We start from the raw sequence: 55,924 nt of genomic DNA on the forward strand, positions 1-55,924 counted from the left end.
AGGAGCCTTTCGCGGCCGCGATGTCGATGCCGGCGACGATCCAGAGCGCGAGCTCCGCGGCGTGGGTGCCGGAGCGATCGCCGCGCGTCACGAACGGCGCGCCCTTGGCTTCGATCGCCTTCAACGCCGTCGCGATGTCCTTGCCTTTCACGGCCGCCGGATCGGTCTTCGGCCCGATCAGCACATAGTCGTTGTACATCACATCGAAGCGCTTCACGCCCAGCCCGTCGGCGACGAATTTCTCCTCCTGCGGACGCGCGTGCATCAACACGACGTCGGCCTCGCCCCTTCGCGGCCCGTTCAGCACTTCATCGGCGCGTCGCGCCAGCACGGTCACCTCGATGCCGGTCTTGTCGCGGAAGATCGGCAGCAGATAGTCGAGCAGGCCGGAATCCTGCGTCGACGTGGTCGAGGCCAGCACGATCGCGCGGTCCTCCGCGGATGACGCCGCGACGCCCGCGATGAGACCGCAGAACAGCGCGAATGCAACGGACAAGCGGCCCATGATCAAGTTCCATTTGGCTATGACCTGGTCATGATGATGATCGATTGCGCCACACTCGTGACGCGCTTGCGCATTTGCGCGCCATGCGCGTGAAGCGGACACCAGCAGATAGAGCCTGAACCGGTCCACTACCCGCGGCGCGACCACGCCGCGCGACGTCGATCGTGCGATTCGGGAAATCTCGGCAACGCAGATCAGCATGCGGACGCGCATCGCGCGACGACTGCAGTGGGCGCGTGCTGCAGGATCATTCACCAAAGCAGAAATCGCGCGTGCGGATGTGTTGCAAAGCAACGAGATGATCGGGCATGGTCCCCGCGGACGAAAATTGAAATGCAGAATTCCACCTGCGTCGAACGTCAAAAAGAAGCAAGAATTTGCATAGGAATGCAGGATGGAATTCCTGACGACAAGCGAAGCCGCCGACTATCTTCGGCTCGGCGAACGCAAGCTCTATGAACTCGTCACCACCGGTGCGATCCCTTGCACCAAGGTGACCGGAAAGTGGCTCTTCCCGCGGCACGAACTCGATCTCTGGGTCCTGTCGGGCTTGGCGCGTCCGGCCGGCATGCTGATCGCGGAGCCGCCGCCGGTGGTGGGCGGCAGCCAGGACGAATTGCTGGACTGGAGCTTGCGCGAATCCGGCTCTGGCCTGGGATCGATGAGCGAAGGCAGCATGCGCGGCCTCGAACGCTTGCAGCGTAACGAGGTGATGGCGGCGGCGGTGCACTTCCACGGCCTCGATGCGTCCGGCGATCTCGCCGGCGAAGCCAGTATCGAAGCGCTGCGCGCGGCACCCGACCTGCACGATGCCGTGCTGGTCGCGTTCGTGCGCCGCGAGCAGGGTCTCGTGTTGCCGCCGGGCAATCCGAAGCAACTGCACGGCCTCGCCGACGTGCTCGCATTCGGCGCCAGGATGGCGATGCGGCAGCAGGGCACGGGCGCGCAGATGCTGCTCGACGTGCTGCTGAAGCGCGCCGGCGCATCGACGCGGGATCTGCGTCGGGCCGATATCCCATGCCTGACTGGTCCGGACCTTGCCGAACTGGTGCGCGCCGGCCAGGCCGATTGCGGCATCGCGACCCGCGCCACCGCGCGCTCCGCGGGTCTCGATTTCGTGCCGCTGGTCTGGGAGAACTTCGATCTTGCGATGCGGCAGCGCAGCTATTTCCGCCCGCCGATGCAGGCTTTGCTCCGGTTCCTGGACGAAAGGCGGCTGCGGCAGCGCGCCGAGGAGCTGACCGGCTACGATCCCTCGCCCGCAGGCCAGATCCGCTTCGCAGCCTGACATTGACGCCCGCCCCCAAATAGTTGCAAAAGAAACCAATTCAGCCGGGGGCACACCCGGGGCAACACCGGCCAACGCGCCGGATCAGGGGAGGAGACACGTGAATCCAACGAGATTTGGACTACCGGTCGCGGCCGCGCTGGCGGCGACGCTGATGTCGGGTGCCGCCATGGCGCAGCTGTCCGACGACGTGGTCAAGATCGGCGTGCTCACCGACATGAACGGTCCGGCCTCCGCGCCGACCGGCCAGGGCTCGGTGACGGCGGCGCAGATGGCGATCGACGATTTCGGCGGCACCGTGCTCGGCAAGCCGATCAGCGTCGTGGTCGGCGACCATCAGCTCAAGGCCGACATCGGCGCCTCGCTCGCGCGGCGCTGGTTCGACGTCGAGCAGGTCGATCTGATCGTCGACGTGCCGGTCTCGGCGGTCGGGCTCGCGGTGCAGAACATCGCCAACGAGAAGAAGCGGCTGTTCATCACCCACTCCACCGGTACCGCGGATTTCCACGGCAAGTTCTGCTCGCCTTACGCGATCCAGTGGGTGTTCGACACCCGCGCGCTCGCCGTCGGCACCGCGGACGCGGTGGTCAAGCGCGGCGGCGACAGCTGGTTCTTCATCACCGACGACTATGCCTTCGGCCATTCGCTGGAGCGCGATGCGTCCGCCGTCGTCACCGCCAATGGCGGCAAGGTGCTGGGCTCGGTGCGGCCGCCGCTGGCAACGCCGGACCTCTCCTCCTTCGTGCTGCAGGCGCAGGCCTCCAAGGCCAAGATCATCGGCATCGCGGCAGGTCCCCCCAACAACATGAACGAGATCAAGACCGGCTCGGAGTTCGGCGTGTTCAAGGGCGGCCAGCAGATGGCGGCGCTGCTGGCGCTGATCACCGACATCCACGGTCTCGGCCTGCAGGCCGCGCAAGGGCTGCTCCTGACCACGTCGTTCTATTGGGACATGGACGACAAGACCCGCGAATGGTCGAAGCGCTATTACGCCAAGATGAACAAGATGCCGTCGATGTGGCAGGCCGGCGTCTATTCGAGCGTGATGCACTATCTCCAGGCGATCAAGGAAACCGGCACCGACGATCCGCTCAAGGTCGCCGCCAAGATGCGCGAAAAGCCGATCGAGGATTTCTTCGCCCGCAACGGCCGCTTGCGCGATGACAATCTGATGGTGCACGACCTCTGGCTGGTGCAGGTGAAGACGCCGGAGGAGAGCAAATATCCGTGGGACTATTACAAGATCCTCACCACGATCTCCGGCGACAAGGCCTTCGGTCCGCCGGACGCGGCCTGTCCGCTGGTGAAGAAGTGACGATGTAGCTGCGCTGACGGTCCACCCTCGCCCCTTGTGGGAGAGGGTGGCTGCGCGAAGCGCAGCCGGGTGAGGGGTTCTCTCCGCGAGTCTAACTCTCATTCGAACGCGCGGAGGCAACCCCTCATCCGGCGCTTCGCGCCACCTTCTCCCACAAGGGGAGAAGGAAAAACGCGCACTCGCTACTTCACCACCCCGATCTCGCGAAAATACTTCATCACGCCCGGATGGATCAGCTCCGGCCTCGGCGCCGCCGCGACCGTGTTCGACGCCGTGGTCTCGCAGGCCTGGGCGAGCTTCTTGCAGAACGTGCCCTCGACGCCATGCAGCGTCTTCGCCAGGCGATAGGCGACCTCGTCAGGCAGGTCTTCGCGCGTGAGGACAAAACTCCACGACCCCAGCGAAGCGATCGGCGCGGTCTGCTGCGGATAGCTGTTGGCAGGAACCAGCAGCGGCTTGAGGAACGCATGCTTGGCGCGGATGCGCGTCATCTCGTCCGCATCAGGCGCAATGAAGCGCGCGCCGGACGCGCTCGAGGCCACCGCGGCAAAGCCGGGCCAGCCGATGCCGGCGCCCCACAACGCGGCGACGCGGCCGTCCTCGACCATCGCGGGGCCGTCGCCGGCGCGGTCGAGATAGATCGCCTTGAAGTCCTCGTCCTGCTTAAGTCCGAGGCCGTCGAGCACATAGCGCGCCAGGATCGGCAGGCCCGAGCCCTTGGCGCCGAACGCCACCGGCTGGCCGACGAGATCGCGGATGGTCTTGTAGGAGCTATCCGCCCGCACCACGAACATTCCGGGGTTGGAATAGATCGCGGTCAAAATCTTCAGCCGAACCGGCGCACGCCCGATGCCGGCAAAGGCCTCATAGGCCGGCTCGCCCGCGACCAGCGCGAGATCGAGCTCGCTTTTCTCCAGCAGCGGGATGTTCTCGTTGCTGCCCTTGGTGTTGCGCGGAGCGATCGACATTTGCGGATCGTCCGCATTCATCACCTCGGCAAAGGCGTTGCCATAGAGCGGAAAGCCGCCGCCGGGCGTCGCGGTGCCCAAACTGAGTGTCGTGGTCGAAATGGCCGTGCCTCCGGTTTGAGCAACAGCAGGGCCGGCGAGCAGCGCTGCTGCGAGAACGATAATCGCGAATCTCATGGTCGTCCCTGACGGGCCTGCGTCAACACCGACTTGCGGCGGTGTAGGCAGGGCGCCGATTTTGTGAAAGCATGCCCCCAACGACAATAGAACAATGGGAAGCGTCATGTTGCGAATTTTGCGGAACGGTGTTTTCGGGCTCGCAGTTCTCTTAGGTCTTTTCAGCACCACGCCACCCGCCTCCGCCGCCTATCCCGACCGCCCCGTGCACTGGTTCATCGGCTTCGCCGCCGGCGGCCCCGTCGACATCGTGGCACGGATCATGGCGCAGGCGCTGTCGGACCGGCTCGGCCAACAATTCATCGTCGAGAACAAGGCCGGCTCCGGCGGCAACATCGCCGCCGCGGCCGCGATCAACTCAACCCCCGACGGCTACACGCTGCTGTTCGTCGCGCCCAACAATGCGATCTCGACCTCGCTCTACAAGAAGCTACCGTTCGACTTCCTCCGCGACACCGCGCCGGTGGCGAGCATCATGCAGCTCACCAACATGCTGGTGGTCTCCAACGCGTTTCCACCCAAGACGGTCCAGGAGTTCATCGACTATTGCAAGGCCAATCCCGGCAAGATCTCCTATGCTTCCTCCGGCAACGGCACGTCGGTGCACATGTCGGCCGAGCTGTTCAAGGCGATGACCAAGTGCGACATGATCCACGTGCCCTATCGCGGATCGGCGATCGCCTTCCCCGACATCATCTCCAACAAGGTGCAGCTGATCTTCGACAATCTGCCCTCCGCGCTGGAGCAGGCCAAGGGCGGCAATGTCCGCGCGCTCGGGGTGACCTCGCCGAAGCGCTGGCCGAGCGTGCCTGACGTGCCCGCGATCGCCGAGACCGTGCCGGGCTTCGAATCGGTCGGCTTCTACGGTATCTCCGCGCCGAAGGGCACGCCGGGCGAGGTGATCGAGACCCTCAACAAGGCCGTCGGCGAAGTGCTGAAGGACCCGAAGGTGGTCGCCCGCCTCACTGAAGTCGGCGGCCTCCCCAAGCCGATGACGCCGGCCGAATTCGGCAAGCTGGTCGCGGACGAGACCGAGAAGTGGCGCAAGGTGGTGGAGTTCGCCGGGGTCTCCGTGGACTAGCGAAGACCTCGGCCGCAAGCCTGCGGCTTGTCAGCGAAACATGGGAGGGGGCCCGCTTTCGGCCCCCTTTGCATTAAAGCGCGAAAACAACCCCATGCACAGTAGACGAGGCCAGTAATTTCAATGGGTTAGCGAACCCCAAAAACGGGTCTTGACGAGGTGGTCTTGCTTCGTCGGGCAAAACAGGGGTATACAGGCATCATCGCCAATTTCGGTTATCTAGAAATCATCGGCGATGCTGCTTCGGCGTTCCCATCCGCCAGAGCCGGCATTGCACCCCCGCCCCCGTCCCTGTAAACGAACCGCGCACCGTTGCCGGCCGCGTTCCCGCGAGCCGTCTCGCGGCGGGGCCTGTAGCTCAATGGTTAGAGCCGGCCGCTCATAACGGTCTGGTTGCAGGTTCGAGTCCTGCCGGGCCCACCAGCCTTCGCTCGCTTCGCGAGCTTCGGCTCGGCAAGCCAGCGCCACGAACTCAGCGAAGCGAGCGAAGGCTGTCGCGCCGAAGCCCGCAGGGCGAAGGCGGACTGCATTCGGGGAATGCACTGCCTGGAGGGTGCTACTTCCGCCCGATGAAGAGTTTTGTGCACCGTCACCGTAATTCGGCTCCTTCCCCTCCTCGTACAACCGCTTTGAGAAAGCGATGCTGAGCCGCTCTCGCTGAAGACCTTTCCGCTGCATTCACTTGCTCGACGCCGAAGCGTGAAGCCATCCAACCACTCGGATTGTTCGAAATGCAATTCTGGAAAAGGATTCCAAATAGGACAGTGGAAAGGCAAGTGGCATGGCCCATATGATCGCGACCAGTTGGTTCGCCGCGCTGCTACCAAGCAGAGCGTTGGGCCGTCCAAGGAATCCTGGCCGCTGGAGCCTCGCGCTTAACGTGTGGTAGTTTCGAGCACGGGCGACTCGGTCGGAGACTCACGATGTCAAAACACCCGATTACGAAGGCTGAAGCAGAACAATTACTCCGCGCATTCGCCACGGAATGGCGTGACTCTCTCCCCGAGAAGCGCGATTACTATAGTTGGCCCATCTTCACAAAATGGCTGGTTGCTAACAACCATGAAAATTGCCTCAACTTTCGGTCTCGCATCGGCGCGAACTATGACGCTCAGATGTGGTTTGACGATGAGATGGGCCAGAGCGGGTTAAGGTGAAAAGTATGATGCGCATGCCAATCCTTCGATATGAAATATCGCGGCCCGGCGATCTCAAACCTTCACCTGCCAGTTAACAAAGAGATGCGAGATACCGAAAGCGAAACGGGATGCCCTTCTCGCTGCGCATTCACGCGGCCGCTACTACAATGCGAAGGGACCAGCAATTATGATTGCCAGACGGAAAAGGTGCCTCAGTATTAGAGGATGAACCCTATAATTGGCTATGAGTGCTCCAAGCAAACATCACTACATTCCTGTATTTTATCTGCGCCAGTGGACCACCAATGGCTTCCTCTGCGAGATGCGGAGAGTTCAGGATAAAGTCGTGGTACATTCCAAGGCGCCCGACGGGACTGGATGGAAGAAGGACCTCTACAAGGTCGAGGGCGTCGCTCCCGAATTTACTCAGCACTTTGAGCGCGCGTTCATGCACATGGTGGACACCGGGGCCGCACAGGCCATGCGCAGCATCACAGGCGGAAATATCGACCTGCCGGTCAGAGAACGGGACGCTTGGATCAGGTTCTTACTGTCCTTGCTTTTTCGCAATCCGGAGGCCGTCGCTGAGATCCAAGGGCAGGTACTGACCCTCCATCGAGAGAGTCGTCAAAGGCTGCGGGAGAACTACGACGAACTCAGGCACCCAGATTTTCCAGCTACTCTTGAAGAGTTCGACGCTCGCACCGATCCGAATGCAGGCGCTATTGCCGCTTCAAACTTCCTCCAGCAACTTATGAATCTTGAGGGCATTGCAAACCGCCTCGTTCGAATGAGATGGGGCAGGCTAGAACTTTGGGGATCTCGTCATACCCTGCTGACATCTGACCGGCCTGTATGCCTTCCTATGCGCTTCAAGAAAGGCTCTATCGCATTTCTTCTTCCGATCTCCCCGCGCATCGCGTTTACTGCCGCCGAGGACGATTCAGCTCTAGAAGCCCTAGCCCGAGGCGATCACACCGAGATGGCCTTCCAGATCAACAGGCAGGTAGTTTCTCAGGCCCGGCAATACGTTTGGGCGCTGGACGACCGCGCGTTGGCATTCGTACGGAAACATATTTGCTCGCTGCCCGACCGGCAGATACTCTCTGATCACGCGCGCCAGCTTTCGTTGCGGCGGGCCCGTGGCGGAGCATGACTACTGCTCCAGCTTTTTCTCAGAGTAGATTTTCGAGAATAGCGCCACCGCACGCTTAACGTACTCGACGATGTGATCCGCACTAGCCCTCAAGCGTTCGATGTTGGTCTCCACGTCCAGCCGGTTGAACTTACCTTCACCCTCTCTCTGATAGAGCATCATATCGAACTTGTGCTGGCCCTTCTTATCCGTCGTCAGCATCAGGAAGCCGTGCGCCATCAGGTTGCGCATCTCGTCGTATGCCAAGAGATTGTCGCAGATCTGCGCCAATTCATCCCTGTAGATCTCGTAGCCAGGCCGCTCGCATATGCGCTTGGCCGCTCTGATACGGTCGCTGATGCGGTAAGGAAACCTCAGGTCCAACTTGACCGAAAAATCCGCCAGCAAAAACTCAACCTGAGCATAGGAAGTGAGGATCTTCCCACGCAGGTAGGTCGCCTCTTCGATCAGCGACTTTTGCAGCTCGTTGGGCTCGGACATTTCAGAACCGATTAAAGGCCAGGATCAGTGCGACCAGCACAATGGCAGCAACGATTGCAAACACCCCTTCGGCGTTCAGCCTAATACCCCACATCTCGATACCAAGCTTAGGTTCAGGCATGACATAGCTCTCCTTAAACGTTCGAGAGCCGCTTCGCTATGTGGAGTACTTTCCGATTGGCCGTCAACCGGGAACCTCTGCCCCGGTACCAAAGCTGTACCAGGGTCTACTAGGGGCAGGGTATTGAGCCCTCCCTAACTTGTGATCAGGCTCTTCGCCTCGCAACGATGACGATCACGATGAGGACCGAAGCCCCGATCGCTCAGACACCGTTGGCGCTAATACTGGCACCCTAGAGATGACCAGAAGTTTGCCCGGTGATGCTGCCCGCCTTAAATCCTCCTATATGCGACATGCCCCGTCGCAAACGGAATTCCCGCGCGGCCGACGCTGCCGCGCACGATGCAAGCGCGGTCATCGATCGCATAGAACCAATCGTCGAAGTTCAGCTTGAACGACTTTCCATCGCCCTGAGGCGTGTCGCGCGTGTACGTCCAATGAAATGCGCAACTGGCCTGCTCTCCGGTGGCTTTGCCTTCCAGACGATTCTCATGGCCGGTGTACTGGCCTTCGCCTAGCTTGTGAATCGTCCGGCGCAGCGTGTCGCTGTGGCCGTCATCGAAGGTGTAGGTTTCGGTCAGGACGACGGTGTCGGTGTCCGCGTCCAGCTCGCCATGAGCCTTGATCGTCGTGCGCTTCAGAAGACCGCCGACGAGACTTTCGACCACCGCCCATCCTTCGAGACGACCAACGAAGAACTGCTCGAGAAGAAACACGGGCGTGGTGCCCGCGAATGCATCAATGGCCATTGGCGAGTCCTCCAAAACCAATGACGACATAAGCCACCTCTCGGCACCAGATGGCTTGTGGAGAAAAAGGCGGCGAAAGTGTAGGACTCATGTCGCATCGCTCCGCCCCTTCGCCGAGCACCCGCACGAGGCCGCCGTTCGGCGGCAGGAGCATGTCATGACCAGTGAAAAAGGCCCGAACATCAAAAAGAAGCAGAAATGCAAGAATTGCGAGGGCAAGGGTTTGGTCAAGAAGGGCGATAAGGTGGTGAAGTGCCAGCGCTGCAAGGGCACGGGCGTGCGCTGAGGTCGCGCTGACAACCGCTGTCACCTCGGAGCAGGCAAACATCCGCCCACGTGGTCGTTCCCACCGTGCGCGGCGATGAACATGGCGACGGCCGACCGGCAATAGGATTCGATTTCATTGTCGTCCTCTGCTCTTTCCTGATCGAAGCGTGCGATCATCAGGAGATCGGATCCTTTGAAAAGCGCGGCAAACAAGCGGGCGGACCCGAGAGGATCGGGCACGTTCAGAAGCCCCTTCGCGTGCAACTGACGCAAGAAGGCCTCGATCTGGGCGATGACATGGGCGGGGCCGCCTTCGTAATGGAGCTTGCTCAGCGCGTTTTGACTCGTCTTGTCGGCCATGACCATGGCTTCGACATTGCGGACGTCCGGTCTCAACAGCGTGCGAAGCAGTAATGATCCCACCGCCATGAGCTGATCTTCGGCCGGAGCCTCGACGCCTTCAAGCAGGGCCTGCGGTGCAAACAATTGCTGGCAGCCGGCCGCCATGGCCGCGCCGAACAGCGCCTCCTTGTTCTCGAAGTGCCTGTAGATGCTGAGCTTGGAGATCTTCGCGCGCTGGGCGACCTTGTCCAAGGTCGTCGCCTGAAAACCCAATTCCACAAAGAGTTCGCGCGCAGCGTCGATGATCGTCTGGCCAAGCGCCTCGTTGGCGGGCCGGCCGCGCCGGCCCTGGCTGTTTTCGGTCACGGCAATTCCAGTACTTGACAGTATCTCAATTGTTGAATTACGATACCACGAAGTATCTAAAATATGCAAGCCAATGGGTCAGTTTCAACCTGTCGTGCAACGGAGCCCGTCACCATGGAAGACGTCATCATCATCGGCGGCAGCTTTGCCGGACTCGCCGGCGCCCTGCAGCTCGGCCGTGCCCGCCGCAAGGTCACCGTTCTCGATACCGGCTTGCCGCGCAACCTCTTCGCCGGCCATTCGCATGGCCTGCTCGGCCACGATCACAAGCCGCCGCTGGACATCCTGGCCGAGGCGCGGCGGCAACTGGCGCGTTATCCCACGATCAAACTGGTCAGGGCCCGGGCCGACAGTGTCTCGGGCGCCATCGACGATTTCAACGTCCTCACGTCCGAGGGCGAAAGCCTTGGGGCGCGTCGTCTGATCCTGAGCTATGGCGTCGCCGACCAGATGCCCGATATTCCCGGCTACGCCGATAGCTGGGGCACGTCCATCGTGCCCTGCCCCTATTGCGACGGCTTTGAAGTCGCCGGCCGGCATTGGGGCCTCGTCTGGTCCAGCCCGCAGTCGCACAATCAGGCCAAGCTGTTCCTCGATTGGACCGACAAGTTGACGCTGTTCGCCGATGGTCACGACATTCCGCCCGATATCCAGGCCGATCTGGCGCGCCGCAACATTCCTGTCGTCGACGGCCGGATCGTCGAGATCGCTCATCACAAGGGCCATATCGCCACCGTCAATCTCGAGACCGGCCGCGAGGTCGCGGTCGACATCCTGTTCGCCAATCCGCGTACCAAGCCGTCCGCAAGCCTGCATGAATCACTTGGCCTCGCCACCGTGCCGACGCCCGTCGGCATCGTCCTCAAGGTCGACGAGCGCCGCCAAACCAGCATGCCCGGCATCTACGCCGCCGGCGACCTCGCCACGCCCTTCCTGCCCTCGGTCACCCAGGCATCATCGCAGGGCGCGATGGCGGGTATCTTCGCCCAGCAGTCGATGGTGGTTTGAGCGCACGGCTTCCTTCTCCGGTTGGCGGGGACAAGAACGAGCCAGAACAAGGATATGTCATGGCACAGCACGATGCCGATCGGGTTGCCGACTGGAATGACCAAAGCGGAGAGCGCTGGGTCACCCACCAGGCCCGGCTCGACGCCGGGCTGGCGGTGTTCGGCGAGGCCGCGATCGAAGCCGCAGCGCCCGCGACGGGCGAGCGCGTGCTGGACATCGGCTGCGGCGCGGGCGCGTCTACTCTGGCGCTGGCCGCCCGCGTCGGCGCGGGGGGCCAAGTGCTGGGCGTGGACATATCCGAACCGCTGATCGCCCTCGCACGCGCGCTTGCGCCAAAGGATACGCCGGCCCTGTTCCGCGTGGCCGACGCTGGCAGAGCCGAGCTGCCCGAGGGGGCGTTCGACATCCTGTTCTCGCGTTTCGGCGTGATGTTCTTCGCCGATCCGACAGGGGCATTCGCCCATATGCGCCGCGCGCTCAAGCCGGGCGGGCGGGTCGCTTTCGTCTGCTGGCGTGGCACGGCCGAGAACGATTGGGTGCGCCTGCCGATGGACGCGATCAGAGGCATCGTCCCGATGGCGCCGCCAGATCCCGAAGCGCCCGGCCCATTCTCGTTCGGCGACCGGGGGCGGGTGACTCGCATCCTGACGGCGGCCGGCTTCACCGAAATCGCTATCGCGCCCTTCGATGCGTCCATCCCGTTTGGCGAGGGCGCGACGCGGGACGCGGCGATCGACGACGCGGTGAAGATGACGTTCGAGGTCGGCCCGCTGTCGCGCGCGCTCGCCGATCAGCCCGACGACATCCGCGCCCGCGCCTCGGCCGCGGTTCGTGCCGCCTTCGCGGGCCGCGCCGGCGAACGGTCGGTGATGATCGGCAGCGCGACGTGGATCGTCACAGCGCGCAATCCGGCAAGCTGACGGGGATTGGCAGGGGAGACGCCCCGCTCGGCGGAGCGGGGACGTCCTTGGCCGGTCAGCGGACCAGACGAGGGCCCGGTTTTCCGGTGGACTGGCTGATCTGACATGATCAAGATCGCGACACACGATGCCACGAGCGAAGCTAGCGGCAGATGTGTGACGCCGCTCCAGCCTCCCTCGCTCCCGCCTCTCTCATTCCGGAACCGAACATGCGCAAGCTTCTGGCGATCTTGGTGATCACGTTCTGGGCCCCGTTGGCTTATGCACAAAAGGCCGACCTCATCGTCACGAACGCAAAGATCGTGACGCTGGATGCTGCCTCAACAATCGCGCAAGCACTCGCGGTCCGCGACGGCAGAATCGTTGCCGTCGGCGGCAACGATGCCATGGAAGGGCTGATCGGGCCGGCAACCCGCCGCGTCGACGCAGGCGGTCGCACGATCATTCCGGGATTGATCGATTCGCATATTCACGCCGTGCGCGCCGGCCTCACCTACGCAACCGAGGTCAACTGGATCGGCGCCAAGACCATTCCCGAGGCGATGGAACGGCTGCGCCAGGCGGCAAAAGCGCGCCCGACGTCCTGGATCATCGTGGCCGGCGGCTGGAGCGATTTGCAGTTTGCGGAGAAGCGGCGGCCGACGCTCGCCGAGGTGATGGCGGCCGTTCCGGATAATCCGGCCTGGATCCAGCTGTTCTATTCGGCTGTGCTCATCACGCCGAAGGCGCAGCAGGCCCTTGTGGTATCCTCGGACCAGTTGCCATCCGGCTTCACCGCCGAACGCGCCGCATCGGGCGACACCACCGGCTGGTTCAATGGCTCCATCGTCAGCATCTCCGCGCTGTTCGATCGCCTGCCGAGGCCGAATTTCGAGGACAATGTCGCCGGCACACGGCAATTCTTCACCGAGCTCAATCGTCTTGGAGTCACCGGGATCGTGGACCCCGGCGGCTTCAGCATCTATCCCAGCCATTACGCCGCGCTGCAAAAGCTCTGGCGCGAGAAATCATTGTCGGTGCGGGTCGCCTATAGCCTGTTCGCCCAGAATATCGGCGCGGAATTCGAGGAGTACAAGAACCTCACGCCGTTCCTGCCGATGGGATTCGGCGACGACATGCTGCGCTTCAACGGGATCGGCGAGCGCATCACCGGCGCGATGTACAACAACAACGCGCCCGACGCGGCCGCCAAGGCCAAGTTCCTTGAGATCATCCGCTGGGCCGCCAAACAAGGTCTGACGGTCACCATCCATTGGCAGGAAGACAAATCCGTCCGGGAGCTCCTCGACCTCTATGAAGAGGTCAACAAGGAGACCCCGATCGCGCCGCTGCGCTGGTCCATCGCCCATCTCGACAACACCTCGCCCGAAACGCTGGCGCGGATGAAGGCCCTTGGCATCGGCTGGACCATGCAGGACGCCATGTATCTCGGCGGCGACCGCATCGTGGCGCAGGTCGGCGAAGCCGCGCGCAGCATGCCGCCCATCGTCACGGCGCTGCGCACCGGTGTCCATGTCGGAGCCGGCACGGATGCGCATCGGGTCGCATCCTACAATCCGTTCGTCGCGCTGCAATGGATGCTCGACGGCAGGACCGTCGGTGGCCTGTCGACCCGCGGCCCGGACGAAACGCCCAGCCGTGAAGACGCCTTGCGGCTCTACACCGTGGGAAGCGCCTGGTTCTGCTTCGACGAGACGCGGCGCGGTACGCTGGAGACCGGCAAGCTCGCCGACTTCGCGATCCTCGACCGGGATTTCATGTCCGTACCCGTCGAGCAGATCGGCGCCACGGCGTCTGTGCTGACGTTCGTGGGCGGCAAGGTCGTCTACGCGGCGGATGCATTTGCGAGCGCGAAGTAGGAGCTGGCGCCCGCCCTGTCGCTCATAGCGGTCTGGCCGCGGGTTCGAGCAGCCGTGCCATTGTCCGTTGGTGCAGCTGCAGATGTGCTTCGTCGAGGCGGCCCGGAAGGCGGGCAAGCAGGATCAATCGGAACAAAGCAACCATCCGTCGATGAACTCGCGCACGAGTCGGCGATCGTAATCGAGGTCCGTCGAGCGATACTGCTTGGCATCCCTGCTGACCAGGGAATCGGCAACGCGCGCACCGGCTGCGGTTCGTTCCAGGCGAAGCGCAAATATCATGAACTTGGTCCAGCTCCGGCAGAAATACACCCAGTCGCCGTCGCAGCAAACGGACCACTTCTGCTCCATCTCGTCGGGCTGGAAGCCGCGCAGGATCATTTCATGCTCGGCCGCGGTAAAGTCGGCCTGGAAGCCGAGCGGCTCGATCTCCGCGGGCGGACGGCAGTGCTTGCAGGGCTGGCCGGTCGATATAGAGCAAGTCATCGTCATCTCCTGCCGCGGATTGCGGGCGAAATGAGCGCTCTACAGGCGGGTTGCGTCGTATCATTCATTGACGGCGGTCGTACCAGCATGACCCAAACGGGTCATTCAAAGCTCGATGATCTTCGCCCCGATATTGCCCGTCGCCTCGCAGGCCCCGCAAGCATCATGTCGGCGGCGAGCGGAAATTCATCGCCCGGGATTGCCGAGGTTTGCGCCTCACTCCGCCTTGCCTGTCCGCACCGCCACGCTATTCTGACCGCATTGCCCGAGCCAAGGATCTTTGCATGCGCGTCCACGCTTCCTGCCTCCTTCTCGCCCTTGCCGCACAGCTCGCGCCGGCTGCGGCGCGCGACGCCAAGCGGTGCCCGGCGGATTTCAGTGTGGAGCACCGTCTGGACGCCGAACGGGAGGCTGCCCTCAATCTCAACGCGCGCGAGCGCGCCGCCATCGCGGACCTGAGGTCCGTCACCATGGCGCCGATCAGGGAGAAGTCCAACCGGAACGAGCTCGATCGCGACGAATACAACCGCCTCACCAAGCAGCGCGGCGACGCGCTCGACTGCATCGATGCCGACAACAATCTGAAGGAGCAGCAGGCCTACTACAACGAGAAGATCAAGCTGATCGAGGCCGGCTGCGACACGGGCTCGGCCGACAAACTGTACGCCACCTGGCTGAAGGAGGGCGAGGCGCGCAAGGGCAAGGCCTGCGCGAAGGCCGATCTCGAATATCTGGCCCAGGCCATCAAGAAGCTGAAGGAAATCCAGGCCGACAAACTCGCCAAGGAGGAGAAGTCCACACCCGCCGTGAAGACCGTCGATGCCAGCCAGAAGAGCGCCCCGTTTTGCGATCAGATTCGCACCGTAGCGGGCCACGCTCCCAATTTGTTTGCGGGCATCACGAAGGAAAAGAAGGAGAAGTGGTTCATTACGCCGGGCACGCTCGGCAGCAAGGGCGTCAAGATCAGCGACATCGCCGAGATCGACGAATACGCCACCCCGATCACCGTCTCGCAGGACTTTCTGGCGGTCCGGCCGGAATGTTCCATTGAAATCGGCACCGAAAAGAACATCACGATTCGCATCGTTCCGACCTACGCCTGCGACTGGCACTACGACAAGACCAACCGCCGCGAGCTCGAGGAGCGCACCGACCGGCTGCTCAATCTCATCCGCGGCTGCTTCGGATCGATCAAGGAGGACGGCGAGTTCTACCGGCACCAGTTCGTCGGCGACGACGCGGTCGCCGTCTCCGGCGATCTGTATTACGGCGAGGGCAAACCGTCCCGCATCTATCTGAAGATCGCCAAGCACACGCCGGCCGAAGACCGGGCCTGCATCAATTACGGCTTCCAGCACAAGGAGCAGGACAAGAAGCTCTGCATGTCGCGGCTGAAGCCGTGAGAGCGGCGAAGCATCGAAGACATCGAACAGAGAGCGGTGCGTGAAGTCGCTTATTTCGCGCGCCAGGGTCCTCCAATGGGATGAGGCAAGGCGCCGCTGACGTGCTATCGTCTGCGCGGAAGCACGTACGGAGAAAACCCATGCCCACCAGCGTCAAGCAAATGCTCGAAGCCGCGAACGCGGCCGTCCCCAAGATCACGTCCGACCAGGCCGCCGAGATGATCAAAAGCGGCAACACGCTGGTCCTCGATGTGCGCGACGCGCCGGAGGTCGCCGCCAGCGGCAAGATCGAAGGCGCCGTGCATGTCTCGCGCGGGATGCTGGAGTTTCGCGCGGACCCGGAATCGCCCTATCACGACAAGGCGTTCGACAGGAGCAAGACCGTCATTCTCTACTGCGCCTCAGGCGGCCGATCGGCGCTGGCCGGCAAGCTGCTGAAGGACATGGGCTACGACAAGGTCTACAATGTCGGCGGCTTCAAGGATTGGACCGGCGCCGTCGAGAAATAGCAGGCGCGGCCGCACGCCCTGCCGGAGGCCCGTTGCCGCCGAGCGCCGTCACCGGCGCCCCGGCGCGACGGTCTCCGCGCTACTCCATAGGCCCAGTCTGCCGCCGCCGCAGCTCGGACGGGCTGTGGCCGAACTTCCGGCGGAACACCGTGCTGAAATGCGACGAACTGCTGAAGCCGAGGCGATAGGCTATCTCGGTCACCGACAGCGCACGCAGCTCGGGGCGCATCAGCGCATCGTAGCAACGCTGCAGGCGGCGGTTCAAAATCCATTCCGACACCGACATCTCGGTCGAGCGAAACAGATAATGCAGATGCCGGAGCGAGACGCCATTGCTCCGGGCGATCTTCTCCAGCGACAGGTCGGGCTCGGTGAGGTGCTCCTCGATCCAGGCCTTGACGGAGCGCAGCCGCGCCCTCCGCGCCGTGGCATCCTCCGAGAATTCGTCCTTGTCGCCCATGTCGAGCGCGAGCGCCAGAACGTCCATCAGCTCGTGGCCGAGCTTGCCCCGCGCCGCATCGTCGAGGCTTGACGCCTCCGAGGCGAGCAGCGCGCAGAATTCGGCGGCGATCCGCCCGAGGCCCCGGCCCGTCGCAATCGTCGCCGCGAGCGGCATCTTGCCCTCCGCGAAGCGAGACGAAAATTCCTTGCGCGGAATTTCCAGATACAGCGATCGGAATTGGTTCGAGCATTCGAGATCGTAAGCATCGGAGGCCGAAAAGATCGCACCGGTGCCCGGACTGGTTGCCAGGGTCTGGCCGGCCTGGAGCACGTCCATGCTGCCCTGTTGCAGAAACTGAACGTAGTAACAATCCTTGTCGAGCTTGGCGATGTGCCGCTCGCGCCGCGAGATGCGCTGCTCCGACAGGAAGACGTCGCTCATCGTGACCGGGCCAAATTGCGCCTCGCGGATAAAGCCCTGATAGTCGGCGGGCTTCACCGCGTTGACGTCGACATGGACGTAGTGATCGCAGATGGCGTCCTGCCAGGCGGCAAAACGCCGGGCGGGGTCAAGCTCCTCGGTCGTAAACACGAGATCCATCGGCGGCCCGTTACAGCGAGGTCTGGCTGTGCAGCGCACAAAAGTACATTGGCCTCGATCTTAGGTTCCCGTCAGCTTCGCGCAAGACTCTTTGCGCGCCAGCGCAAAAGGTTTGCGCGTTGACGCAAGTCACATCGGGGTCTCTCGCCTATCAAGCACAAAACGAATCTTGGGACGGGGGGGAGGCTAGCGCGCGCGGAGACGGCGATCCCGCATGCGCGATGCCGAGCCCCGAGGGATGGCAAGCGATGAAGCGCGTTCGGATCAGCCAGCAGGAGATCGTGTTTGCGGTCTTCGCCGCACTCTTCCTGAGCTTCTCGATATTCCTGAACGGCTTTCTCTCCGCGGACAACATGCTGACATTGCTGCAGAACGTTGCAGTGCTCGGCATCCTCGGGCTCGGCATGGCGATCGTGGTGATCGGCCGCGGCATCGACCTGTCGCTGATCGCGGCGCTCGCGGTCCCCGGCGGCCTCGTGCTGCAGATGGTTCAGAACGGACATTCGCTGCCGGCCTCGCTGCTCGCGGCCGGTTTGCTTTCGATCGCGATCGGTCTCGTCAACGGCTGGCTCATCGCCTATGCGGAAGTGCCGCCCTTGTTCGCGACGCTGGCGACCGGCCTGTTCGTCGCCGGCCTCGGCCAGGCCGCCCTGTTCCAGCTCGACGTCGTGCAATGGAGCGACGGCATGGCCGGCTTCGAGCGGCTCGGCCAGGGCAGCATCCTCGGCATCCCCACCTCGATCGTGATGTTCGCGATCGCCTGCGTCGTGGTTTTCGTCCTGCTGCGCAAGACGCGATGGGGCGCCTACATCTACGCGATCGGCGATAATCCTTTCGCGGCGCGCGTCACCGGCATCCCGTCGCGGCCCATCATCGTGCTGCAATATGTCGTCGCCGCGTTGATCGGCTGCTTTGCCGGCCTCGTGATGGCCGCATCCGTCAACTCCATGCCGACCCGCATCTTCAATTCCACGCTGATCTACGACGTCATCCTCGTCGTCGTGCTCGGCGGCATCGGCCTGTCCGGCGGACGCGGCGGTGTCGTCAACGTCATCATCGGCACGCTGCTGATCGGCACCATGCTGAACGGCATGACGATCCTGAACGTCCCCTATGCCGGCCAGAACCTGATCAAGGGTCTCGTGCTGCTGGTCGCCGTCATCACCGACACATTCCTCAATCCACGCAACGAAGAAACGGCCCAACAGGGCGACATCTGATCTACGCCTGTCCAACAAGGAGGAAGACAATGGCCTGCATGCATAAATTCGCGCTTGCGAGTATCGCCGCACTGGCGCTTTCGGCCGGCACGGTCCCGGCGCTCGCCCAGCAGGGGCTCGACGAGCCGTTCCAGAAGCCGTTCCGGGAAGCGCTCGCCGGCAAGACCGTCGCCTACGTGCCGGTCGCGATGAATTTCGATCTGACGGAAGGCTGGTATGCGGGCCTCAAGAAGGAGCTCGAGCCGTTCGGCGTCAAGTTCGTCATTCGCGATCCCAACTGGAATACCAATGCCGGCGCGCAGGCCGTCACCTCGCTGATCTCCGAGAAGCCGGCGGTGATGGTGATCCACAATCCGGACGTGCAGACCTACGCAAAGCTGCTGCAGCGCGCCGAGAACGAAGGCATCTACGTCATCCAGATCAACATGGGCTCGGCCTATCGCAGCTCGGCCTTCGTCGGCGCCAACTGGATCGAGATCGGCGAGCGCCAGACCGAGGGCGTGGTGAAGGCCTGCCAAGGCAAGTCGAACAAGATCGCCATCATCCAGGGTGCGCTCTCCGCGGCGGCCAGCGCCTACACGCTCAAGGGCGTCGAGAACATCCTCGCCAAGCATCCCGAGATCAAGGTCGTCTCCAGCCAGGCGGCCGATTGGGACGCCGCCAAGGCCAAGGCGATCACCCAGACCGTGCTGAAGCAGAACCCGGATCTCTGCGGCATCGTCGGCTTCTGGGATGGCATGGACATCGGCACCGCCGCGGCGATCAAGGAAGCCGGCCTGACCGGCAAGGTGTTCCTGGCCACGTCGGGCGGCGGCGAGCGCAAGGGCGCATGCGAGCTCGTGAAGAACGGCTCGTTCGACCTCAATATGAGCTACGACGTGCCGACGCAGGCCGCGCAAATGGCCGGCACGATCAAATGGCTGCTGTCGTCGGGCGCGAAGCCCGGTTCGATCAAGGGCTCCGAATACACCACGCTGATCCCGATCACCAAGGAGAACGCCGACACCCAGACGGCGTGCTGGAATCTCTCCGACCTCAAGAAGTGATCGCAACGAAAGCTCCGCGCTCCGCTCCTTCGGGTGCGGAGCGCGCCACCGTGCTCATGGAATCAGCGGAAGGCAGATGCGCGAGACACTGACCAGGCTCCGATATCGCTACTGGCCGGACCATCTCCTCGGCGAGATCCTGTCCAAACGATGGACCGAAACCGCCATTCCGGTGATCCTGCTCCTGATCATCGGCTTCGCGCTGAGCCGCTCGCTCGAGCACTTCCTCACCCCCGCGAGCCTCGCCGACACCGCGCGGCAAGCCGGCGAGATCGGCTTCATCGGCCTCGGCATGGCGCTGGTCGTCATCGTCGGCGGCATCGACCTGTCGGTCGGATCGATCTTCGCACTGACGGATTTCTGCGCGCTCTATCTGCTCGACGTGCTCAACTGGCCGGTCCCCGCCGTGGTGGTCGTCACCATGATCGTCGGTGGGCTGCTCGGCGCCGTGAACGGCGTGCTGATCGGCTATCTCAGGCTGCGCGCCTTCATCACCACGCTGATCACGCTGATCATCTACCGCTCGGCCTATGACCTCTTGATCCAGCGCTATTCCAACGCCATCGCCTCGGCCTTTCCGGACATCCCGTCCTGGGACTTCATCGGCGGCGGCAGCGTGTTCGGCATTCCCAGCGTGGCCTTGGTCTACATCGTGATCGCGATCTTCGGTCACGTCTTCCTGACGCGCCTTCGGCCCGGCTGGCACATCACCGCGATCGGCGGCTCGCGGCGCTCGGCCTATAATTCCGGCATTCCGGTCCGCCGCACCATCGCGCTCTGCTATGTCGCGAGCGGCGTCTTGACCAGCATCGGCGCGCTGTTCTTCGCGGCCCGGCTCGGCACGGTCGGCGGCGACATCGGCGTCGGCCTCGAGGTGATCGTGCTGACGGCCACCGTGCTCGGCGGCATCACGCTCGGCGGCGGCAAGGGCTCGGTCGTCAAATCCATGGTCGGCGTGCTCATCGTCCTGCTCGTCACCAACGGGCTGACCGCCATGAACGCACGCGGCGGCGTCAACCGCATGGCGCTGGCGTCGATCCTGCTGGCGGCCGCCATGGTCGACATCCGCTGGCAGAAGAACCGCACCCGGATCATCAGCAAGGTCTACGTCGCCCCGACCTATCACGCGCTGCCGCCACCGCCGCCGACCGAGATCGGCAGCGGCGGGCCGTTCGAGCAGAACGACAGGCTGCGCGACGTCTCCCTGATCGGGCTCGGCCGGATCGAGGCGCCCGAGGACGTCATTCTCGACCGCAACGACGTGCTTTATGCGGGCTCGCGGCACGGCGACATCATCCGCTTTTTCCCGCCGGACTATGAACGAATGGAGGTGTTCGCGCATATCGGCGGCCAGCCGCTCGGCATGGCCTTCGACAGGCAGGACAATCTCTATGTCTGCATCGGCGGCATGGGGCTCTACCGCATCAAGCCCGACGGCACCGTGGAGAAAGCCACCGACGAGACCAACCGCAGCCTCTACTCCGTGAACGACGACAGCCGCCTGCGGCTCGCCGACGATCTGGACATCACCGACGACGGACTGATCTTCTTCTCCGAGGCCACCGTGCGCTACGAGATGGACGAATGGCCGGTCGACGGGCTGGAGGCACGCGGCAATGGCCGCATCATCTGTTACGACACCAAGACCGGCACGACCCATACCGCGCTGCGCGGCCTCAAATTCCCGAACGGCGTCGCGGTCGCCAGTGACGGGCAGTCGATCCTGTTCGCGGAGACGTTCGGCTGTTCGGTCAAGCGCTACTGGTTCGCAGGCCCCAGGAAGGGCGAGGTCGAAACCGTCATGGACAATCTGCCGGGCTATCCCGACAACATCAACCTCGCCTCCGACGGCAATTACTGGCTGGCGCTGGTCGGCATGCGCAGCCCGTCGCTGGATCTCGCCTGGAAGATGCCGGGCTTCCGCCGGCGCATGGCCAAGCGCGTGCCGGTCGACGAATGGTTGTTCCCGAACATCAACACCGGCTGCGTCGTCAAATTCAACGAGCAGGGCAAGATCCTGGAATCGTTCTGGGACCTCAAAGGTCTCAATCACCCCATGATCACGTCGATGCGAGAGCATCGCGGCTATCTCTATCTCGGCGGCATCGCCAACAACCGGATCGGCCGCTTCAAGCTCGACAATGCCGACCCCGATTTCGTCCAGTACGACAAGCGCTGGAGGAAGCCGTCGTGATCGCCGCCGTCAGAGAATTCGCCAACCGTTTCCTCGGCCGCGGCGACGCCGCCATCACCGTCCCCTCGTTCGACGGCGCGTTGAAGCCCAACCAGATGCTCGAGCAGGCGGACATCCTGCTTGCATGCGACGCTCCGGAGGATCTCGCCACGGACGGCACCTCGCTGCTCCTTGCCGACGGCGTGCGGCTGATACGCCTGGACGGACATGCGGCAACGCTTGTTCGCAGCTTCGAGCGTCCGATCTCCGCGCTGGCATCCTTGCCGGGTGGAGGCCTTGCAATCGCGCTCGGCGGCACGGAGGTCCTGGTCTACGACAATCCCGCAGCCGAGACGCCTGCGTCGATATTTTCGCAAGGCCTGCACGCCGTCAACGCGCTCGCTGCCGCGCCCGACGGCACGCTGATCGCAACCGATGGATCCTCGCTGCGCGGTGTGGACGACTGGGCCCGCGATCTGATGGAGCTCGGCAGGACCGGCCGGGTGCTGCGGCTCGATCCGAAAACTGGCGCGGTCACGCAGCTTGCCGGCGGCCTCGGTTACCCGTTCGGCACCATCGCGAGCAATGACGCGGTGCTCGTCAGCGAAAGCTGGCGGCATCGCCTGGTGTCCATCGCGCCCGACGGCAAGCGCAACGACCTGCTGCGGCACCTGCCCGTCTACCCGTCCCGGCTGTCGCCGGCGCGCGGCGGCGGCTTCTGGCTCACCGCCTTCACCGCGCGTACCCAGCTCGTCGAGTTCGTGCTGCGCGAGCCGGCCTATCGCCGCCGCATGATCGCGGAGATCGACCCGGAGTTCTGGGTCGCGCCGCGCCTGCGCTCCGGCAACTCCTTCAAGGAGCCGCTGCAAGGCGCCCACATCAAGACCATGGGCGTGATGAAACCCTGGGCGCCGCCGCGGTCATATGGTCTCGTCATCCGGCTCGGGACGGACGGCCTTCCGCTCTATTCGCTGCATAGCCGGGCTGACGGCGTCAACCACGGCATCGTCGCCGCCGTCGAATACGGCGACGATCTCGTCATGATCGCAAAGGGACCCGGGCGCGTCATCAGGCTGCCGCTCGCCTCCCTCGGCGGGGAGGCCCGGGCATGAACGATCTCGTCCTGTCGCTGTCGAAGGCGACCAAGCTCTACGCCGGCGTTCCCGCCATCGAGGGCGTCGATTTCGACCTGCGGCGCGGCGAAATCCACGCTCTCGTCGGCGAAAACGGCGCGGGGAAATCCACGCTGACGAAGGTCATGGCCGGCGTCGTGTCGCTGACCTCAGGCGGCATGAGCGTCGACGGCGTCGAGGTCACCCCGAAGACGCCGCTGGAGGCGCGCAACCTCGGCATCGCCATGGTGTTCCAGGAGAACAGCCTGGTGCCGACCATGACGGTGGCGCAGAACCTGTTCCTCGGGCAGGAGAAATTCTACAACCGCCTGCGCGGCATCTACATCGCGGCCCAGCAATTCCTGCAATCGCTCAATTTCGACGTGACGCCGACGGCGACGGTCGGTGGGCTCGGAGCGGCCAAGAAGCAGATGGTCGAGATCGCCCGCGCCGTCCTTCACAAGGCCAAGGTGATCATCTTCGACGAGCCGACGGCGACGTTGACGCCGGAGGAGAAGAAATACTTCTTCGACCTGGTCAAGGACCTGAAGCGGCGCGGCGTCTCCATCATCTTCATCTCGCATGCGCTCGAAGAGGCGCTGCTGCTGGCCGACCGCATCACGGTGCTGCGCGACGGCAAGCATGTGGTGACCGACGACGCCGCGAAGTTCGATCGTGCGCGCATCGTCCAGGCCATGGTGGGGCGCGACCTCTCCAATACGCTCTATGGCGCGCGCAAGGCGACGGTGCGCCCCTCGGGCAAGCGGGTGCTGACGGTGCAGAACCTGAAGATGGCGCCGATGGTGAAGAACAATTCGCTGTCGGTGTTCGCGGGCCAGATCACCGGCGTGTTCGGCCTGGTCGGCGCGGGACGCACCGAGACGTTCAAGATCGTCGCCGGCGTCATGAAACGCGACTTCTTCCATGGCGGCGAGGTGATCCTCGACGACAAGCCGGTCCGCTACCGCGTCCCCGCGCCGGCCGTGCAGGCAGGCATTGCCTACGTGACCGAGGATCGCAAGGTCGAAGGGTTCTTCGAGACGGCGTCGATCGCGCGCAACATCTATCTCGGCCTGCTCGCCAAGTTTCCCAGGGGACGCGCCTGGCTGTCACGGCGTGAAAGCACGGCGAGCGGAAAATCCTGGATCGAGCGCCTCAAGGTGCGCGCCATCGGCGACGAGGCCAAGGTCGTCGAATTGTCCGGCGGCAACCAGCAGAAGGTGGTGATCGCGAAATCACTGATCCAGGATCCCGAGCTGATCATCTTCGACGAGCCGACGCGAGGCGTCGACGTCGGCGCCATCGTCGAGATTCACGAGCTGATCAACTCGCTGGCCGACAAGGGCAAGGCGGTGGTCGTGATTTCCTCCTATTTGCCCGAGATCATGGCGCTGTCGGACCGCATCCTGGTTTGCAGGCAGGGCAAGGTCGTCGAGGAATTCTCCGCGCTGGAGGCGACGGAGGAAGCCATCATGTACGCGGCGATCCACTGATCGGTTCCCGCAGCATCGCAGCACACGCGATGCGGACGGATCAGGCGGAACGCGGTCTTGCCACGGCCCGTGCAGTTCGCTCGCTGAGCAGCTTGCCGGTGGTGCTGTTGACGAAGTGCAGCGACATGCAGGCCGGACACCTCACGGGCACGTAGCTATCCGCCGGCTCGGAACTCTCGAGCCGCTCGTCATCGATCCGATGCTGGACGTTCATGCCGGTGCGCGGGCACCTGAATAGGATTTGGCGGTGCATGCTCCTTCTATGCGCCCGAACGCCGGCCGGCGAAATTGCGGACCATCCCCTACGGACCTTTCCTAGGTTTGCGTTGGGTCAAAGCGGACCACCCTCCCGCGCCTATGCTCTATTCGGGATCGGGCGCGCTGTCCGGTGCCAGACGAAGCGGAGCCCGGACTCCTAGGCACTCCGGGCGCCGCTTCGGAATAATTGGGTTCGGCGACCGCGCGTCGCCGACAACAGGCCACCATCTGGACCGCCTCGATCGGGAGAGCAGCCATGATGTCCGCCAATCTCGACGATCTCCCGGCAGCCGTGCGCTACGCGCTCGAGACGACCCGTGCGACCACGGCCTGCCCTTTCCACGACGGGGTCATCATCCGCGTGGGCGACGACGCCGCCGAAAGCCATGCCTACGAACGCGCCAAACGCATTGTGAGAAGCGATGGAACGGCGTTCGAGGCCGACGCGCTCAGGGACGAGATCGGCCGCCAGCTGAAACTCGCCGCGGACGGCCGATGCCCGAAATGCGATGGGACCGGTCCGGCCGGCTAGGCACGCTGCGCCGCGGTCGCCGTTTAGGACGCCGCGCGTTTGGCGCTTTGGCCTGGCTTCGGCGGCACGAGGCTGTGCGGCCGTCCGATCAGATAGCCCTGCATCTCGTCGCAGCCCTCCTGTACCAGGAGCGACATCTGAAGCTCGGTCTCGATGCCTTCCGCGAGGACCGGCACCCCCAGCCCGTGGGCGAGGCCGATCACGGCCCGCACGATCGCGAGCGATCGGTCGTTCTGGCCAAGCGAGGCGACGAAGGAGCGATCGATCTTGATGCGGTCCAGCGGAAACGCTTCGAGATAGGACAGCGAGGAATATCCCGTTCCGAAATCGTCGAGGGCGATCAGGATGCCGAGCGCCTTGAGCGACCGCATGGTCCGCTTGGCACGCGGCATATCCTCGATCAGCACGCCTTCGGTGATCTCGAGCTCGAGACGCCCGGCCGCAAGCCCGCTGTCGCGCAGCGCGCGGCGGACCTGCCGGTCGAGATTTTCCCGGCGGAACTGTGCCGCCGAGACGTTGACGGCCACGCGCAGCGGCCGATCCCACGACGCCGCTTCCCGGCACGCCTCCATCAGGACCCAATCGTCGATCTGCGCGATGGAGCCGCTCTGCTCCGCGATCGGAATGAAATCGCCCGGAGGGATGATGCCGCGCACCGGATGTCGCCAGCGCACAAGCGCCTCGTAGGCCATCAGCGTGCCGTCGCGGTGCTGCTGCGGCTGGTACTCCAGATAGAGTTCGCCGCGCTCGACGGCAGTCCGCAAATCGTGCTCCAGCGCGCGGCGGTCCCGCAACTGCTGGTCCATCGCGCTGGTGAACAGGCGCACAGCGCCCCTGCCCTCGTGCTTGGCGCGATACAGCGCGGCATCCGCATTCGCCAGCAGCGACACGGAATTGTCGGCGTCTCTCGGATAGAGCGCAACGCCGACGCAGAGATCGATCTTCAGCACATGGCCGTCAGCCTCGATCGGCTGCTCGAATTGCGCCCGTAGCCGGGTGGCGAGCAGCTCCGCGGTCGCCGGCAGCGGCAACTGGTCGGTGATGCCGATGAACTCGTCACCGCCGACGCGCGCCACGTAGGATCCCTGCGCGGCCTCCTGCAGGCGCCGCGAGGCCTCGCGCAACACGGCGTCGCCGACGGCATGACCGAACCGGTCGTTGATTTCCTTGAAGTGGTCGAGATCGATGCAGAGCACGGCGAAGGCGCCATCGGTGATGTCCGCGCGTTCGATCGCGGCGCCGAGATGCTGGTCCAGGGCGGCCCGGTTGGGAAGCTCCGTCAGCGCATCGTGACACGCCAGATAGTTCACCCGCTGCTGCGCCCGATTCCGCTCCGTCACGTCGAAGGCGACGCAGACATGGGCGGACTGCCCTTCATAGGCGAGCGGGCGGGAATCGATCACGACCTCGATCACCTCGCCGTCGGCGGTCCTGTGCAATTCGCAGTCGCGTCCGGCTCCCGCTTGCGGCTCGCCATAGGCGAGCTGATGCTCGGACATGGCCAGGAGATCCCGGCGCGAATAGCCGTAATGCCGGCACATCGCGCCGTTCACGGCGATGAGCTGGCGCGTGTTCGCATCGACCACCCACATCGGAAGCGGGTTCTCCTCGAACAGGAGACGGAAAGAGGCCTCCGCCTCCACGAGAGCCGTCGCGGTTCGATGTCGCTCCGTGATGTCCTCGTGGGTGGCGACCCAACCATTGTCCTCCATCGGGCGATGGCGGATCCGCACGATCCGCCCGTTGGTCAGCTCCACGGTCGTATCCGAATCCTCGCCGATCACCGGCGCGCTGTTGCGCCAGACCAGATAATCCGTCTTCTCCATCTTCGGTGCGCTGCCGATCGAATAGCGGAGGTCGACGATGTCGTTCAGTTTCATGCCCGGCCGCACCAGCTTCGGATCGAGATCGTAGATCTCGAGATATTGCCGGTTGCAGACGATCAGGCGCTGATCGGCATCGAAGAAGCACAGGCCCTGGGACATGTTGTTGAGCGCCCTGTCGAAGCGCTCCGCGAACGCGGTCGCATTCTGCTCCGCGGCCCGCGCGCGATCGCCTTCCAGGGCGAGCCGTTCGTGGGTCTCGACCATCTTCACGAAGGAGCGGAAATTGGTGTTGATCATCCGGGCGAGCAGGGCCAGCAGCGCCATCAGATTGATGCCGACCGAGATCAGCATGCCGTCGCCGGAGAGCAGCAGGAGGGTGGCGATCGGTGCGCCTGCGATCAGCATCGCCGAGCGCGACGATGGCGGGAAGCTGCCGAGACAGTAGGCGGTGCCGACGCAGCCCATGAAAAGCAGCAGCGAGACCGACACGCGCAGACCGGGATCAACCACCATGAACAGCGCCAGGATCCAGATCACGAAGCTGGAGCTGATCAGCATGGTGGCGAGACGAACCCTTGCGAGCTCCCGGTACGCCTCCTCCGCGGTGAAATCGGCCTGCTTCATCCGGAGCCACTGGGCGAGGCGCAACAGACAGGCCGTCAGGAGGGCACCTGGCAAGGCAAATCGCAGCCATACCGACACCGTATTCGGCAACAGCAGCCCGACGCTGATACTGTTCACCACGAGCACGGCGTAAAGAACCGGCACCTGCTTGCGGAGCACGCGGAACTGCTCGACGAGCAGCGAACGGCCGAGCGGTTCGGTCGTATCACCGATCGCGAAAGCGTCACGAAACCGCGCGAAGAAGCTCATCAAGATTGTCCCAGCCGCTCGAAAGGCTAGGGCAGAGAGGCGAAGGACACGTAAAAGCGCTTGGTGTCTTCGACCTTAACGGGAGTGTGGGGGCTCCGAAGAAGCCAATTCCGTCAATGAGTTCCGGTCGCCGCTGCGTTCCGGCCCGGGAACCGAGCGGAGATCACCGTTGCGCAATCGCGCTCAATGCTCCACCCGGTACAACCGCCATCGCGCCGGCACGCCCTTGAGCTGGTGTACGCCGTGATCCCTGAAGCGGATCTCGGACTTTGCCACCAGATCCCTGACCGCGCTCGAGACCAGGACCTCGCCGGCCCGCGCCTTGGCGGCGACGCGCGTGCCGATGTGAAAGGCGAGACCGACCATCTCGCCTCCGCTCACCTCGTATTCGCCGGCATGCAGCCCAACCCTGATGTCGAGCCCCAACGTACGCACGGCCTTCTGGATCGCGGTCGCGCAATTGATTCCAGCCGCCGGTGCCTTGAACGTCGCCAGAATGCCGTCGCCGGTCGTCACGACTTCCTTGCCGCGCGAACTCTTCAGCTCTTTTCGCACGGCGGCGTAATAATGGCCTATGACCTTCGTCCAGCGCGCATCGCCGAGCTTCGCCGCCTTTGCGGTTGAGCCGACGATGTCGACGATCAGAATCGTGGCGAGCACTTGCTTGGACGCGGCGCCGCCCTCCTCTGCCCGGCGACGGGGCGCGATCGGCCCGTCAAGCGGCTCATAGCGATGGCTACGGCGCCGGGCGATCGCGGCTTTGGCATAGTCCTGGGCACGCTGCGCCGTACCGCAACGAACAGTCTTCTCCTGCGGCAACCGCGTCCAATAGACCTTTCGCCCATCGCCGGCGCCCTGAACTTCTACGGCGCCCCATTTCAGGAAGACCGCCGAACCAACCCGCCGGACACACCATGCCTTCGATGTGTATCCCGATACGTTCGACTGATGGACTCCGATGCGTAGGAATTTTGGCATGTAGGTGCGGCCAATCGGACCATGGCTAGTTCAGTTGAAGCCTAGTTGCACATTTCTGCGTTGGCAACAACCGAGCTGTCATGCGCCCCCTGGCGAGCAATTGCTCGCCGTCGGCGTGTGTCTCGTCGATCATCCGCTCCGCCTCGCCGCAATCGTCAGACGGATTCCGGTTGCGGTCAGAGCCACGCCAGCGACGAGAGAGACATCGATCGGCTCATTCAGCGCCCATGCGGAAATCAGCAGGCCGAGGCTGGGTGTCGCCAACAGCGCCATCGACATCGCGCTGGCGGCAAAACGGCGCCCGGCCTCGACCACGGCCCAGTAAGCGAACGCGGTTGCGACAGGCGCCACGTAGACGAGCGTGGCTGCGCCAAGCGGCGATATCGCCGGCGGCGGTCCCTCGACAGAGATCGCGGTGGGGAGCAGCACGATCGCGGCGATGAGCATCTGCCAGGGAGCGAGGCTCAACGCCGAAGAGGCGAAGCGATGCCCCCGCACGGTCACGATGGTGACGGCCCACGCCGTCGCAGCGGCCATCAGCATCGCGTAGGCCAAGGTCTGCTTGCCCGCAACGGCAAAGGACGGCGAGGCGATCACGGCGGTTCCCGCACATCCGATCAATACACCCGCAACCATCTTCGGCCCCAGGTCTTCGCCCAGCCGCCACGCCGCAAGCGGCGCCACCACGATGGGGGTGGAAAAGGCCAGCACGGACGCGCGCCCGGGCGGCAAGATCGTCAAGGCGAGACCGGTGAGCGCCGAATACGCCGCCATCTGAAGCGTACCCGAAACGACGACGAAAGGAAGATCTGCGGACGACGGCAGCGCCAGCTCACGGCGCGCAATCAGGACTCCGAACAGGATGAGCGCCGCGATCGCATAGCGGAAACAGCCATACCAGATCGGCGGAATCTGACCGACACCAATCTTGATGACCGGCCAACTGACGGCCCAGATCAATACCAGCGACAGCAGTAACAGCCAGTCGCGCGGCTTTGGATTGATGGCTCGGGCGGGTGCGGCGATCGCCGAGCTAGAATCGTTCACTGGATGGCCGCAGGTCGAGTTCATGGGTCCACGCGCTGCGGCTTTGCCGGTGCAGTTGATAATAGCTCTCCGCGATCGCGCCGGGCTGAAGCAAGGCTTCCGAGGGGTCGTGCTCCTGCGCGATCATGCCGTCGAGGATGACATGCGCCACGTGAATGTTCTTCGGGCCCAGCTCGCGTGCCATCGCCTGGGCCAGCGCGCGCAGGGCAAATTTCGGAGAGGCAAAGGCGGCAAATCCGGCCCCGCCGCGGATCGATCCTGTCGCACCCGAAAAGATGATGGTCCCGCCTCCGCTCTCCAACATGGATGCCGCAGCGGCGCGGCCGACCAGGAAACCGGCAAAACAACCCGTGCGCCACGCCCGCTCGAACAACGCCTCGGAAATGTCGAGGATTCCGCCCCGATCCCATATGCCGACATTGAACACGACCAGGGATGCCGGTCCAAATGCGCTTCGCACGCGCGCGAACACATCCTTGACCTGCTCGGCGTCAGTCGCATCGCATGAGTACCTGCGAACCAGATCGCCGCGGGGCTCGACCGTCCCGCCACTGCGCGAAACCGCGGCGACGCGCATGCCCTCATCCGCGAAGCGGGCAACGAGCGCGTTGCCCAATCCGGCACCCGCGCCGACGACGACAGCAACTTCATGTGAATTCACGTCCGAGCCTCCGGGGTTCAATGGGCATCACGCCTTGGACTTCACGTAACGGACCAGGCCGATCACGTCGTCGGCCACGAGCCGGCCGATCGCGCCGCTGGAATAGACGGCCGTGATCACCCTTCCGTCCGGGTCGAGAACGAAGCCGGTGGACTGCAGATAGCGCGGGCTTTCGTTGACGTAAGCGCCAGTCATCGCGGCGATCCCGTCGGCATCGGCGCGATAGCCGACCGGAAAATTCAGCCGGTGCTTTTCGACCAGCGCGCTCGCGGCGGTCTTGTCGTCGACCGACATGGCCACGACCCCGATCCCGAGCTCATCGAGCTTCTCCTTCGCACGGGCAAAGGCCGAAAGCTGCGCGTTGCAATATGGGCACCATGATCCGCGATACATCAGGACCACGCCGTAGCGACCGGCCAGATGCTGCACGACCGAAACCGCGCCGTCGGCGACCGTGGCGAGCGTCAAGGCCGGAAAGACATTGCCATTGTCGAGACGAGACATTCTTGTCCTCTTCATAAACTGGACTATTTAGTCCAATTACTTGCCAGCCCCTGTGCTGTCAAGTACGGTGAAAGCCATGAACAAAAACGTGACCGCCTTGCCGAAGACCTCGTTGCCCAGAGCTTCATCGCCGAAGACCTCATCGCCGGAGACCTCATCGCCCAAGACGGCGCGGGGCGCGGCGACGCGCGCGCGCATCGTCGATGCGGCGACCGAACTCGTTCGCGCGCGAGGCGCCGCAAACACGACGATCGATGCGGTGATCGAGGCCAGCAAGGCCAGCAAATCGCAGCTCTATCACTACTTCGCCGACAAGGATGAGCTCGTGCTGGCGGTGATCCAGCGACAAGCCGAATGCGTGCTCGGAACTCACGAAGGCCTGCTGCGAAAGCTCAATTCCCTCACCGGACTCCGCCGGTGGCGCGACGCCGTCGTCGAGTTGACCGATCAGACCAATTGCGCGGGCGGCTGCCCGCTCGGCTCGTTGGCGGCCGAACTCTCAGAGACACCGCGCACGCGCGCGGCGCTGGCGGAAAGCTTCGCGCACTGGGCAGGCTATTTCGAAGCGGCATTCGCGCGAATTCAGACGCGCACGGGGAGAACGCCTACCGGCAATTTGAAGGAGCTTTCAGAGGCGATGCTCGCAAGCCTGCAAGGAGGGCTCCTGCTCGCACAGACCCTGCGGTCGACGAGGCCTCTGGAATTGGCGCTGGACATGGCTATCGAACATGTCGCCGCGCGGCTCGAGCCCTGACGGCCTCAGCCGTGATACGCAAACAGCTCGATAGGATCGCTGAAGCCGCGCACCTCGTGCTTGCCGACGCGCTCCAGCTCGAATTGCGGCTGCACCAGCTCGGCAAAATCGCGTGACAGCAGCACCGTTCGTCCCAGCTGCTTCGTGAGCGTCTCCAGGCGCGAGGCCATGTTGACGGCCGGGCCGATCACCGTGAAGTCGAGCCGGCTGGACGATCCGATGTTGCCGTACATGACGTCGCCGACATGAACACCGATGCCGTAATTGAGCGGCGCCCGGCCCGTCGCGCCGTTTCGCTCGTTCAGGGCGGCCATGGCCTGGCGGGCTTCGGTGACGGCATGGAGCAGGTCCGCGCAGGCGTCGGCGTGTTGCAGCGGAAAGATCGCGAGCAGGCCGTCGCCGATGAATTTCAGGATCTCGCCGCCGTGCCGTGCGATCGGCTCGGACATCGCGTCGAAATAATCGTTCAGCAGGTCGATGACGTCGTCGCGCGGCCAGTTGTCGGAGATCTTGGTGAACTCCCGCAAGTCGCAGATCATGATCGCGGCACGCACCGTGGTGCCGGTGCCTCGCCTGGTGGCGCCTGCCAGGATGAGCTCGCCGGCATGGGCGCCGACATAGGTCTCCAGCAGCGTTCGGGCCAGGCGGTTCTTGATGCGGATCTCGCTGACCAGCGCCAGCACCGGCAGGACGCTCTTCAGGGCAGCGATGTCCGCGTCGCTGAAGCCGCCGGGACGGTCGGTGGCGAAGGTGATGAAATGGCGCTTGCCGAGCGTGTGGTATAGCGGCCAGGCCACGTAGTCAGTCAGGCCCTTTTGGCGCATCTCGTCATAGAGAGCGTGCTTGCGGCCGAGTGCAGCATCCCGTTCGAGGTTCTCGCGCACCTCGGCCGCGCCGTCCTGCATCTCGTTGGCGGCGCTGCCGATATATTCGGACCGTTCGCGAACGTCGTAATCGACCAGTGCAATCTCCGCGTCCCGCATCCCGTCCGACCAAATGAAGCGGGCGCCCAGCCATTGCGGGTGATTGATCAGGATGTGGAGCGTCGACCGCTTCAGCGGGATACCCGCCTGCTGCAGGCGGATGCACATCTGCGCGAAGATGTTGTCGATGAAGCGCTCATCGCGCGTGCCGTTGGTCAGCCAGTCAATGACGCCGACGGCTTGCGTGGGGGCGTTGTTGGTCGGTGGCGAAGTCATCGTCTGCCCTTCAGCGGCGGTCTGCATCGCCAGCACATATCGTGCTCCTCCCGCGCCACGTCAACCTGGCCAGTTGCCCGGATTGTGCGCAGGGAACGATCGCGCTAGCCGACCGGCCGGATCGAGCCCAGCACCGCCAGCCCCGACACCAGCGCCAGCTGCGAGGTCGCGTCGAGCTCCACCTTCAGCGTGTCTTCGTGCGAAATTGAAAAGTCCTCGCCATCGAGGCGGACGCGGCAATCGCCGCGCGCGGCGTAAACCAGATGGGTACCGGCGGCAAGCTGCCGCGTGCCGGGCTCGCGGAGCGCCACGAGCTCGATCTCCGCCGCGCCGCGCCGGGCCATCAGATTGACGACCTCGACGGGGCCGTCTTCGAGCGCGGTCACGATCTCCATCTCGCCGGTGAAGCGCACCGTCGTAAAAGGTTGACGCTCGTCGAACTCCTGCGTGGGCGACTTCAGCACCAGCCCGCGTCCACCCACGACCATCTGGAGCCGGTCGATGCCGGGCATGTGGGAGAACGGACCGGGCGCCACGATCGGCGTGGACGCGAGGCGCCAGAGCAGGCTGCTCCAGTCCTTCGCCGCCGCGTCGGCGCGCCAAGCGCCCGCAATGTCGGTGAAGATGCCGCCACCGTTCTTCCAGGGCGAGCGGGTGTAGTCTTCGGATTTCAGCAGCGTGATTTTCATGGGTTCGGACTGTCCAGGCGGGGCATGCGTGCGGAACTATCGGCACGCTATCGTAGCCTGGATGGAGCAGAGCGCAATCCGGGGCAACTCGCGCAACGAAAGCGTGGCCCCGGATATCGCTTTGGCTCATCCGGGCTACGCATCCCTTGCGCCCCTCACTCGCCCTTGCCGCCCTTCAGTTTCGGCAGGGTCTCGACGATCTTCTGCTTGCCGTCGACAATCTCGGCCAGAAAGCTGGCGCGGTCGATGTCGCCGTTCTGGTCCCAGCTTGCTTCCATCAGCATGCCCGGCGCCTTGTCGGGCGTCAGCGTCAGGCCCTTCATGGCGGCGCCGAAGGCCTTGCTGTCGAACTTGCCGATTCTCTCGGTGACGTATTTGACGAGATAGACCGCGGTATATCCCTTGATGCCGTTGTGATCGGGCCGATACTTGTAGCGCTCGCTGAACTTCTTCGTGAACTCCTCGATCCCAGGCACGGGCGCATCGGCGGACAGGCCGACATGCCCACGGACGCCGTTGGCCGCGGGACCGGCGAGCTCCACCACCTTCTGGCTGAGCAGTGTGGTCTCGCCGAGCAACGGCGCTGAAAGGCCCTGCCTCTTCGCCTCGATCAGGAAGCGGGCGCTCTCCTCCTCGTTGGTATAGACGAAAATCGCGTCGGCCTTCGCGCCCTTGAGCTTGATGACGTCGGAGCCGAAATCGACCTGACCCTGCTCGGTGGAAATGTCGGCCGCGACCTCGATGCCGCGTGCCTTCATCTCCTTCAGGAAATTGTCGTGGCCGCCCTTGCCGAAATCATTGTTGACCCAGAGAACCGCAACCGACTTCACCTTCAGCCTGTCGTGCAGGTAGTTGGCGATCTTCGGCATCGAGAATTGCTGGCCGAAGGCGGTGCGGAACACGAAAGGATTGCCCTGCGTGGTGATGTCGGCGGCCTCGGCACCGACGATCTGCGGGATCTCGGCGGCCTGCGTCAGCGCCATGTTGACCTTGACCGAGCCGGAATAGATCGGGCCGAGCACCACGTAAGGGTCCTTGTCCAGGACCTTCTGTACTTGCGCGCGCGAGACGCCGGGATTGCTCTGGGTATCGAGATGCTCGGTCTGGATCTTCCGCCCGAGAATGCCGCCGGCATTGTTGATCTCGTCGACCGCGAGCGCGACGCCGTCGCGCCAGTTGGTGCCGGAGACCGCGCCGGGACCGGACAGCTCGATCACGTCGGGGATGTAGACCGTGTTCTGCGCCTGCGCGATGTTCGCCCATAGCGATGCCGCGAGCGCGATGCCGACCGGCCCTGCGAACTGCCTCATGACTTACTCCCTCCCGCTTTGCTCTGTTGTCATCCTGGCTGATCGGTCCCGCCGTCGACGCCGAGCAGCCGTGCTGGCGTTCGCCACAGCAGGCGATGCTGATCGCCGGGCTCCGGAAACAATCGTGTCAACACCGCAAGCAGCGGCCCATAGTCGAGCCTTTCAGGCGCCCGCAGGAACGGATAGTCCGAGCCCCAGACGCAGCGATCAAGCGTGAAGGCTTCGACCAAAGCGGCGATGAACGGCCAGGTGTCCTCATACGGATGCGGCGCTTGCGAGAACTTGTAATAGCCGGAGAGCTTGACATGCGCGTCGCGCTCGCGGCCGATCGCCAGCAGCGCCTGGAACGCCTTGCCCTTGACGCCCTGCGCAACCGACGGCCGGCCGCAATGGTCGATCACCAAGCGCACGTCCGACTTTTCGATCAGCGGCAGCAGATCGAGCAGCTGGTCGTGCTCGACCTGGATCTGCAGGAACAGGCCGAGGCTGACCAGCTTCTCCAGCAACGGCGCCGCCTCGAGATAATGGCCGGCGCCGTGGAACGGCACGTTGAAGGCAACGCCGATCACGCCGGCGGCCTTCAGGCGTTCGAGCTCGCCGATGTCGACGTCGTTCTCGACGACCGCGACGCCCCTGAAGCGGCCGGCGCCCTGCGCCAGCGTGTCGAGCAGGATGCGGCTATCGCTGCCGTAACCGGTGTTGGTGGCGACGACGAGCGCGTGGCGGACATCGAAGGCCTCGAACACGCGAAGCAGCTGCGCCGCAGGCGCAATCTCCTGCCCGCTCGGCCTATAGGGCGTGTCGGCGGAGTAAGGAAAGCGGACGGGATCGATGGCGTGGATGTGGCAGTCGATCCTGGGGGACACCGGCAGCGTCATGGCGCAAGGCTCCCGGCTGTTCAGAATGTCGCTTCGATCGCCTTGATCAGCTCGGGCGTCACCTCGGGCATGACACCGAACCAGGCCTTGAAGGCGAGCCGGGCCTGATTGAGCAGCAGGCCAAGCCCGTTCACCGTCACGCAGCCGCGCGCACGGGCCGCGGCCAGGAACGGCGTTTCCAGCGGCGTGTAGATCAGATCTGCGGTGAGCGTTTCCGGCCGCAGGCACGACAGATCGATCTCCAGCGCATCCTTGCCGACCATGCCGCGATCGGTGCAGTTGACGAGAAGCGCGACATCGGCGAGCGCCGCGCCGCGGTCGTCCCACGCGACGGCGCGGACCGCCGGGCCGAATTCGGCCGCGATCGCCTGCGCTTTCTCCGCGGTGCGATTGGCGATGCGGATCTCGCGCGCGCCGTTCTCCAGCAGCGCCACCACCACGGCGCGCGAGGCCCCACCCGCGCCCAGCAGCAGGATCGGCCCGGCATCCCCGCGCCAATCCGCTTTGGCGTCGCGCAGGCTCTGCACGAAGCCGTTGCCGTCATTGTTGAAGCCAGCGAGCGTGCCGTCCTCTTCGACGACGACGGTGTTGACCGCGCCGATGCGCTTTGCGGTCTCGTTGACGCGGTCAAGCAGCGGCATCGCCGTTTGCTTGTGCGGCATGGTGACGTTGCAGCCACGGAAGCCGAGCGCGATCAGCCCGTCGAGGGCGTCCTCCAGCCGCTCCGGCTTGACCGCGAGCGGCACATAAGCGCCGCGAATGCCGTGCGCCTTCAGCCAGTAATTGTGAACGACCGGCGAACGCGAATGCGCAACCGGCATGCCGATGACGCCCGCCAAACCAAAATCATCCGCCTGCGGCATGCTGCGCTTCCATCCTCGAACCGCCTGCCAACGCGCAAGGCGGCCTTCTCCCACGGCCGCACCTTTCGGTATTCGACCATTCTATTTGTTCATTTGTACAATTTTATTAGGCGGATTGGCCATCGCGTGCAATCTGAATCTGCTGATTGCGGGGCATAGGCCGATGCCGCTATTTCGACGTCAGGGCCGCCATTGGCCGCCAGTCGGCATCCGGTGCAGCTGAAATGAGCTGCCGGCAACGATCACGCATCAGCTCGGCGGGACGATCATGGCCGCGCCGTTTCAACACCGTCTCGAAATCCGCGAGCGCATCGGCAAACCGCCGCGCGCGGTAGCAAGCGAGGCCGCGCTCGTAATCGGCGATCCAGCCGATCGCCTCGCCATCGATGGCGTCCCCATCCGCGATTCCGACCAGCTCGTGGACGGACAATCCCTCCTCCCGCCCGTAGACCGCGATGCTGTCGACCTCGCGCGTAACGACGGTGCCGCGCGCCAGGCGCTCGGTCGTTTCGCCGATCAGGATCTGCGTGCCATAGGATTTGTTGGCGCCTTCGAGCCGGCTGGCGACGTTCACGGCATCGCCGATCACGGTGTAGTTCAGCCGCAGCTCCGAGCCGATATTGCCGACCAGCATGCGGCCCGAATTGATGCCGATCCGGATCTGGAGCGGCTGGCCGAGATCATCCGCCAGGCCGGACTCCTGCACCGCCTCGCGGCAGGCGAGCGCCGCGCGGCAACAGCGCGCGGCGTGATCGTCTTGCGGCTGCGGCGCCCCCCAGAATGCCATCACGGCGTCACCGATGAACTTGTCGATGGTGCCGCCATTGGCGACGATGATCTCCGAGGTGATGTCGAGATAACGTGACAGCAGCGGCACCACGCGATCGCCGAGCCGCTCGGACAGGCCGGTGAAGCCGGCAATGTCGATGAACATCACGCTGAGCTCCTGGACGCTGCCGCCCGGCCGCGCCTCGACGCCCTGGCGCAGCAGGCCGCGGACGAGATCGGCCGGGATGAACTTGCGGAACGCGGAGAGGCCGGACGCCATTTCGGCGATCGCGCCCGACAGGCTTGCGATCTCCTTGAGCCGCGAGGGGTGGCGGCGGACTTGCTCCAGCGCGAAGGCTTCGACATGGCGCAGCTCGCCGACGACGCGCGACAGCGGCGCGGCGATGACGGTGCGCGCCAGCATCGCCGAGGCCAGCGCCGCGAGCACGGCACCGACGGCGAGGCCGAGGATCAGGCGTTGCAGCGTCGTCTCGACCGGCCCTAGAAACTCGGCCTCCGGAATCACGGTGGCGAGCGACCAGCCGGGAAACGGCAGCGGCGTCAGCGCAACCTCGTAAGCCGCGCGCCCCGACGTCAGCCGGCTTCGCCAGGCCTCCTTGCGGCCGGCCTCGCCGGCTTTTTCGAGCGCAAGGCGCGCCAGCGGCAGCAGCGTCGTATCGCCACGCGCCGGGTGCAGCTCGTCGGCATTCTTGTCCGGCGCCGCGATGAGCTCGCCGCTGCCGTCGACGATGAAGGCGGTCCCGGTGCGCCCGACCTCGAGCTGCGACAGGAAGCGCGCAAGCCTGGTATATTCGATGATGACCGCCAGGACGCCTTGGCGCTCCTGATAGACGTCGATCGGTCCCGCGAACGCGATCGACGGCCGCTCGCCGGTGGCATGGTCCGTCACCCTGAACCATTGCGGATCGTCCGCGCTGAGCCCGGCCTTGAACCAGGCCTGATCGGCGACACGGAACGAGGTCGGCTCGAAGCGGCGGTTGGCGAACTCGATGTCGCCGGGCACCACGTCATATTCATCGACGCGGCGCTCGCCGGGATGATCCGTCAGCGAGATCTCCATCATCTCCAGGCGGCGGTCGCCGAGCTTGTGCGCGGCGAAGAAGGAGCCATCGGGCCAACCGAAGGCGACCCAGGAGATCGTCGCCTGCGACTGCAATTGCGACAGAAACACGAACTCACGCTTGTCGGCCTCGCGGGTGTCGAGCACGTTCTGCAGGAACAGCGTGCGGATCGCGGTGTGCGCGGCGCGCGCCTCGTCGACGATGGCCGAGACCTCCTTGCGCACCGCCGCCACGATCTGCTCGTTGATGGTCGAGGCGAGCTGCCGGCTGGTCGCCTCCGCCGTGCGCCACCACAGCAGGCTGGAGAGCGCGGCCGTCAGCAGGATCGCGGCCAGGACCAGCGCCGATATCGCAAGGCGGATGCTGACCGTCATCCTCGCGATCGCCTGAAGCCGTCGTTCGGGATCAACGTTCATCGCTGCCTTCGCCTGCCGGTCCACCCGAGCCACTGACATGCTCTACGCCGCCGACGCTCACCCGTTACGTCTGGCAGGAAACAGATACCTGCTGCCAATGCCCGGTGGCTACCGTCTCGATAGACCCAAGGCATTGGCCTTGAAGGGGCGTTTGGCCGCTAATGCCGCCCCAGCGCACCGGCGGTGCGCCTGATCCAATCAGGTCTCACGGGTTCGTGAGCAGCCTTTTGTAACGCGGGCTGCACTCGCATCGAAGGAGACCATGCGCGCATCGCCCGCCCGGCAATGCCATCCCGAACAGGAGAATCTCGATGTCTGCCAAACATGCCATCACCTCGCTCGTCCTCGCCGGCGCCGTATCGACTGCGCTCGCGACCCTCGCCGCCGCCGGCCCGCTGACCAAGGCCGAAGCCGAGGCTGCCACGGCCGCCAAGAAGGAGAAGTGCTTCGGCGTCGCGCTGAAGGGCCAAAACGATTGCGCGGCCGGACCGGGCACGACCTGCCAGGGCACCTCGACCGTCGACTTCCAGGGCAACGCCTGGAAATTCGTTCAGGGCGGAACCTGCACCACCATCGACCTGCCCGGCGGCAAGAAGGGTTCGCTCAAGCCGGTTTGACGACCGGCGCTACGCCGCCAGCAAGCAAGAACGGAGCAGCACGATGAGCACGGTGATCAAATCGACCCGACCAGCCGCCATGCCGCTCCGCTTCTCAACGCCCATCGGCGGCGTTGCCGGGACGAGCTTCAAGCCCGAGCATCTCCCTGACATCCTCGCGGCCGGACCTCGGCGTGGCTTCTTCGAGGTCCACGCCGAGAACTACATGGGCGATGGCGGTCCGCCGCATCGCGCGCTGGAAGCAATCCGCCGCGACCATCCTCTCTCCCTGCATGGCGTCTGCATGTCGATCGGCGGCCCCCGGCCGCTCGACAAGGCGCATCTGGCGCGCTTTCGCGGCCTGGTCGCGCGCTATCAGCCCGCGCTGGTGTCCGAGCATCTCGCCTGGTCGACCCATGAGACCAGCTTCTTCAACGATCTGTTGCCGCTGCCCTACACCGAGGCGACGCTGGCTTGCGTCTGCGACCACATCGACCAGGTGCAGGAGGCAATCCGCCGTCCGCTGCTCCTCGAGAATCCCTCGACTTATGTCGCTTTCCGCGAATCCGCGATGCGCGAGACCGAGTTCATCCGCGCCATTGCCGATCGCACCGGCTGCGGGTTGCTGCTCGACGTCAACAATGTGTTCGTCTCCGCGACCAATCACGGCACTTCGGCGCTCGACTATCTCGCGGATTTCCCGCTGTCGCGCGTCCAGGAAATCCACCTTGCCGGCCATGCCGAGCAGGCCGACGACGAAGGCGATGTGCTGTTGATCGACAGCCATGACGGCCCGGTCGCCGACGTCGTCTGGCAGCTCTACGAGATCGTCGTCCAGCGCCGCGGCGCGGTGCCGACGCTGGTCGAGTGGGACAGCAAGATCCCGGACTGGCCGGTGCTGCAGGCGGAAGCCGCGGCCGCGCAAGCGATCCTCGATCATCATCAGACCACACCCGCAGCAGGGGCGCGTCATGCGGCCTGAACCCGATCTATCCTTTGCGGCTGCGTTCGCGCCGGCGTTGCTTGATCCCGCGCGGAGCACGCCTGCGGTCGTGACCGGTCCGAACGGAAAATCCGCCAATCGGCGCTACGACGTCTACCGCAACAACGTCACGGTCAGCCTGATCGACGCGCTGGCTGCGATCTATCCGGCGGTGCAGCGCATCACCGGCACCGAATTCTTCCGCGCCATGGCACGCGTACACGTTCGCAGCCATCCGCCGACCTCGCCGCTGCTGTTCGAGTATGGCCACGACTTTCCGGAGTTCATCGAAGCTTACGACCATGCGCAGGACATGCCCTGGCTTGCCGACGTCGCGCGGATCGAGCGGGCCTGGCTGGATGCCTATCACGCCGCCGATGCCGCGCCGCTGTCGCCGGACCGGCTGTCGGCGGTGACGCCCGATCGCTTGGCCGGCCTGATATTCACTCCACATCCGGCCGCACGCTGCCTGCGTTCGCAATACGCGGCCGTGACGATCTTTGCGGCCAATCGCGACGGGGCACCGGTCATGCGCATCGATGCCTCCACGCCGGAGGATGCGCTGATCACGCGGCCCGAATTCGACGTCACCGTGCACCGCCTTCCGCCCGGTGGAGCGGTGTTTGCCGACGGACTGATCACGGGGCTGTCGCTCGGCGAAGCCGCCGCGGCGGCGCTGGACGCTGCACCCGAGTTCGACCTTGCCGCGAACCTCGCCGGGCTGATCGAAGCCGGCGCCTTCATCTCGCTCGCCTGCGGAGACCCATCATGATCACGGACCAGCACATGACCACCGAAAGCGGCCTGCCGTCGCCCTGGCTGCTCGTCGACCGGGCCAATCGCCTGGTGCAGATGATTGCCACCCCTTCGCTGGTGCAGCTCGTGCTGCGCCTCGCGCTGGCGGTGCCTTTCTGGCGCTCCGGCATGCTCAAATGGGGCGGCTTCCTCAAGCTGAACGACACCGCCGTGACGCTGTTCAGCGACGAGTTCATGCTGCATCTGCCGGGCGGGCCCTACCACTTTCCCGTGCCGACGGTAATGGCATTCCTGTCAGGCTGCGGCGAGATCATGTTCCCGATCCTCCTCGTGCTGGGTCTCGGCACGCGGTTCGCAGGGCTCGGACTTCTGTTCATGACCGTCATCGTCGAGCTCACGGTGCCCGACGGATGGCCGATCCATCTCACCTGGGCGGCGATGGCGCTCGGCATCATGGCCTACGGCCCGGGAAACATCTCGCTCGACCATCTCATCTGCCGCGTGCGGTCGCAGGCGGGATAGCTACGCGATTACATCTATCCACATGCGCCGCCGTCATCCTGAGGTGCGCGCCTCGAAGGATGGGCCGCAAGCGCCCGTGGCCCATCCTTCGAGGCTCATCTTGCGATGCTCTCGCATCGCAAGGTGAGCACCTCAGGATGACGCCGGTGGGTGTGGTCGGGAGCCGCCCGGGGTGCGACAGTCGTAGCCCGCATGAGCGAAGCGACATGCGGGAACGATCGTCCCGGATATCGCTTCGCTCATCCGGGCTACGCGCCGAATTTCACATCCCGCTCAGCCCGCTATCCACCGCCAGCGTTTGCGCGGTGACATAGACGCTTTCGTCCGACAGGAAGAACAGCACGGCATAGGCGATCTCCCATGCCGTGGCCTGGCGGCCGAAGGGAACGTGGCCCTTGCCGCGGTTGGGGCGGCCGGCGCCGGCTTCGCGGCCGTTCGGGGTGTCGACGAGGCCGGGATAGACGAGATTGGCGCGGATGCCGCGGCGCGATCCGAGATGGGCGATGTTGCGCATCAGGCCGCCGAGCGCGGCTTTCGACGAGTCATACACCGCCATCTGCGATCCCGCCTTCAGCGCGGCGATGGAGGAGATGAAGACGATTGCGCCGCCATTGTCGAACTTCGGCAAGCCTGCGCGGCAGCACAGCATGGGGCCGCGGACGTTGACGTCGTAGATCCTGCTCCACTCCTCAGGGGACACATTGTCGAGCCCGGTCTTGCCGAAGGTGCCGATGTTCAGCACCATGCCGTCGAGGCCGCCCATCGCACGGTGGGCCTCATCGATCATGCGCTGGACATCGGTCTCGCGCGTGACGTCGGCTTCGATCGCAAAGCCTTCGCCGCCTTCGTCGGTGATGTGCCTGACGGTCTGCTGCGCCGAAGTGTGGCTGAGATCGGCCACCGCGACCTTCGCCCCCTCGCGCGCGCATAAAATGCTCATGGCGCGGCCGTTGCCGACGGGATCGGTGGCTGCGTCGAACACGCGCTGGCCGCCGCCGACGATGAGGATGCGGCGTCCGTTCAGACGCCCCCTGCCCGGCGCTTCGCCCAGGGACTCCGCGCTCGGCGGGCGGACGTAGCGCTCCGGCTTGATGTCGGTCTCGCTCATCCTGGCCGCCTATTTCTTGCCGCCGTCATAGACCTTCATGCCGGCCGCGGGATCGAGATCGGTCTCGGTCGCCTCGGTCAGACGCGCCATCATCATGTAGAAGCCGAGCGCGACGATGGATTCGACGATCTCCTGGTCGCTGAAATGCTTTCGTGCCGCGACGAAGGTTGCCTCGCCCACGCGGACATTCTCGACGACCTCCCGGCCGAATTTCAACAGCGCGCGCTCGGCCTCGCTGAGTGCGGCAGCATCGTAGTCGCTGCGTTCAACGGCATCGACCTGTCCTTGCGTGCAGCCGACGCCGAGCGCGATCGGCACGTGCTGGCGCCATTCATAGGCGCCGCCCTCGAGCTGGGCGGCCTGCAGGATCAGCAGCTCGCGATTGACCGCCGAGAGCTTCTGCTTGTGCAGGATCGAATTGCCGAGCCGCATCGCCGGGATCATGTTGGCCTCGGCGTGGGCCATCATGCGGAAGATGTTGAGCTTGACCGGCATGCGGTCGAACGAGGCGCGGATATCGCCGCTCGTCGTCTCCGGATCAATCAGGGGCAGCCTTGCCACGGTTCTCTCCCTTGGTTTTTCGTTTCTTGTTGTCGTCGCTGCCGCCATCCGCCGCGATCAGCGACAGGAAGAAGGACAGATACCGGTCGATCGCCTCGATCACCTTCGGCCGCGGCGAGGGCACCGCACCCATCACGTAATGCTCAAGGCGGATGTAGATGAGGCCCGCCGCGAACAGCCGCGCTGTCTCGCGCGGATCGGGCGTTTTCACGAGACCAGCCAGCGCGAAGCCGCGGAAATAATCCGTCATCATGCTCTGCTCGCGCGCGTAGAAATGATCGGCGAACTTGGCGCGGATGCCGGGCACGCGGTTACGTTCGGCGGTGATCACCTTCTGGAACTGGTGCTCGCGCGGGTCCGACCATTGCTCGACGAGGTCGAGCGCGAACTGCCGGCAGAATGCGGCGGGCTGGCGCGCGAGCTGCTTGTAGCGCGCTTCTTCCAATCGGCTCGCCGAGCTTGCCGGGCCGTGCTCGCTGACGATCGCTTCGAGGATCGCGGCCTTGCCGGAGAAATGATTGTAGAGGCTGCTCTCGCGGATACCGACGCGGCGGGCGAGCTCGCGCATCGAGGCGCCGCCATAGCCGCTCTGCGCGAACAGATCGAGCGCCTCGGTGAGGATGCGCTCGCGCGTCGTGGGCGCAGCCGCTTCCGCCGCGCGGGTGGTGTGAACAGCCATGACGACTTGACTAACGAACGATCGTTCGCTAGTCAACCGTACGAACGATCGTTCGTTTCGTCAGTCTGGCGGCAACGGTCGTGGCCCGCAAGCCTGCTTGGGGCACTGTACTCGCGTTTCAACTCCGCTCGTCGAGAAGTGGAGAGCAATCTGGGGAGACGATTTCATGGCGCGCTTTGCCCGCCTTCGCCTTCGTGCGGCCTGCATCCTGCTGCCGCTGCTCGCAAGCAGCGCCGTCTCCGCCCAAAGCAAGTACGATCCCGGCGCCGACGACAAGACGATCAAGATCGGCACCACCGCGCCGTTGAGCGGCCCGGTCTCGGCCTTCGCGCAGATCGCCAAATCCGCCGAGGCCTACTTCCGCAAGGTGAATGACGACGGCGGCGTCAACGGCCGGCGCATCCAGATGATCATCGCGGACGACGCCTACAGCCCGCCGAAGACAGTGGAGCAAACGCGAAAACTGGTCGAGAGCGACGAAGTGCTGCTGATCTTCGGCGGCGTCGGCACCCCCACCAACAGCGCCGTGCACAAATATCTCAACGACCGCAAGGTGCCGCAGCTCTTCCTCGGCTCCGGCGCGGCCAAGTGGGACGATCCGAAGAACTTTCCCTGGACGGTCGGCTGGCAGCCGACCTATCGCGACGAGGCCATCGCCTACGCCAAATATATCAAGGCGAGCCACGCCAGCGCGAAGATCGGCGTGCTCTACCAGAACGACGATCTCGGCAAGGACTATCTGAAGGCGCTGGAAGAGGGGCTCGGCAGCGGCGAAGCGATCGTCGCGCGCGCGGCCTACGAGACCTCCGCGCCGACGGTGGACACCCAGATCCTGCAGCTGAAGACCGCCGGCGCCGATGTGGTGCTGGTGGCGGCAACACCGAAATTTGCAGCCCAAGCGATCCGCAAGATCGGCGAGATCGGTTGGAAGCCGACGACCATCATCTCCAACGTCTCGGCCTCGATCAGCGGCGTGCTGGAGCCGGCCGGCAAGGACAATTCCACCGGCGTGATCTCCAGCCAGTACCTGAAGGACGCCACCGATCCCGCCAACAAGGACGATGCCGGCACCAAAGAATGGCTCGCGTTCATGGACAGGTACCTGCCCGACGCGAACAAGAGCGACTGGCTCAACGTCTACGGCTACACCATCGCGCAAACGCTGGTGACGGTGCTGAAGGCCTCCGGCAATGACCTCACCCGCGCCAATGTGATGAAGCAGGCGACGAGCCTGAAGGACGTGCGCCTGCCGATGCTGATCAACGGCACCGCGATCAACAATTCGGCGGAGCGCTATACGCCGATGACGAGCCTTCAATTGATCAGGTTCGACGGCACGCGCTGGGTGCCGTTCGGCGAACTCCTGAAGAACTGACGCATGCGGCAGGTGCAGATCGGCAGCATGCGGGTGGATCTCGTCAGCGAGATCCCGTCGCTTGCCTTCGACAAGACCTGGCTGTTCGCCAACGTCACCGACGCGGTGATCTCGGAGAACCGGAGCTGGCTCGATCATCGCTATATCGAGCCGGAGACCGGCCGTTTCATCCTCAGCCACCACTCCTATCTGGTCCGCACGCCGCGCTGGACTGCGCTCGTCGACACCTGCTGCGGCAACCACAAGAAGCGGCCGCGCGTGCCGGTCTGGAACGATCTCGACCAGCCCTATCTGGAGAACCTGCAGTCGCTGGGCGTCGCGCCCGAGCAGGTCGATTTCGTGATGTGCACGCATCTGCACGTCGATCACGTCGGCTGGAACACGCGCCTGCTCGACGGCCGCTGGGTGCCGACCTTTCCCAACGCGCGCTATTTGATGGGCCGCGAGGAGTACCGGCATTTCGAGGCCGCGCATAACGCCGCGCCAAAGAGCCCGGTGAACCACGGCTCGTTCGAGGATTCCGTGCTGCCGGTGATCGCGGCGGGCCTCGCCGAGCTGGTCGAGACCGACCACCACCTGTTCGATGATCGCGATGCCGCCCTGCGCTTCGCGCCGGCGCCGGGCCACACCGCCGGCAACATGCAGATCCACCTCAACGGCGGCCACGATCACGCGGTGATGTCCGGCGACGTCATCCATCATCCGATTCAGTGCGCGGCACCGTGGCTCTCGAATGCCGCAGACGTCGATCCGGCCGCGGCGGTCGCGACGCGAATGGCGCTGCTGGAGGAGCTTGCGGATACGCCGAGCTATCTGCTGACCGGTCATTTTCCGGCACCGACCGCAGGCCGCGTTATCAGGCACGGCGATGCCTACAGATTTCGTTTCGAAGATTAGGGAATGCCATCATGATGCTACGCACGATCACGCTTTCGCTTCTCGCATTGCTCTCGGCGGCGCCTGCCGCGCGCGCCGAAGATCCCGCCGCCTATCCCACTCGCAAGATCCGCATGCTGCTGCCTTACGCGGCCGGCGGTGGCGGCGACGTGGTCGGCCGTCTGCTCGCCGACAGGATGGGCAAGACGCTCGGCCAGAGCATCTATATCGAGAACCACACGGGCGCTGCCGGCACGCTCGGCACCCAGATGGTCGCGACATCAGCGAATGACGGCTACACCATCACCGTCGGCGGCATGACGACGCATGTGCTGGCGCCGGCGATCTATCCGAAGCTGCCCTATGATTCGATCAAGGACTTCACGACGATCGGCCGGGTCGGCGTCTCCTCGATCATCCTGGTGGCGACCAAGGATTTTGCCGCGAACGACATCAAGGGCCTGATCGCGCTCGCCAAGAAGGGCGAGCCGATCCAGTACGGAAGCTGGGGCATCGGCTCGACCGGGCAGTTCTGCGCGGAGATCCTGATGCAGCAGACCGGCATCAAGATCGAGCATGTGCCGTTCAACGGCATTGCCAAGCTTGCCGGCGACCTGCTCGGCGGCCACATTTCGCTGGCGACGCTCGACGTCGCGACCGCGACGCCGCTGGTGAAGGACGGCTCGATCAAGGCGCTGGCCGCCTGCGGCGAGCGTTCGCCGAGCCTGCCCGATGTCGCAAGCTACGCGGAACAAGGCGTGCCGTTCGACCGCAGCCTGTCCTGGGCCATGTACGCGCCCGCGGGCCTCGCGCCGCCGATTGCGCAGAAGCTGTCGGCCGCGCTGAAGGACGCGCTCGGCGATGCCGAGGTCAAGGAAAAGCTGCTGAAGCTCGGCATCACGCCGCAATTCGTCCCGGGCGAGGAGCAGCGCGACATCAACGCCCGCGACATCGTCGCCTGGAAGCAGGTTGCCAAGGACGCCGGTATCGAGGTCAAGTGAGCAGGTCGAGACAGGGAGCGCGGGCATGAGCCGCATCTTCGGCGCGGTGCGCCAGAACGGATATGTGGTCCGGGACATCCAGGCCGCGATGAAGCACTGGATCGAGGTGATGGGCGTCGGTCCCTGGTACTACATGGACCGCGTCAAGACCGACTGGTTTCGCCATCGCGGCCATGATTCATCCGTCGAGATGAGCATTGCGCTCGCCAACACCGGCGATCTCCAGATCGAGCTGATCCAGCAGCGCAACGACGCGCCCTCGCTCTACAAGGAGTTTCTCGATGCGGGCCACGAAGGCCTGCAGCACATGTCCTACTGGAGCCACGACTATCAGGCGCTCTACGACAAGGCGCTCGGGCTCGGCTTTGGGATCGGGCATGAAGGCCAGATCGGCGGCGACAAGGGGCGCTTCGCCTATTTCGACACGCAGGCCCATCCAGGCACGATCATCGAGATTTCCGACATCAGCGGCACCAAGGGGCCGTTCTTCGAGAAGGTCCGGCAGGCGGCACTGAACTGGGACGGCACGCGGCCGATCCGTGAGGTCGTCACGAAGTCGTAGGACTGGCTGCAGTCGGACTGCCCGGAAGCCTCCGCAGCGTCATGGCCTGGCCGGGCATGACGACGTCCGGCAGCAGGACGCGACCAAATAGAAATTGTATTGCGGCCCCGGTCGGATATTCTTTCCGACATTGCAAATCTCGGCTCGGGGGCCGTGATGAAGTTCATTTCTCTCTTTGTTTTCAGCGCTCTGGCGCTGGTCTGCCAGCCGGCCGCGGTCTTTGCCGACCAGCGCATGGCGCTGGTGATGGGCAATTCGGCCTATCAGCGCGCGCCCAAGCTTGCCAATGCCACCAACGATGCCGGCCTTCTGGTCGAAACCTTCAAGAAGGCGGGCTTCACCGTCGTCGAAGCGCGCAACGATCTCTCGGCCCAGGACATGCGGCGCGCCTTGCGCGATTTCGGCGCCAAGGCGCGTGGCGCCGACATCGCCGTGATTTACTATGCCGGCCACGGCATCGAGATCGACGGCAACAACTATCTCGTTCCGGTCGATGCCCAGCTCGAGAACGACACCGACGTCTATGACGAGACCATCGGGCTCGACCGCGTGCTGGTCGCCATCGAGCCGGCGAAGCGGCTGCGCCTCGTCATTCTCGATGCCTGCCGCGACAATCCGTTCGCCAAGAACATGAAACGCACGATGGCCTCGCGGGCGGTGGCGCGCGGCCTTGCCAAGGTCGAACCTTCGAGCCCGAACACGCTGGTGGCCTTCGCCGCCAAGGCCGGCCTCACCGCGCTCGACGGCGACGGCAAGAACAGCCCGTTCGCCACGGCGCTGGCGCATCATCTGGCAACGCCCGGCCTCGATCTGCGCAAGGCGTTCGGCTATGTCCGCGACGAGGTGCTGCAGGCCACCACCAACAGGCAGGAGCCCTTCATCTACGGCTCGCTCGGCGGCGACGACGTCGTGCTGGCGCTGGCGGCAGCGCTTGCTCCCCCGCCAGCCGCTCCGGTGGCCTCCAGCGACACGAGCGCATCGCGCGACTATGAGTTTGCCGAACGCGTCGGGACGGTGGAAGCGTGGGATCTCTACATCGCGGCACATCCGAGCGGATTCTATACCGACCTGGCGAAGGTTCAGCGCAACAAGCTCGCCGCGGCGACTCCGCGCACGGCGCCGGCCGCGGCAGAGAACGAGCCGAAAAAAGTGCAGACCTCCCCGATCCTGCCGCCGCAGCAGGAAGCGGCCAAGCCCGTTGCCCCGCCCAAAATGGCGGCCGCGCCAGCGAACATCGTGCCGCTCGCGCTCACGGGCCCGCCGGCCAGCGAGACCAAGAGCATTGCCGCCGTGCCGGCATCGACTTGCACCACGCGAACCGCGCGGCGCGGCAACGATGCCGTCGGCGGCCCGTTCATTCCAGTTTCGATCAAGCCCAACGTCGAGGGCGCGAGCGTGCGCAGCATCGCCGTGTCACCGAACGGAAAGGAGATCGCCACCGCCGGCGATGACGGCACGATCCGGCTCTGGGACGCGTCCTCGTTCCGGCAGACGCGCGTGCTGAAAGGACATAGCGGGGCGGTCTACGCGCTCGACTACTGGACGGACGGCACGCAGCTCGCCTCCGCCGGATGGGACGGCAAGGTGAAAGTGTGGGACCTCAAAAGCGACGGCCGGAGCCTGACGTTCGACGCCGGCGCAAAGCAGTTCGCGGTCGCCTTCGCGCCGGAGCCGTCGCCCAAATATCTGGCGTCGGCCGGCGAGGACGGCGTCGTGCGCATCTGGAACCTCGCGACCCGCGAACTCGCCAAGAGCAAGCTCGATCACCCAAGCGGCGATCCCGCACGCGCCGCGGTTCGCTCCCTGAGTTACGCGCCCTCCGGTTCGGGTGAATTCGTCTCGGCCGGCTATGACGGCAAGATCAGATTCTATCGCACCAGCGGTGCGATTGATGCCAAGGACGCCTATGGCCGCAAGGCGCTGCGCGTCGCCTATTCGCCCGACGGCACGCGCGTGGTCACCGCCGGCTCGGATGCGGAACTCGGCTCGGCGAAAGTGTGGGACGTCAGGAACGGCACGTCACGGATCCTCGCCGGCCACCGGGATTATGTCGTGTCGGCGAACTGGTCCGCGGACAGCAGGCGCGTCGTCACCGGCGGCGGCGGACGCGACAAATCGGTGAATGTGTGGGATGCGGACAGCGGTCGGCTGCTCGCGAGCTTTACCGGCCACCAGGAGGATGTCGAGGCGGTCGCGTTCTTCCCGGGCGGCACGCGGCTGATCTCGGCGAGCGAGGACAAGACGATCAAGGTCTGGGACATCGCCGAGCGGCGCCTGCTCCTCACCGCGATCGGCTTCGGTGATGACGGCTATGTCAGCTACACGCCCGAAGGCTGCTATGCGGGATCGAGCGGCGTCGAGAGCCGGCTCAGCATCTCGACCGGCAACCGCTTCGAGCCGATGTCGCCGGAAGCGCGCAAGGCGATGCAGGAACCGGCAGGGTTCACGTCCTTGCTGGCGCGGTGACGCCGCGATTTGTGGTAACATGCTCCCGTGCCCGAACCTTCAGCGAGGCAAGCATGTCCAACACTGACAAGGTTTTCGCCGGCTCGATTCCGAAAATCTACGACGAATATCTCGTCCCGATGATCTTCTCGGTCTATGCAGAGGACATCGCACGACGCGTCGCGGCTCGCTCTCCCGCCGTCGTGCTGGAGATCGCCGCGGGCACAGGCGCCGTTACTCGCGCAGTGGCGGCGGCGCTGCCGCCCGGCATCCATTACGTTGCGACCGACCTGAACGAGCCCATGCTTGCGGTCGCCGCGCAGCGCCAGGCAAATGACGATCGCATCACCTGGCGGCAGGCGGACGCCATGTCCCTGCCATTCGGAGATGCCGAGTTCGACGTTGTCTGCTGCCAGTTCGGCGCGATGTTCTTTCCGGACCGCGTCAAGGCTTACGAAGGGATCAGGCGCATCCTCAAACCGGGCGGCGCATTCGTGTTCAACGTCTGGGACCGCATCGAGGACAATGTGGTCACGCACGAGGCGACGACCGCACTCGCGAAAATGTTTCCCGACGATCCGCCGCGTTTCATGGTCCGCACGCCGCACGGCTATTACGACAAGAGCATCATCAGAACAGATCTCGAGCGCGCAGGCTTCCGCGACATCACGATCGAGACGCGGTCAGAAACAAGCCACGCGCCCTCGCCCGAATATGTCGCGCTTGCCCTCTGCCAGGGCACGCCGCTACGCAGCGAGATCGAGGCTCGAGATGCCAGCAAGCTTCAGGCCGCGACCGACCTCGTCGCCGGCGAACTCCGAAGCCGGCATGGATCCGGAGCGGTGGACGGCAAGATCCAGGCGATCGTGATCGAAGCGCTGGCGTAATGGGCGGCCTCTACCCGCCGCGGCGGGCGAGCAGCTACCACCAGCTCCGCTGCATCGGCTGCGTGGATTGATAATACTGATACTGGCCACGCTGCCGGCGCGGATTGCCCTGCTGGACGTAGGGATCGCGCTGGTAGAAGAAGCCGAAGCCGTTGCCGCCATTGTCCCAGCCGTCATCGCTGGCGATCATGGCGGGCGCGGTCGGCTTGCGCGTGATGAAGCCGCCTTGAGGATGGTCGCTCAGTACCGCGACGAACTCGGTCCGGTAATTGGTCTCGGCGCTGAGCGGCTCGTCCGAGATGATGATCGAGGAGCGCGGCAAAGCGGTCGGCCCGATGCGATCCCACACATCCTGCGGGATGGTGATGCGGTCGAGCGCATTGCGGGCCTCGTCGGCGTTTTCGATCGTGACCACGCTCCAGCGCAGGCCCGTATCGGTCTTCGCCATCGCCGTGAAGATATGCGTGCCGAGCGGCTGCTCGGGATTGCGGATCGTGACGGGGACCTCGATGCTGGTGTCGAACACCTCGCCGCCGCCATCGGGCGCCGGCTTGTGCGTGTTCCGCCGCACGTAGAGCTTCTGCGTCGAGCGGCTGATATAGACCGAGACCGGCTCGCCCGCGAGCTTCGCGTCGGTGGCGGCCTTGACGGCTTCGGTCTTCTTGGTCGCAGCGGCCTTGGCGGCGTCCTTCGTCGCGGCCACGGCGTCGCGCTTCGGCTGCGCGGCGGCCTTGGCGGTGTCGAGCTGCGTCGCCGCGTCGGCGGCCTTGGTCGCCGCCTTCTGCTTCAGTTCCTCGGCCTTGGCGCGGGCCTGATCGGTCTTGGCGTTCGCGAGCGTCTTGTCGGCAAAGGCGAGCTCGGCGTCGGCACGAGCCTTCTGCTGTTCCAGCTTGCGCAGCGCGGCGGGAAGCGAGGATGCTTCCTTTGCGGCGACGGACGCAGCCTTCTTGGCCTCGTCAGCGGCCCTTGTCGCCTCCTCGGCTTCGGCGGAGAGCTTGCCGGCACGGCTCGGCACGGCGGCGATGGCCTCCGGCTTCGGCACGAACAGCGAGGGGTGGGAGAACTCGGTCGGGACCGAGTCAAAGGGCGAGATGATCACGCGCATCCCAATATAGGTCTTGTCGAAGAGGCCCTCGGCGAAGCCGAAGGGCATGCGCACGCAACCATGCGAGGCGGCATAGCCCGGCAGCGGTCCGCCATGCAACGCGATGCCGTTCCAGGTAATGCGCTGCATGTTGGGCATCCAGGCATCGTCATACATGGTCGAGCGGTGGTCCTTGTCCTTCTCGACGATGGCGAAGACGCCGGCCGGCGTCTCGCGTCCCGTGGTGCCGGTCGATACAGGCGCGCGCAGGATCCAACCCTCGGAATCGTAGAAAGTGACCTGCTGGCTCTTGATCGACACGATCGCCATGATCGGCTCACCGGCCTGGCGCGGCGCCACCGCCTCGGCCGGCTGGCGTGCCTGCTTGGCCGCAATCGCCGGACCGGCAGCCGCAAGGAGGGCCATTGCCCCCAATGTCACAAGTCCGGGAGGCCCCCGACGCCGCATCGCCTTGGTGGGTTGCGTCGTCGTTATCAGGTTTTTCATGCCATCCTCGGTCGAAATGCCGGCCCGCTCATGCCGATCATGTATCAGATTGCGATCATTGAATTAAGAAATCGCAGCCGCCTTACGTTCCGTCTGTGGCGATATTCGGCACGGCCCGGCGACAAATCCGTCATATACGACGTCCCGAGCCGGCGGAAGGTCGGTTGCAGCCGGGGCCGGTCTGAAGCTGTTGGCCCACCGCTGCGGCAGAATGTCCGGGGTTTGCCGGGCCGGGTGGCGAGGCCGCGCCGGACGGCATCCCGCCCTAGACGCCCAGCGCCTTGCGGTTGAAGCCGCGCAGGAAACGCAGCGACAGCGTCCGGACGTTGGCGACGTTGAGAAGCCATGCCGCCGCGACATAGGCAAGGCCGCCGGCGAGACTGACGATCACGAGCGCCACAAGACCGGTGCCAGCCGCCTGCGATCGCGCGAAGAGGATGGCGGCCGCCATCGCCGCGGCCGAAACCGCGACCCCGGCAAGCCGGTTGAAGTCGAACGGCACCGGGTGAGCGCGGTGCATCAAGACGACGGCAACGACGAAACCGATTGCCTCGGTCGCCAGTGTCGCCAATGCCGCGCCATAGATGCCGTAGCCGGCGACCAGCGCGACCATCAGAACAACGCTAACGACCAGCGTGAGGAAGGACTGTGCCGCCAGCATGAACGGGCGCTCGGCGAGCTGGAAGCTGATCTGCACATAGAATTGATTGGCGATCCCGAAGAAGCGGGCGAGCACCAGGGTCGGCAGCAGCGCCGATACGCCGGCGCGAAAGTCGACGCCGACGAGCGTGCCGGCGACCTGATCCGCTGCAAGCGCAAGCCAGATCGCAACGGGCGTGACGACGACGAGCAGGAGCTCGAAGCTCTCGGTCAGGCGTTCCCGCGTCGTTTCCTTGTTGTTCTCCGACAGGGACCGGAACACCAGCGGCACGGTGGCCGCGGCGACGCTGGATGCGATCATCACCATGAACTGGCGCGGCAGGTCGGCGGCAACGCCAAAGATGCCGGCGGCGTCCTTGCCGAGCAGATAGGCGACGATGAGCCGGTCGCAGGCCGAATAGACCGCAACGGAGAGTCCGGCGAGCGTCAGCGGCAGGCCGTAGCGCGCCAGTTGCATGAACTGGCTGCGATCGAAGCGAGCGATTTTGGTGCGGTCACCGACGAGATTGAGGATGATCCCGGTGAGTGACCCCAGGCCGAAGGCCGCCAGCAGTCCCAATCCGCCCCAGCCGAGCCAGATGCCGCCGAGGCCGAAAGCGACGCTCGCCACGCTGCGCACGATCGAGATCGCGGCAAAGCGATAGGGGCGCAATTTGGCGCGTTCGAATTCCTGCCCGACATCGACCGCATTGGCCATGATCGCGACGAACATGCTGGCGAGCAGCAGTTCGACGCTGACGTCGCTGCGGACCAGGAACACCAGCGGGGTCGTGGCGCAGAGCACCGCAACGGTAAGGACGAAGGCGACCATCGCCGTGCCGCGAAAATCCACATCCGCCGACATCGCCTGATAACGCGACACCGACAGCTTGATCCAGGCGAAGAAAATCGCGCCCAGGATCCCGGCGAGGCTGAGGCCGACGACATAGACGCCATACTCCGCCGGCGTCAGCAGCCGCGTATAGGCCGTGACGGCGAAGAAGCCCACCGCCGCGGGCAGGATGTAGGCAACCAGATAGATCGAGAAGTGGCGGTTCAGCATGCGAGCACGGGACCGGCAGCGGTCTTGCGAGTGTGACGGCCGTTCACCAATGGGAACTTGGCCGGGCGGACGAACTGCGCCGCAGCATCGCTGAAGAGTGTCACATAAGTCTGCAGATCGGCATGCGAATGCAGCTTCGCAGCCGCTTTTGCGCATTAGCGTTAAATTTGCCCTTCCTCGAACGGCAAGGCGCGGTCGCCGAATGAAACCATGGACTTGCAGGCGGCGGAGGTTAACCCAACACGGCGAAACCCGGGCGTTGCGAGGCGACGCTTGGTACGGTGATGCGTTGGCTCGAAAAGGACCGTCGTGACCAGGCTCGATAGACGCGAATTTCTCCTTGGCGGCGCCGCAGCACTCGCGGTGGGCGCTTCTGCGTCGGCGGCGCCGGCATCAAAGCTCGCGCAGCGCCGTCCCGGTTTTGGCGCCGCCGCAACGCTCTGGGATCTGCAAGCCGACCCCAGGCTTGGCGAAGCCATCAGCACCTATTGCACGCAGGTGGTGCCGGTGCTCGAGCTGAAATGGCCGATGCTGCGACCGAACGCGCACACGTTCAATTTCGAGCGCGCCGATGCGATCCTGGATTTCGCGCGGGACAACGATCTGACGATGCGCGGCCACGCGCTCGCCTGGTATCACGACATTCCGGACTGGACCAAGCAGATCAAGGACACACGCGGCGTCGAGCGCGCCTATGTCGATCACATCGGCACCGTCGTCTCCTACTACAAGGACAAGCTGACCTCGTGGGACGTCGTCAACGAACCGATCCCGGACAATCCGCGCAGCGTGAAAGATCGGCGCGATACGTTCTGGACCCAGCATCTCGGCCAAAGCTGGATTCCGCTGGCGTTCCGCACGGCAGCCGCGGCCGATCCCTTCGTCAAGCTCGCGATCAACGAATATGACATCGAGTCCGCCAAGGACTCCTTCATCGCCAAGCGCGCCGCCTATCGCAATTTGATCATGGACCTGCTCGACCAGGGCGTCCCGCTGCACGCCGTCGGACTGCAATCGCATCTGCATGCCGAGCTCGAGATCGACACCCATGGTCTCGCCGAATTCGTCACCGAGCTGCGCTCGTGGGGCCTCGAGGTGCTCGTCACCGAGCTCGACGTCGACGACCAGAAGCTGGCGGGAACGCCGGCGGAGCGCGATGCCATCGTCGCCAAGCGCGTCGACGATCTCCTGGCGGCGATCTCCACCAGCGGCCCGGTGCGCTCGGTCCTGACCTGGGGCCTGTCGGATCGCTACAGCTGGATCAACGGCGTCTTTGCGCGCGCCGACAAGCAGCCGAACCGCCCGCTGCCGCTCGACGGCGAGTTCAAGCCGAAGCCGTTCCTGGACGTGATCAGCAAATTTACGAAAGACGCCTGAATATTAGCGCGCCTTCGACGCGACGAAATCGGCCGCCTCGT

53 protein-coding genes and 1 tRNA gene (2 of these 54 cut by a window edge) are annotated in these 55,924 nt (G+C 64.6%); 29 read left to right on the forward strand and 25 right to left on the reverse strand.

Annotated features, from left to right (window positions below; all coding sequences use genetic code 11):
* A protein-coding gene (locus tag QRQ56_RS25845) for a substrate-binding domain-containing protein (RefSeq protein WP_438743946.1) crosses the window boundary here: on the reverse strand, window positions 1-505 show its 5' portion. 323 nt of this gene lie to the left of the window's left edge; only the first 505 of its 828 coding nucleotides appear in the window; the start codon lies at window positions 503-505; its stop codon lies beyond the left edge, outside the window.
* A 394-nt stretch (window positions 506-899) separates the two neighbouring features.
* Here QRQ56_RS25845 and QRQ56_RS25850 point away from each other — a divergent pair, with 394 nt between their 5' ends.
* Window positions 900-1,793, forward strand: a complete 894-nt coding sequence (locus tag QRQ56_RS25850) for a substrate-binding domain-containing protein (RefSeq protein WP_438743948.1) — start codon at window positions 900-902, stop codon at window positions 1,791-1,793.
* Between the two features lie 100 nt (window positions 1,794-1,893).
* Window positions 1,894-3,108, forward strand: a complete 1,215-nt coding sequence (locus QRQ56_RS25855; RefSeq protein ID WP_438743950.1) for an ABC transporter substrate-binding protein — start codon at window positions 1,894-1,896, stop codon at window positions 3,106-3,108.
* A gap of 182 nt (window positions 3,109-3,290) precedes the next feature.
* Here the strand turns inward: QRQ56_RS25855 and QRQ56_RS25860 are convergent, their stop codons facing one another.
* Window positions 3,291-4,253, reverse strand: coding sequence for a TAXI family TRAP transporter solute-binding subunit (locus QRQ56_RS25860; RefSeq protein ID WP_438743951.1), 963 nt, complete (start codon window positions 4,251-4,253; stop codon window positions 3,291-3,293).
* Between the two features lie 106 nt (window positions 4,254-4,359).
* On the opposite strand from QRQ56_RS25860, the gene QRQ56_RS25865 reads away from it, so the two are divergent.
* From QRQ56_RS25865 to QRQ56_RS25875, 3 genes are all read left to right on the forward strand, one after another.
* Complete coding sequence (locus QRQ56_RS25865) at window positions 4,360-5,334, forward strand: Bug family tripartite tricarboxylate transporter substrate binding protein (RefSeq protein WP_438743952.1); 975 nt, start codon at window positions 4,360-4,362, stop codon at window positions 5,332-5,334.
* Between the two features lie 347 nt (window positions 5,335-5,681).
* Window positions 5,682-5,757, forward strand: a tRNA-Ile gene (locus tag QRQ56_RS25870).
* Window positions 5,758-6,717: 960 nt separating this feature from the next.
* Window positions 6,718-7,629: a DUF4238 domain-containing protein gene (locus QRQ56_RS25875; RefSeq protein ID WP_438744275.1), complete on the forward strand. Its 912-nt coding sequence runs from the start codon at window positions 6,718-6,720 to the stop codon at window positions 7,627-7,629.
* On the opposite strand, the gene QRQ56_RS25880 is transcribed toward QRQ56_RS25875, so the two are convergent.
* Together QRQ56_RS25880 and QRQ56_RS25885 are read right to left on the reverse strand one after the other, a co-directional pair.
* The gene (locus tag QRQ56_RS25880) at window positions 7,630-8,109 is read right to left on the reverse strand and encodes a hypothetical protein (RefSeq protein ID WP_438743953.1); all 480 of its coding nucleotides are present in this window, start codon (window positions 8,107-8,109) and stop codon (window positions 7,630-7,632) included.
* 393 nt (window positions 8,110-8,502) lie between these two features.
* On the reverse strand, window positions 8,503-8,979 hold the full coding sequence (locus tag QRQ56_RS25885) for a DUF3833 family protein (RefSeq protein WP_438743954.1): 477 nt from the start codon (window positions 8,977-8,979) through the stop codon (window positions 8,503-8,505).
* Window positions 8,980-9,136: 157 nt separating this feature from the next.
* Between QRQ56_RS25885 and QRQ56_RS25890 the strand changes: the two genes are divergently transcribed.
* On the forward strand, window positions 9,137-9,265 hold the full coding sequence (locus tag QRQ56_RS25890) for a hypothetical protein (protein WP_256561183.1): 129 nt from the start codon (window positions 9,137-9,139) through the stop codon (window positions 9,263-9,265).
* Between the two features lie 20 nt (window positions 9,266-9,285).
* On the opposite strand, the gene QRQ56_RS25895 is transcribed toward QRQ56_RS25890, so the two are convergent.
* Entirely contained in the window at window positions 9,286-9,954 is a 669-nt protein-coding gene (locus QRQ56_RS25895) for a TetR/AcrR family transcriptional regulator (RefSeq protein ID WP_438743956.1), read from the reverse strand.
* Window positions 9,955-10,068: 114 nt separating this feature from the next.
* On the opposite strand from QRQ56_RS25895, the gene QRQ56_RS25900 reads away from it, so the two are divergent.
* The 3 genes from QRQ56_RS25900 (at window position 10,069) to QRQ56_RS25910 (ending at window position 13,741) form a co-directional block, all read left to right on the forward strand.
* Window positions 10,069-10,962, forward strand: coding sequence for an NAD(P)/FAD-dependent oxidoreductase (locus QRQ56_RS25900; protein WP_438743957.1), 894 nt, complete (start codon window positions 10,069-10,071; stop codon window positions 10,960-10,962).
* A 59-nt stretch (window positions 10,963-11,021) separates the two neighbouring features.
* Entirely contained in the window at window positions 11,022-11,882 is an 861-nt protein-coding gene (locus QRQ56_RS25905; RefSeq protein WP_438743959.1) for a class I SAM-dependent methyltransferase, read from the forward strand.
* 209 nt (window positions 11,883-12,091) lie between these two features.
* Entirely contained in the window at window positions 12,092-13,741 is a 1,650-nt protein-coding gene (locus tag QRQ56_RS25910) for an amidohydrolase (protein WP_438743960.1), read from the forward strand.
* Window positions 13,742-13,864: 123 nt separating this feature from the next.
* On the opposite strand, the gene QRQ56_RS25915 is transcribed toward QRQ56_RS25910, so the two are convergent.
* Window positions 13,865-14,227 carry a hypothetical protein gene (locus QRQ56_RS25915; RefSeq protein ID WP_438743961.1) on the reverse strand — a complete coding sequence of 121 codons (363 nt, stop codon included), beginning with the start codon at window positions 14,225-14,227 and terminating at the stop codon, window positions 13,865-13,867.
* Between the two features lie 284 nt (window positions 14,228-14,511).
* On the opposite strand from QRQ56_RS25915, the gene QRQ56_RS25920 reads away from it, so the two are divergent.
* Entirely contained in the window at window positions 14,512-15,630 is a 1,119-nt protein-coding gene (locus QRQ56_RS25920; RefSeq protein ID WP_438743962.1) for a hypothetical protein, read from the forward strand.
* Between the two features lie 140 nt (window positions 15,631-15,770).
* Window positions 15,771-16,139: a rhodanese-like domain-containing protein gene (locus tag QRQ56_RS25925; RefSeq protein ID WP_438743963.1), complete on the forward strand. Its 369-nt coding sequence runs from the start codon at window positions 15,771-15,773 to the stop codon at window positions 16,137-16,139.
* Window positions 16,140-16,218: 79 nt separating this feature from the next.
* Here the strand turns inward: QRQ56_RS25925 and QRQ56_RS25930 are convergent, their stop codons facing one another.
* Window positions 16,219-17,181, reverse strand: a complete 963-nt coding sequence (locus QRQ56_RS25930; protein WP_438743964.1) for a helix-turn-helix domain-containing protein — start codon at window positions 17,179-17,181, stop codon at window positions 16,219-16,221.
* A 248-nt stretch (window positions 17,182-17,429) separates the two neighbouring features.
* On the opposite strand from QRQ56_RS25930, the gene QRQ56_RS25935 reads away from it, so the two are divergent.
* The 5 genes from QRQ56_RS25935 to QRQ56_RS25955 all read left to right on the forward strand — a co-directional run bounded on the left by QRQ56_RS25935 (window position 17,430) and on the right by QRQ56_RS25955 (window position 24,225).
* Window positions 17,430-18,401, forward strand: a complete 972-nt coding sequence (locus QRQ56_RS25935) for an ABC transporter permease (protein ID WP_438743965.1) — start codon at window positions 17,430-17,432, stop codon at window positions 18,399-18,401.
* A 29-nt stretch (window positions 18,402-18,430) separates the two neighbouring features.
* On the forward strand, window positions 18,431-19,447 hold the full coding sequence (locus tag QRQ56_RS25940; protein ID WP_438743966.1) for a sugar ABC transporter substrate-binding protein: 1,017 nt from the start codon (window positions 18,431-18,433) through the stop codon (window positions 19,445-19,447).
* Window positions 19,448-19,523: 76 nt separating this feature from the next.
* Window positions 19,524-21,641 carry an ABC transporter permease gene (locus QRQ56_RS25945; RefSeq protein WP_438743967.1) on the forward strand — a complete coding sequence of 706 codons (2,118 nt, stop codon included), beginning with the start codon at window positions 19,524-19,526 and terminating at the stop codon, window positions 21,639-21,641.
* Window positions 21,638-22,732 (forward strand): hypothetical protein, encoded by a 1,095-nt coding sequence (locus tag QRQ56_RS25950; protein WP_438743969.1) that lies wholly within the window; start codon window positions 21,638-21,640, stop codon window positions 22,730-22,732. The genes QRQ56_RS25945 and QRQ56_RS25950 overlap by 4 nt, the downstream gene beginning before the upstream one ends.
* On the forward strand, window positions 22,729-24,225 hold the full coding sequence (locus tag QRQ56_RS25955; RefSeq protein ID WP_438743970.1) for a sugar ABC transporter ATP-binding protein: 1,497 nt from the start codon (window positions 22,729-22,731) through the stop codon (window positions 24,223-24,225). Before QRQ56_RS25950 ends, QRQ56_RS25955 begins: the two co-directional genes overlap by 4 nt.
* A 40-nt stretch (window positions 24,226-24,265) precedes the next feature.
* Here QRQ56_RS25955 and QRQ56_RS25960 read toward each other — a convergent pair whose 3' ends face one another.
* Entirely contained in the window at window positions 24,266-24,439 is a 174-nt protein-coding gene (locus tag QRQ56_RS25960) for a hypothetical protein (RefSeq protein ID WP_438743971.1), read from the reverse strand.
* Between the two features lie 300 nt (window positions 24,440-24,739).
* Between QRQ56_RS25960 and QRQ56_RS25965 the strand changes: the two genes are divergently transcribed.
* Window positions 24,740-25,015: a hypothetical protein gene (locus QRQ56_RS25965; protein WP_438743972.1), complete on the forward strand. Its 276-nt coding sequence runs from the start codon at window positions 24,740-24,742 to the stop codon at window positions 25,013-25,015.
* Between the two features lie 23 nt (window positions 25,016-25,038).
* Here QRQ56_RS25965 and QRQ56_RS25970 read toward each other — a convergent pair whose 3' ends face one another.
* From QRQ56_RS25970 to QRQ56_RS25990, 5 genes are all read right to left on the reverse strand, one after another.
* Window positions 25,039-27,714, reverse strand: a complete 2,676-nt coding sequence (locus QRQ56_RS25970; RefSeq protein ID WP_438743973.1) for an EAL domain-containing protein — start codon at window positions 27,712-27,714, stop codon at window positions 25,039-25,041.
* A 183-nt stretch (window positions 27,715-27,897) separates the two neighbouring features.
* Window positions 27,898-28,692: an adenylate/guanylate cyclase domain-containing protein gene (locus QRQ56_RS25975; RefSeq protein WP_438743974.1), complete on the reverse strand. Its 795-nt coding sequence runs from the start codon at window positions 28,690-28,692 to the stop codon at window positions 27,898-27,900.
* 129 nt (window positions 28,693-28,821) lie between these two features.
* Entirely contained in the window at window positions 28,822-29,763 is a 942-nt protein-coding gene (locus tag QRQ56_RS25980) for a DMT family transporter (protein ID WP_438743975.1), read from the reverse strand.
* Window positions 29,726-30,400, reverse strand: a complete 675-nt coding sequence (locus tag QRQ56_RS25985) for an SDR family NAD(P)-dependent oxidoreductase (RefSeq protein WP_438744276.1) — start codon at window positions 30,398-30,400, stop codon at window positions 29,726-29,728. Before QRQ56_RS25985 ends, QRQ56_RS25980 begins: the two co-directional genes overlap by 38 nt.
* A gap of 27 nt (window positions 30,401-30,427) precedes the next feature.
* Window positions 30,428-30,904 (reverse strand): peroxiredoxin family protein, encoded by a 477-nt coding sequence (locus tag QRQ56_RS25990; RefSeq protein ID WP_438743976.1) that lies wholly within the window; start codon window positions 30,902-30,904, stop codon window positions 30,428-30,430.
* A gap of 76 nt (window positions 30,905-30,980) precedes the next feature.
* Here QRQ56_RS25990 and QRQ56_RS25995 point away from each other — a divergent pair, with 76 nt between their 5' ends.
* Window positions 30,981-31,658, forward strand: a complete 678-nt coding sequence (locus QRQ56_RS25995) for a TetR/AcrR family transcriptional regulator (protein WP_438744277.1) — start codon at window positions 30,981-30,983, stop codon at window positions 31,656-31,658.
* Between the two features lie 5 nt (window positions 31,659-31,663).
* Here QRQ56_RS25995 and QRQ56_RS26000 read toward each other — a convergent pair whose 3' ends face one another.
* The 6 genes from QRQ56_RS26000 to QRQ56_RS26025 form a co-directional block, all read right to left on the reverse strand.
* Window positions 31,664-32,857 carry an adenylate/guanylate cyclase domain-containing protein gene (locus tag QRQ56_RS26000; protein ID WP_438743977.1) on the reverse strand — a complete coding sequence of 398 codons (1,194 nt, stop codon included), beginning with the start codon at window positions 32,855-32,857 and terminating at the stop codon, window positions 31,664-31,666.
* Window positions 32,858-32,961: 104 nt separating this feature from the next.
* Window positions 32,962-33,546 carry a HutD/Ves family protein gene (locus QRQ56_RS26005; RefSeq protein WP_438743978.1) on the reverse strand — a complete coding sequence of 195 codons (585 nt, stop codon included), beginning with the start codon at window positions 33,544-33,546 and terminating at the stop codon, window positions 32,962-32,964.
* Window positions 33,547-33,701: 155 nt separating this feature from the next.
* Window positions 33,702-34,856, reverse strand: a complete 1,155-nt coding sequence (locus QRQ56_RS26010; protein ID WP_438743979.1) for an ABC transporter substrate-binding protein — start codon at window positions 34,854-34,856, stop codon at window positions 33,702-33,704.
* 29 nt (window positions 34,857-34,885) lie between these two features.
* Window positions 34,886-35,734, reverse strand: coding sequence for an amidohydrolase family protein (locus QRQ56_RS26015; RefSeq protein ID WP_438743980.1), 849 nt, complete (start codon window positions 35,732-35,734; stop codon window positions 34,886-34,888).
* A gap of 20 nt (window positions 35,735-35,754) precedes the next feature.
* Window positions 35,755-36,597 (reverse strand): shikimate dehydrogenase, encoded by an 843-nt coding sequence (locus tag QRQ56_RS26020; protein ID WP_438743981.1) that lies wholly within the window; start codon window positions 36,595-36,597, stop codon window positions 35,755-35,757.
* Window positions 36,598-36,766: 169 nt separating this feature from the next.
* A complete protein-coding gene (locus tag QRQ56_RS26025) occupies window positions 36,767-38,863 on the reverse strand; it encodes an adenylate/guanylate cyclase domain-containing protein (protein ID WP_438743983.1) in 2,097 nt (698 codons plus the stop codon).
* Window positions 38,864-39,174: 311 nt separating this feature from the next.
* Between QRQ56_RS26025 and QRQ56_RS26030 the strand changes: the two genes are divergently transcribed.
* From QRQ56_RS26030 to QRQ56_RS26045, 4 genes are read left to right on the forward strand one after another with little or no spacing between them, the layout of a single operon-like run.
* Entirely contained in the window at window positions 39,175-39,480 is a 306-nt protein-coding gene (locus tag QRQ56_RS26030) for a BufA1 family periplasmic bufferin-type metallophore (protein ID WP_438743984.1), read from the forward strand.
* Window positions 39,481-39,523: 43 nt separating this feature from the next.
* Entirely contained in the window at window positions 39,524-40,441 is a 918-nt protein-coding gene (bufB, locus tag QRQ56_RS26035) for an MNIO family bufferin maturase (protein WP_438743985.1), read from the forward strand.
* Window positions 40,431-41,213, forward strand: coding sequence for an HvfC/BufC N-terminal domain-containing protein (locus QRQ56_RS26040; RefSeq protein ID WP_438743986.1), 783 nt, complete (start codon window positions 40,431-40,433; stop codon window positions 41,211-41,213). Before bufB ends, QRQ56_RS26040 begins: the two co-directional genes overlap by 11 nt.
* Window positions 41,210-41,719 carry a DoxX family protein gene (locus tag QRQ56_RS26045; RefSeq protein ID WP_438743987.1) on the forward strand — a complete coding sequence of 170 codons (510 nt, stop codon included), beginning with the start codon at window positions 41,210-41,212 and terminating at the stop codon, window positions 41,717-41,719. Before QRQ56_RS26040 ends, QRQ56_RS26045 begins: the two co-directional genes overlap by 4 nt.
* A 262-nt stretch (window positions 41,720-41,981) precedes the next feature.
* On the opposite strand, the gene QRQ56_RS26050 is transcribed toward QRQ56_RS26045, so the two are convergent.
* Genes QRQ56_RS26050 through QRQ56_RS26060 form a run of 3 tightly spaced genes read right to left on the reverse strand, consistent with a single transcriptional unit; the run spans window position 41,982 to window position 44,067 of the window.
* Window positions 41,982-42,827: an SDR family NAD(P)-dependent oxidoreductase gene (locus tag QRQ56_RS26050; RefSeq protein ID WP_438743988.1), complete on the reverse strand. Its 846-nt coding sequence runs from the start codon at window positions 42,825-42,827 to the stop codon at window positions 41,982-41,984.
* Window positions 42,828-42,836: 9 nt separating this feature from the next.
* Window positions 42,837-43,388 carry a carboxymuconolactone decarboxylase family protein gene (locus QRQ56_RS26055; protein WP_438743989.1) on the reverse strand — a complete coding sequence of 184 codons (552 nt, stop codon included), beginning with the start codon at window positions 43,386-43,388 and terminating at the stop codon, window positions 42,837-42,839.
* Window positions 43,366-44,067, reverse strand: coding sequence for a TetR/AcrR family transcriptional regulator (locus QRQ56_RS26060; protein WP_438743990.1), 702 nt, complete (start codon window positions 44,065-44,067; stop codon window positions 43,366-43,368). The genes QRQ56_RS26055 and QRQ56_RS26060 overlap by 23 nt, the downstream gene beginning before the upstream one ends.
* Before the next feature lie 166 nt (window positions 44,068-44,233).
* Between QRQ56_RS26060 and QRQ56_RS26065 the strand changes: the two genes are divergently transcribed.
* The 6 genes from QRQ56_RS26065 to QRQ56_RS26090 all read left to right on the forward strand — a co-directional run bounded on the left by QRQ56_RS26065 (window position 44,234) and on the right by QRQ56_RS26090 (window position 51,213).
* Window positions 44,234-45,442, forward strand: a complete 1,209-nt coding sequence (locus QRQ56_RS26065) for an ABC transporter substrate-binding protein (protein WP_438743992.1) — start codon at window positions 44,234-44,236, stop codon at window positions 45,440-45,442.
* Between the two features lie 3 nt (window positions 45,443-45,445).
* The gene (locus tag QRQ56_RS26070) at window positions 45,446-46,339 is read left to right on the forward strand and encodes an MBL fold metallo-hydrolase (protein ID WP_438743993.1); all 894 of its coding nucleotides are present in this window, start codon (window positions 45,446-45,448) and stop codon (window positions 46,337-46,339) included.
* A gap of 11 nt (window positions 46,340-46,350) precedes the next feature.
* Window positions 46,351-47,319 (forward strand): Bug family tripartite tricarboxylate transporter substrate binding protein, encoded by a 969-nt coding sequence (locus QRQ56_RS26075; protein WP_438743994.1) that lies wholly within the window; start codon window positions 46,351-46,353, stop codon window positions 47,317-47,319.
* A 25-nt stretch (window positions 47,320-47,344) separates the two neighbouring features.
* Window positions 47,345-47,881 (forward strand): VOC family protein, encoded by a 537-nt coding sequence (locus QRQ56_RS26080; RefSeq protein ID WP_438743995.1) that lies wholly within the window; start codon window positions 47,345-47,347, stop codon window positions 47,879-47,881.
* Between the two features lie 156 nt (window positions 47,882-48,037).
* Window positions 48,038-50,347 carry a caspase family protein gene (locus QRQ56_RS26085; protein ID WP_438743996.1) on the forward strand — a complete coding sequence of 770 codons (2,310 nt, stop codon included), beginning with the start codon at window positions 48,038-48,040 and terminating at the stop codon, window positions 50,345-50,347.
* A gap of 53 nt (window positions 50,348-50,400) precedes the next feature.
* Window positions 50,401-51,213 (forward strand): class I SAM-dependent methyltransferase, encoded by an 813-nt coding sequence (locus tag QRQ56_RS26090; protein ID WP_438743998.1) that lies wholly within the window; start codon window positions 50,401-50,403, stop codon window positions 51,211-51,213.
* A 34-nt stretch (window positions 51,214-51,247) separates the two neighbouring features.
* On the opposite strand, the gene QRQ56_RS26095 is transcribed toward QRQ56_RS26090, so the two are convergent.
* On the reverse strand, window positions 51,248-52,804 hold the full coding sequence (locus QRQ56_RS26095; RefSeq protein WP_438744000.1) for a L,D-transpeptidase: 1,557 nt from the start codon (window positions 52,802-52,804) through the stop codon (window positions 51,248-51,250).
* Between the two features lie 265 nt (window positions 52,805-53,069).
* A complete protein-coding gene (locus QRQ56_RS26100; RefSeq protein WP_438744001.1) occupies window positions 53,070-54,506 on the reverse strand; it encodes a lipopolysaccharide biosynthesis protein in 1,437 nt (478 codons plus the stop codon).
* 309 nt (window positions 54,507-54,815) lie between these two features.
* Here QRQ56_RS26100 and QRQ56_RS26105 point away from each other — a divergent pair, with 309 nt between their 5' ends.
* Window positions 54,816-55,883 (forward strand): endo-1,4-beta-xylanase, encoded by a 1,068-nt coding sequence (locus tag QRQ56_RS26105; RefSeq protein ID WP_438744002.1) that lies wholly within the window; start codon window positions 54,816-54,818, stop codon window positions 55,881-55,883.
* Window positions 55,884-55,886: 3 nt separating this feature from the next.
* On the opposite strand, the gene QRQ56_RS26110 is transcribed toward QRQ56_RS26105, so the two are convergent.
* A protein-coding gene (locus QRQ56_RS26110) for a DUF6492 family protein (protein WP_438744003.1) crosses the window boundary here: on the reverse strand, window positions 55,887-55,924 show its 3' end. It continues 913 nt past the right edge of the window; 38 of the gene's 951 nt are visible here — the last part of the coding sequence; its start codon lies beyond the right edge, outside the window — the gene reads right to left on this strand; its stop codon occupies window positions 55,887-55,889.

This window comes from Bradyrhizobium sp. U531 (assembly GCF_051710265.1).
Lineage (GTDB): Bacteria > Pseudomonadota > Alphaproteobacteria > Rhizobiales > Xanthobacteraceae > Bradyrhizobium.

Coding starts and splice junctions, on each gene's coding strand:
- QRQ56_RS26015 (WP_438743980.1), bottom strand. CDS start 35,734: ATGACGCTGCCGGTGTCCCCCAGGATCGACTGCCACATCCACGCCATC.
- QRQ56_RS26085 (WP_438743996.1), top strand. CDS start 48,038: ATGAAGTTCATTTCTCTCTTTGTTTTCAGCGCTCTGGCGCTGGTCTGC.
- QRQ56_RS25880 (WP_438743953.1), bottom strand. CDS start 8,109: ATGTCCGAGCCCAACGAGCTGCAAAAGTCGCTGATCGAAGAGGCGACC.
- QRQ56_RS25935 (WP_438743965.1), top strand. CDS start 17,430: ATGAAGCGCGTTCGGATCAGCCAGCAGGAGATCGTGTTTGCGGTCTTC.
- QRQ56_RS25930 (WP_438743964.1), bottom strand. CDS start 17,181: ATGGATCTCGTGTTTACGACCGAGGAGCTTGACCCCGCCCGGCGTTTT.
- QRQ56_RS25970 (WP_438743973.1), bottom strand. CDS start 27,714: ATGAGCTTCTTCGCGCGGTTTCGTGACGCTTTCGCGATCGGTGATACG.
- QRQ56_RS26010 (WP_438743979.1), bottom strand. CDS start 34,856: ATGAGGCAGTTCGCAGGGCCGGTCGGCATCGCGCTCGCGGCATCGCTA.
- QRQ56_RS25900 (WP_438743957.1), top strand. CDS start 10,069: ATGGAAGACGTCATCATCATCGGCGGCAGCTTTGCCGGACTCGCCGGC.
- QRQ56_RS25940 (WP_438743966.1), top strand. CDS start 18,431: ATGGCCTGCATGCATAAATTCGCGCTTGCGAGTATCGCCGCACTGGCG.
- QRQ56_RS26025 (WP_438743983.1), bottom strand. CDS start 38,863: ATGAACGTTGATCCCGAACGACGGCTTCAGGCGATCGCGAGGATGACG.
- bufB (WP_438743985.1), top strand. CDS start 39,524: ATGAGCACGGTGATCAAATCGACCCGACCAGCCGCCATGCCGCTCCGC.
- QRQ56_RS25945 (WP_438743967.1), top strand. CDS start 19,524: ATGCGCGAGACACTGACCAGGCTCCGATATCGCTACTGGCCGGACCAT.
- QRQ56_RS25960 (WP_438743971.1), bottom strand. CDS start 24,439: ATGAACGTCCAGCATCGGATCGATGACGAGCGGCTCGAGAGTTCCGAG.
- QRQ56_RS25905 (WP_438743959.1), top strand. CDS start 11,022: ATGGCACAGCACGATGCCGATCGGGTTGCCGACTGGAATGACCAAAGC.
- QRQ56_RS25920 (WP_438743962.1), top strand. CDS start 14,512: ATGCGCGTCCACGCTTCCTGCCTCCTTCTCGCCCTTGCCGCACAGCTC.
- QRQ56_RS25995 (WP_438744277.1), top strand. CDS start 30,981: ATGAACAAAAACGTGACCGCCTTGCCGAAGACCTCGTTGCCCAGAGCT.
- QRQ56_RS25850 (WP_438743948.1), top strand. CDS start 900: ATGGAATTCCTGACGACAAGCGAAGCCGCCGACTATCTTCGGCTCGGC.
- QRQ56_RS25965 (WP_438743972.1), top strand. CDS start 24,740: ATGATGTCCGCCAATCTCGACGATCTCCCGGCAGCCGTGCGCTACGCG.
- QRQ56_RS25910 (WP_438743960.1), top strand. CDS start 12,092: ATGCGCAAGCTTCTGGCGATCTTGGTGATCACGTTCTGGGCCCCGTTG.
- QRQ56_RS25925 (WP_438743963.1), top strand. CDS start 15,771: ATGCCCACCAGCGTCAAGCAAATGCTCGAAGCCGCGAACGCGGCCGTC.
- QRQ56_RS25915 (WP_438743961.1), bottom strand. CDS start 14,227: ATGACTTGCTCTATATCGACCGGCCAGCCCTGCAAGCACTGCCGTCCG.
- QRQ56_RS26100 (WP_438744001.1), bottom strand. CDS start 54,506: ATGCTGAACCGCCACTTCTCGATCTATCTGGTTGCCTACATCCTGCCC.
- QRQ56_RS26045 (WP_438743987.1), top strand. CDS start 41,210: ATGATCACGGACCAGCACATGACCACCGAAAGCGGCCTGCCGTCGCCC.
- QRQ56_RS25875 (WP_438744275.1), top strand. CDS start 6,718: ATGAGTGCTCCAAGCAAACATCACTACATTCCTGTATTTTATCTGCGC.
- QRQ56_RS25890 (WP_256561183.1), top strand. CDS start 9,137: ATGACCAGTGAAAAAGGCCCGAACATCAAAAAGAAGCAGAAATGCAAG.
- QRQ56_RS25860 (WP_438743951.1), bottom strand. CDS start 4,253: ATGAGATTCGCGATTATCGTTCTCGCAGCAGCGCTGCTCGCCGGCCCT.
- QRQ56_RS26065 (WP_438743992.1), top strand. CDS start 44,234: ATGGCGCGCTTTGCCCGCCTTCGCCTTCGTGCGGCCTGCATCCTGCTG.
- QRQ56_RS25885 (WP_438743954.1), bottom strand. CDS start 8,979: ATGGCCATTGATGCATTCGCGGGCACCACGCCCGTGTTTCTTCTCGAG.
- QRQ56_RS26090 (WP_438743998.1), top strand. CDS start 50,401: ATGTCCAACACTGACAAGGTTTTCGCCGGCTCGATTCCGAAAATCTAC.
- QRQ56_RS26030 (WP_438743984.1), top strand. CDS start 39,175: ATGTCTGCCAAACATGCCATCACCTCGCTCGTCCTCGCCGGCGCCGTA.
- QRQ56_RS25990 (WP_438743976.1), bottom strand. CDS start 30,904: ATGTCTCGTCTCGACAATGGCAATGTCTTTCCGGCCTTGACGCTCGCC.
- QRQ56_RS26080 (WP_438743995.1), top strand. CDS start 47,345: ATGAGCCGCATCTTCGGCGCGGTGCGCCAGAACGGATATGTGGTCCGG.
- QRQ56_RS26095 (WP_438744000.1), bottom strand. CDS start 52,804: ATGAAAAACCTGATAACGACGACGCAACCCACCAAGGCGATGCGGCGT.
- QRQ56_RS26070 (WP_438743993.1), top strand. CDS start 45,446: ATGCGGCAGGTGCAGATCGGCAGCATGCGGGTGGATCTCGTCAGCGAG.
- QRQ56_RS26050 (WP_438743988.1), bottom strand. CDS start 42,827: ATGAGCGAGACCGACATCAAGCCGGAGCGCTACGTCCGCCCGCCGAGC.
- QRQ56_RS26060 (WP_438743990.1), bottom strand. CDS start 44,067: ATGGCTGTTCACACCACCCGCGCGGCGGAAGCGGCTGCGCCCACGACG.
- QRQ56_RS26005 (WP_438743978.1), bottom strand. CDS start 33,546: ATGAAAATCACGCTGCTGAAATCCGAAGACTACACCCGCTCGCCCTGG.
- QRQ56_RS26040 (WP_438743986.1), top strand. CDS start 40,431: ATGCGGCCTGAACCCGATCTATCCTTTGCGGCTGCGTTCGCGCCGGCG.
- QRQ56_RS25980 (WP_438743975.1), bottom strand. CDS start 29,763: ATGAACTCGACCTGCGGCCATCCAGTGAACGATTCTAGCTCGGCGATC.
- QRQ56_RS25865 (WP_438743952.1), top strand. CDS start 4,360: ATGTTGCGAATTTTGCGGAACGGTGTTTTCGGGCTCGCAGTTCTCTTA.
- QRQ56_RS26020 (WP_438743981.1), bottom strand. CDS start 36,597: ATGCCGCAGGCGGATGATTTTGGTTTGGCGGGCGTCATCGGCATGCCG.
- QRQ56_RS25975 (WP_438743974.1), bottom strand. CDS start 28,692: ATGCCAAAATTCCTACGCATCGGAGTCCATCAGTCGAACGTATCGGGA.
- QRQ56_RS26000 (WP_438743977.1), bottom strand. CDS start 32,857: ATGACTTCGCCACCGACCAACAACGCCCCCACGCAAGCCGTCGGCGTC.
- QRQ56_RS26075 (WP_438743994.1), top strand. CDS start 46,351: ATGATGCTACGCACGATCACGCTTTCGCTTCTCGCATTGCTCTCGGCG.
- QRQ56_RS25955 (WP_438743970.1), top strand. CDS start 22,729: ATGAACGATCTCGTCCTGTCGCTGTCGAAGGCGACCAAGCTCTACGCC.